Below are 48,487 nucleotides of genomic sequence, written 5' to 3' on the forward strand. Positions count from 1 at the left end.
ATCATCACCAGCGATTCAGGCTCACTACCGAATACAAAGCGTCTCACCACCTCTACGAGCACGCCCACAGCCAAGATCAGTTGCAGTACACCAGCAAGATGCGCGGCACGTACCTGCATTTTCACGCTATGTCCAACCGCATAAAGGGCAAGCCCGTACACCGCCGCATCGGCAAAATTGTCCAGGGATTCTCCAATCAGGCCGGTGGACCGGGCGATCAGACCGGCAGTCATTTCCACCACGAACAGAAGTGCATTGATGCCGAGCAACCAGCGCAGGGTCCCGGATTCTTGCTTAGCAGAAGCTGCCGAAAACTCGGCGGCCTTGATGGTCTCCGGATTTGCAGCGACGGTTTCCTGAAGCGAGGCGCCTAGCCCCAAGGTCTTCAGTTTCGAGGTGACGGGCTCGACCTCGCCGTCATGCACGACCTTCAGCCGGCGGTTCGACAAGTCGAAGGACAGCGCCCGAATCTCCTCAAAGCCGTTCAGGGCTAGGCGAATCATTCGTTCTTCTGATGGACAGTCCATCTTCGGCACGGCATAAACACTGACCCATCTCCCTGGCGCCTCGGAGGAGGCCTGTATATCGGTATCCGCTGCGGACGTTGCATCACCGCCACAGGCGCCACCACAGGATTTGCTCATGATACGACTCCACTTGAACAATGTTGTGGTACCATTTTAAACTATAAAGCTACTATAAGGTCAATAGAGTAAAGAATCCGTTGGGGAGGAGGCTGATGCGCATTGGTCAGTTGGCGCAGTTGGTAGGGGTCGAAACACAGACGATCCGCTTCTATGAACAGCAGGGCTTGTTGCCGCCGCCTGATCGGCAGGACAACGGTTACCGTGTCTATACCGAGAAGCATGGTGAGGGGCTGGCCTTCATCCGTCGCTGCAGAATCCTGGGCCTGTCACTGGCTGAGATTCACGAACTACAGAGCTATCAGGACGACCCTCATCAGCCTTGTACCGCCGTCAACACCTTGCTCGATGATCACATCTCTCATGTGCGGTCGCAGATAACCGCTCTGCAAGCGCTTGAGAAACAACTCGTTTCACTGAGAGCGAGTTGCAACGATGACCGGGAAGTTGAGGCGTGTGGGGTTCTTGCTGGAATTAGCGAAGGAAACATGCACCAGCAGTAGGTGAAGCATCAACCAGATAATCCGATGAGATGCCGGTCTGTCTCACTCTCATGCAAAGGTAAGATCAACCATTTAATCCGCTTACCCCTTTTCTGTAGGAGAGGCATATTAATAATTATATTTTTTGGCTACGGTTACTGGTGAGGGAAGAGCTCTCTCGCTCAAAGCTGGTTGAATTTATGGACTATTTTTGATTTCTCTTCAGATTCAAGAATGTTTTGTTGGTAGGGATTACATTGTGCGGAGCAATATTTCAGGTTGGATGCTTGAGGAATACCTTAAGTTGAACTAGGTTTTATTGTGTAAGTGCTCAAAAAATTATAAGACAGCAATCCATCTTCACTCACTTAATGGATTAAATCGGTGGCGAAAAAGAATGTACCTAATATAGCTTATGAGCTTGAAAAGTTAACAGACAGTATTGAACAAGAAGACTTAACGTCTAAAGTTTGGAGCTTACCTAGCGTCTTTTATCTGATCTCCTTCCAGCTTTCGGCCCTTGCGGCTATTCTCTCTGTAGTTGTTTTATATGGATATTGGATGGATGTTGAGTTTTTATATCGACCTATAATGCAGGAGCCCGCTACGCACCCCGTCACCGCGTTATTATCTTTATCTCTTGGTATCTCCATTTTCTTGCCGAATCATCGACCCATTATTAATTCCACTAAAAAAGTAGTTGTAATAGTCTGTGGAATTATCGTCCTTATGGTCATTATTGACTATGCCTTTAATACAGACCTTATGCCGCCTAATATTATTTTTAAGCAAGAGGTGTTTGATTCTAATGGCTCTGTTTTTGTTAATTACTTAAGCGTTAATACTGCAATTATGCTCTTGATGATCAGCAGCGCGGTGCTGGCTGATATATATGGGAGACAGAATGTTCAGCAGCTAATAGCTTACTTGGCAATCTCTATCCCATGTATTTCCTTTATTGGATATGCTTATGGGCTGGAAACATTCTATAGCCATATGTCTTTATATACGGCGATAATTGGCTTTCTATTGGGGTGGGCTGTGTTAGCGAGAACCTCAAACTATGGCGGTTTAAAAGCGATTTTAAGTCCTTATTTAGGTGGGAGTATCGCTCGCTATCAATCAATCAGTGGGATGTTACTACCGTTCTCTGTTGGTTTGTTTTTTGTCTCATTATCTAATGAGCTGAATTCTTCTTATATAGCGATGTTTGTTATATTTGTGACATGGTTTCTTGTGTTAATGATTGGCATCTCAGCTTATGTTCAAGAAAAAATTGACGCCGCTCGACGGGAAGTGACTGAAAAGTTAATTTTAGCCGCTATTACAGATCCTTTGACCGGTTTGTATAATCGCCGTCAGTTTTTTTATTTGGGCATGAAGGAGTTGAGAAGAGCGCATCGTTCGGGTAGTGCTGTAGCTGTATTGATGATTGATATAGATGATTTCAAAATCATTAATGATACTGCTGGCCATGATGTAGGGGATCAAGTACTGATTGCTGTTTCAAATACCCTGTCTGCCGTTTTACGAGAATTCGATTTAGTTTGTCGGTTTGGTGGGGAGGAGTTTTGTGTTCTCATTACCGATACTTCGAAACAAGGGGTTGAAGAGGTTTGTAATAAAATCAACTCAACAATTCGCGGTTTAGATATTAATTCTTGGACTGATTTACATGGTCCGGTAACTGTGTCTATAGGTGCTTGTTTAATTGAGAAAAAGATAGATTTAGAATCTGCCTTGAAGGTTGCTGATGCGGCTATGTATCAGGCTAAGAGCTTGGGTAAAAACCAAACCTATTATTCTCTAACGTTTTTGAGTGTCGATAATGGGTTGCAATAAGAGTATTTATGGATAATTTTTACCACGAGCTAGAAGGTTTTTCTAATACGGTTCAGATTGTTGACAATCGTCACTATCAATCTATACCTGATGATTGGTTTATCTCTGTTATTGATGTGCGAGCTTCGACTGAAGCTATTAAGGCAGGGCGCTATAGGGATGTTAATTTTGTTGGCGCGGCGGCTATTACCTCCCATTTGAACCTTATTAGCCGTGATCTGCCATTTATGTTTGGTGGTGACGGGGCAACGATTTTAATTAAAAAAAGTATGTATGGAGTTGCGCAGGAAGTACTTCAATCTTTGAGCTTTTACGCTAAAGAGAGTTTTGACTTTGACCTGCATGCAGGGCTTGTGCCTGTTAGTGCTGTTCGTGCAATGGGTCGAGATGTAAAGGTTGCTAAATATTTATCAGGTGAGAGTCCTCCGCAAGCTATGTTTAAGGGCGGCGGGGTTAGTTTAGCTGAGTCTTTAGTGAAGTCCTCCTCTGAGTATCGAGTGGCTCCAAAATGCTGTTTTTCTAAAGAAAAAATATTTGCTGGCTTGTCTTGTCGCTGGAAGCCAATCCCATCGTCGACAGGGGTGACTTTGTCGATTTTAGTTCAGCCTATGCAGCTCGATGATGAACAAGCCGTTAAAAGGGCAATTGCAAAGTTTGAGAGCCTGCTAGGGGCCTCTTTATCCTGCCTGAATCCAATCAATATGCAGCAGGCGAGTTATGAGTCGTTTTTTAAGAACTTTAAACGCCAACTAAGTATTTCCGAGATCAAACCGAGCAAAGCCTTTTTCGCAGCAATGGGTGAAGTGTTTATTTCGATCCCGTTATTCCGTTTGGGGCTGTATAAATATTTTCCTCAACTAAAAAACTATATGGAAAAGATCTCTACTCATTGCGATTTTCATAAATACGATGACACCTTAAGAATGGTGATTAATTGCTCGGAACGGGAGCATAGAGCGCTGGTTGCTTATTTGGAATCAGAATATGAGCAGCAGCAGATCTTTTTTGGGGTCAGTGCATCTGATGCCGCTCAAATGACTTGTCATGTTGAGAGTATTGCCGACGGCGAGCATTTGCACTTTATTGATGGTTCGGATGGAGGTTATGCGATGGCCGCGGTTGGCCTGAAAAATCAACGTTTGGCGGCTCAGCAGTGATCAAAGTTGCTTTTTAACGGCATCAAGCTTCTCTTTGAGGATTTCAATTTTTCCGACTGTATTTGCTTTTTTCGGGCGGCTTTCATCTACGGTATTTATGCTTTTTAATAAGGTGGAAAGTTCCCTAGAGCGCAGTTTGAGCTCTTTTTTAACCTGTTTATCAATATAACCTAGCTCCTTTAGTGCTTGTGTCGCTTCATGCATTAGCTCAGGCAAAATATCGATAATATTTTTTTCATTAGGCATCTCTTCTAAATGCTCTTGAAGAGTGTCTCTCGCAGTAAGCCAGGCTTCGAGCTCATTAATCTCATATGTGGATAAGAGCGCTGCTACATGAGGGGCTACTTGGTTTACATTAATATCAAAATCGACGATCAGCTTCTCTTGCCCTGCTATTTCGCGAATACATTTTACTTTGCTGTCGGTGGTAATAAACTTCATACAGCTCCCCTCTATTCAATAAGTGGTTTGTGCGCATCTAGCTCCATTACCAGTTGCATAATTTCTGGGTTCTTTTCGAAACGCTCTTCTTCTTTTGCTTGGCGGAGATACTCTTCTGATACGTCAATTGCCCGAAGTAAATATTCATACGCTATATGATCTGCTTGTAGATCAGAAAATGCGCAAGCTAATTGGAAGAAAGCGTGGCCATTATCGGCCTCTAGCTCCAATGCTTTGTTACATAGAGCGATCGCCCACTGTGGATTGTCTAGTTCAAGTGCTGCGTCAGCTTTGTACGTTAGTGCTTCTGCGCTGTCGGGTCTTAATTCAAGAATTTGGTCATAGAGCTTTATTTTCTGCTCCCAGGATGCTTCTTGTCCTGCTTTTAACCAGTAGGCTTGCACTTCGTTGGTTGTTTCAATTTCTTGCTGATTTTCCTTGATGACGGCGGATTTAGAGATCAAGCCTCTTTCAAGTTCATCTAGCCGAGATTCATAGTCGATAATGAGCTGGCTAATTTTGGTTTCAGCATGGCCTTGAATGTTGTTGCGTATATCACGCAAAGAGTTCCAGCCGACGAGTAGCAAAGCAGAGCTTGTCGCAGCAATAAGATAGAAGAAGTAAGTGACAGTATCTGTGGCATAAGTGGCTGCAATTTCCGCTACATGAAGCTGCCTGTCTGTGATCTCTTTGGTGTATTCAACCCTAAGATTTTGCTGTTCAATCCTAAGCTGTTTGAGCTCATCAATAATGTAGCGCTCTATAAATGGGTTATATAAAGGTTGTTCTAGTGTATTGATTTTGTCTTCAGATACAGTGTTTTTAACTGTCTCAGTAGATGAAGTTTCTGCCCAGACGGCATTAAGGCTTAAAATAATGAATGAGATGAGTAGGATAGATATTCTTCTGAACACAGTGTTTAAGCCTTGAGTTGGTTTTTAGTCATATGCCGATGTTCCACCCTATATGCAGAAAAGGTGATGCTTTTGCATTGGTAGTTAGGCTGGGGTACCTGTTCGAGCGTCGCTCTTAGCCACACTGACATAGAGATACCCCAGCGTCTACGCTGCTGATCACTTTACGGCTCTTTTTAGCGGTTAAACAGCTATTTTGCGGATAACATCGCCGTGGTTTTCCTCTTCAATTAGCGCGACATGAAGTGCTTTTATCCCCTTCTCATAGTCGCTTTGTTCCACTATACACTGCATCTCTACTTGCCTAACGGATTGATGGAGGGCGAGAATGTTGATATCAGCGTTTGATAACGCCGAGATAGTTTTTGCCAGAATACCTTTTACTTTTATATCTGAGCCAACTGCAGAGATTATAGCGATCTTATGCATGCTTACTTCTGCAGAGGGATACTGCTGTTCAATTAATCTCATGACACGGTTAATTTTTTTCCGTGTACTAACCGCATAAAACGTAATGCTGTTGGCATCGGCATCTTTATTGACGATGGATATTTTTAACTCTTTCATCAGTTTTGAGATATAAATATCGTAGTCTGGGCTGCCCAGCATCTCTTGGTCAAAAATTTCGATGCCGACTGCGTCGTTACGTCCTGTAATAATCTCTACGCAAGGCCGAGGGTTACAGTAATTGTTATCAATAACAGTACCTAAGTGTTCAGGCTCGAAAGTATTTTTAATACGAATGGGAATGCCCGACTTACGAATCTCTCGTGCGGCTCTAGGGTGGATTGCTTCCATACCTAAATTGGAGAGTTGATCAGCAACGTCAAAATTAGTCATACCTATAGTGACGACATTCTCTTCGCCTACTAATTTAGGGTCTGCGCTGCTTAAGTGAAACTCTTTATGAATAACCGCTTCGCGGGCATTTGTTAAAGCCGCAATTTTTGCGAAGGTCATCTCACTATAACCGCGATCAAAGGTTCGCATCAGCTGTTCTTCGCAATGAGTATAGCCGGTTACAATTAATAGCTCTTTACTTGGGTCTAATGGCAGCAGGTGATGTTTTATCATTTCATCGACAGGTAGGGACTGCTCTTGCTTCCAGCCAGTTAGATCGACAAACCGCGCAGGGAGCTCATTCTGTTGGAGTAGTTTGACTGTATTGTAAGCACTGTGCGCTTCGCCAATAGAGGCAAGCATCTCACGTATCGTGGATAAGTGTTCTTCCAGTTGAAAATGACCATAGGAACACAAGTTATGTAGATTTTTCATACAGCGTTCAGTATCGGCTATGCGCGCAGAAATAAAGGTGTTAGCAGCGCTGAGATCATCTCCGGTAAACATAAGCTCATTGATTTCTAACAGCTTTGTTTTTACTTTAGCAAGCTGATCGATCCATGCATCTTCTTCTTCGGCTTCAGCAAAGCAGCTATATACCCCGGCATCACCTGTCTTTTTATGTTCGAGTAACAGGTCTGTAACGCCGCTATAAGCGGAGACAACAAATATGCGGTTAAATAGGCTGCCATTTTTTTTGCGTAACAAAATATTATTTAATACTTCTGTAAAACGGCTCATTGAGGTGCCGCCAATCTTTTCTACTGTATGTGTCATTGTGTTTCCCTAAGGTGTTGATCCTTCTTTCTTTTGTTAGATGATCTGTTTAGGAAAACCTTCGCCTATGGTTTTTCACTGAAAATCGGATCTAACATCGTGCGGTTAATAGTTGCGATTTACCCGTTTACTGAATCTTTGGGGGTGGCGGTCGCCTGTGTTTTTTAGACAGAAAAGAACAGTAAATACTTTCTTTAGCAAAGACTGCCTCTATTCAAGAGGGTTTGAAAACCACCTAATGAAGAGCCCTATCAGGTATGTTACTTATCTAAATGAATTACAAATTTACAATGTAATTCATTTAGATGAGTCATGTCATGCTTAGTTGTGGGCGTGGTGATTCTATTTTACTCTGCTTAAGATTAGCTTTCGTCTATTGGATAAACGCCATTCTCATCATGAACTTCCAGCCCTGTTAAAGGCGGGTTAAATACGCAAGCGAGTTTCAATTCTGTATGTGCCCGCAGCATGTGTTCATCATTTTTGTCTAGAATATAAATAGTGCCAGGTTTAATAGAATGAATCGCTGCGTCTTCTAGCGTCTCTACTTCACCTTCTCCACTAATACAGTAAACAGATTCCAAATGGTTTTGATACCAAATATGGGTCTCTGTACCCGCGTAGATAGTGGTGATATGGAAGGAAAAACCCATATTATCTTCTTTAAGCAGTAGTCGAGTGCTTTCCCAATGTTTGTCTGGGGATACTACGCGTCGTGCGCTCTGTTCAGCTTCTTTCAGTGTTCTAACAATCATTCTTGGTATCCTTAATTAGCCGATTTCGTGATAAACGTCGTCAAAGTAACAATTATCTTCTGGCATTTTTGATTCAATGGCACAAACTGCTTTAACTGCATTCTCAACGATATCTATGCCTCGTTTGAGATTTTCGTCACTGATAGTTAATGGGCAAAGAAACTTAATGACCTGGTCATCGGCACCGCTGGTTTCAATCATTACACCCTGCTGGAATGCGATACGTGTAATTTTACTAGCCAGTTCACCATTTACGCAGTTGATTCCTTGGAACATACCGCGACCACGGGTACTGAAGTTCCCTTCACCATATTCTGCAACAATGCTGTTTAGACGTTGTGAAATATAGTTGCCTTTACGTTTAACGCTGTCAGCGAATGTGTTGTCCGACCAATAATGATCGATGGCCGCTTTAGCAGTGACGAAGGCAAAGTTATTACCACGGAATGTACCGTTATGTTCACCGGGTTTCCATTGATCGAGCTCTGGGCTAATCAGTACCACAGCAAAGGGTAAACCGTATCCACCAAGTGATTTTGATAGCGTGATGATATCAGGTTTTATACCAGCTTCTTCAAAGCTGAAGTAGCTGCCTGTTCGTCCACAGCCTGCTTGGATGTCATCTACGATCAGAAGGATTTTGTGCTTTTTACATACGGCTTCTAAATTACGTAGCCATTCGAAGCTTGCGGCATTAATGCCACCTTCACCTTGAACTGTTTCTACGATGACAGCGGCGGGCGTATCAATACCACTACTTGAGTCCATGAGTAGTTTTTCTAGATAAGCTGTTGTGTCAATGTTTTCACCAAGGTAGCCGTCATAAGGAACACGGCTAACGCCATTTAAACTTACGCCTGCAGCACCACGGTGGTGGGAGTTACCTGTTGCAGCCAGTGCGCCTAAGCTTACACCGTGAAATCCATTAGTGAAGGCAATAATGTTTTCTCTACCAGTAATGTTGCGTGCTAATTTTAATGCAGCTTCAACCGCATTGGTGCCTGTTGGCCCAGTAAACTGAACAACATAGTCGAGATCCCTAGGTTTAAGGATTTTTTCGTTGAATGCCTCTAGGAATTGTCCTTTGGCTGTAGTATGTAGATCCAAGCCATGCGTAATGCCATCGCTTTGAATGTATTCGAGGAGTTTTTCTTTAAATAGGTCGTTGTTGTGCCCATAATTTAACGTACCTGCACCTGCTAAGAAGTCGAGATACTCTGTGCCGTCTTCTGAATAAAGGTACTCGCCTTTAGCGCGGTTAAAAACACGCGGAAATGAACGGGCATAGGACTGAACTTCTGATTCGATCTCATCGAAAATTTTCATTATGTAAATCTCTTAATTAACTTTTTGTAACACTCTTTAACGCTATTTTCTAAGCGGTAAGAGGATCAAATGATTTAGCGGGGCCTGCTAGATAAAGTACTTCATCTTCATGATCTTTATCTAAGTGCACACCGCTTTTGAATAAGGTCTTACTGTCAACGTCCATTAGATGGTCGTTAAAGAAGCGTTCAAATAGCTGTTTAGAAGCAGAGTTACTTGGTGAGATTGTGGTCTCAAGGTAACGAATGCCAGGATTGCGACTAAATAATTGGGCGAGCATTTTTTGTGCAATGCCTTTGCCTCTGAACTCTTTATCTAATGCGACCTGCCAGATGAATAAGGTTTCTGGGCGATTTTGGGGAATGTATCCAGAAATAAATCCGACAATCTTATTGCTAGATGTTTCAGCAATAATAGAAGTATTTGAAAAGTCCCTGCACTGGATCAAATTACAATAAAGGGAATTTTGATCTAGAGGAGGGCAGCGCTTTATAAGTTGATGTACATCCTGTCCATCAGCTATTTGGGGTTTTCTGTATGTGATTTTATCCATAGTATTCATATCGATTAGCCTTGCTAATGTTTAGTAATACTAAACATTTTAAAGCGTTTTTTCAAGAATTATTCACTAATATCCCAGAATATTACTGATTTTATGTGTTTTTTGGCGAGTTTCTATGATTTATATATTTAGTTTTACGAAGTAAATTGTCTCGTATATACTTTTGACTGTACTATTTTTGCAAAATTTGATGAGTGCTTTTGATAGATGGAAAAGAGTCAAGAGGCGTTAGTTTTGTTGCGCCAAATTATTAGAGTAACCGATATGCAGGAAAAAGAGATTAGCCGTAGTACGGGGTTGACTCTTCCGCAATTGATGGTAATGCAAACCCTGCGTCAGATGTCGCCTATCACTACAGGTGAATTAGCCAAGGAGATCTCCCTTACCCAAGCAACGGTTACAAGTATCTTGGATCGTTTAGAGAAAAGGTGCCTTGTCTCCCGTGAGAGGGGGGTGGAGGATAAACGCAAAGTTTGGATTAATCTAACCGAGCAAGGGTTGGATTTAATGAAGGGTGCGCCAACCACTCAACAAGATATTTTTTCCCGCCGTTTTGATGATATGCAACAGTGGGAACAATCAATGGTTGTGGCTGCTTTAGAGCGAGTTGCTTTTATGCTTGATGCGCAACATCTTGATGCTGCACCTGTGCTTGGTATAGGTCAGCTTGATAGAGGAATGAACTAACTAAGTCTGCACTCTGTTACTTAGGGTTGAGTCTATTAGACTCAATCCATCTTGCTTTACAATCTTTTTTACTTCTTCTGCGATCCCGATTCCTGTCGCTTTTTTTAGCACCGCTTTGTTCTTTAGCTATAGCTTTTATACTGCTAAAACAGATCGTTTGTGCGACGCAAAAAAATAAGCCCCGAAGATTAGGTTGTGACCTTCGGGGCTAACTTATCAGGTAGCTAAACTGTTGTTAGGCGGCTGAAGTTGGAGTGTGCTCTTCTGTCGGGGCTGTTTTCTTCGTTGTCAGGTACAACCAAATAAACCCCGTTACACCCGCAGAAAGAGAGGCGAATAAAATGCCTGTTTTGGCCATTAATAAATCTTCCGGGTAGTCGGCAAAACCTAATTCTGCAATAAATATCGACATTGTGAAGCCGATCCCCCCCATAAATGCGACACCAATAATGTGATGCATATTGAGGCCTTTAGGAAGGTTGCAGACGCCGAGCTTGACTGCAACCCATGTGAAACCGGCTATACCGATTAATTTACCTGCAACTAAGCCAGCACCAATACCCATTGCAACGGGATGGACAATGATTCCGCCAATATTTGACCAATCAATCGGAACTCCAGCATTAGCTAACGCGAAGATAGGGATCACTATATAAGCGGTTAATAGGTGCAGTTTGTTTTCTAGAATTTGAGCAGGTGCTTGCACTAAGTTGACACCATCTCCTAACGCGCGAACTCTTGAGCGAAGCGCATCGTTGACAATGATGTTCTCATCTTGCTTGTAAGCATCTTTAATTTTTTGCACGCCACCATTTATAAGCGATAAAAAGCGCTTGGGGTCGTATTTGGGTTTCATTGGGATGATAAACGCGAGAATAACACCGGCAAGTGTTGCATGAATTCCGCTCTTTAGCATGGCAATCCAAAGGAGTACACCTATCAATAGGTAGGGCGATAGCCTGCGTACTCCCGCTAAGTTTAAAGCGATAAGTGTGAATATAAAGAATCCTACGAGTGCTAGCGCCATCATATTCAAGGTGTCGGTATAGAAAAGAGCGATGACGATAACGGCACCTAAGTCATCTACGATTGCCAAGGCAACCAAGAACATAAGTAGACTTTGGGGAACGCGGTTTCCAAGTAAGGCTAATGCTCCTAATGCGAAAGCAATATCAGTTGCCATTGGAATGCCCCAACCATCACTAACGTGCCCTGTTGGATTAATAATAACGTAGATTAATGCAGGTACTAACATGCCTCCTACTGCCGCAATAATAGGGAGTAGAGCCTGTTTTACATTGGCTAATTCGCCAACCAGTAGTTCCCGTTTTAATTCTAAGCCTACAATAAGAAAAAAGATGGCCATCAAGCCATCATTAATCCAATGATGCAATGACTTAGAAAGTTGGAAATTTTCTAGGCCAATGATTAAATGGGTTGTGAATAAATGGTGGTACATATCTCCAAACTGGCTATTGGCAATAATCAAAGCAATTACCGCACAGAGCATCAATAAGACACCACTGGTTGTTTGTCGATGGATGAACTCTTCTAATGGGGATAAAACCTTATCAAAAGCACGTTCCCAAGGTGCAATATATTCCTTTCCCAAAAGTCGACGTTTCTGCTTCATCTTACTCTCCCGCTTAATAACCATTTTGATATTAAGCCCTTCAACGTTATTGTTCGTTGATAGGGTTAATATTCAAGTCGTATAACACTCATAATACTGTAATTTCTATTTATAACTACAGATCTACATAGCGAACTCTTGTTTAAGATACTGTGTTCTTGGATAAATAAATACAAATGAAAAAGCTAAACTAAGCTGTACAGATTAAAGTCTGAAGTGCTTAATAAATTATGCAGATCAGTTTAGACTACTTTTGATAATTCTTCTTCAAAAATAGAGAGTTACTTATTGCTCTCTTAAGGGTAAATCTATACTCCACAGCTTGTGATGAAAATACTTGATGGCAAATATTTTTTATCTGCATTTGTCATTAATTTCGATTTGTTTTTTGCATATTACCAATCGGATTGCTTTTTTATACGGCGGTGGCCGATTTAAAGGTGAAAAGATAGTTTAACCAAAGGTAAATCAGAGGTTAGGTAACTGTTTGGGGAATTGGATTTTAAAATAACTATGTGTATTTAAAGTTTTTTGTGGTGTGAGCAGGTTGAAAGGCGCTTGCGGACAAACCCCTTTCTATGTCTTTTAGGTTGGAGTTTTATGCATCGTAATTTTGTGGATAAAGTGCTTTCCGTGCTTTCCGTGCTTTCCGTGCTTTCCGTGCTTCATCATCTAATACTGATTTAAACTCTGAATTCGTGTGGATTTCTCTTGCCTGTGTCACGGAGGGTCGACTATTAATGGCATAAAACCAGCGATTAAGGTTGGGGTATTGCTTTAAGGCATCGTCACCGAGTATAGGGATAAATTTATCGATCCAGCCCCGCGCAGCCATATCAACAATGGTGTAGCTATTGTCCACGATAAACTCAGCATTTTTTAGTTGCTTATCAAGCACCTGTAGTGGCGTTAATTTCGCTGCATTTTTTTGAGCGGTTGTTTTTTTGGTAGCCTAACCTCTTTTAAATGGTTGTTCAAAATCAATTTAATTTAAGATCAAGTAATACAGCCCATATAGAGAAATATGTTGTGCGTGAAGTGATCTTCTGTATTGGCGAATAGACTACATACTCGATTTATGCATAAGATTTAAAACGTATTTATAGGTGCTTTAGTAGGATCTAGTCATATTTGGTAGTTAAAGAAGGGTATGTATTAAGTGAGCTGGATAGCACGTTTTTTAGAGATGCAGATTTTTTAGAGATGCAGAAAAGGTGAGTGAGCTAGAAATGAGTTGTAAGGGAATTTAAGAAGTGGTGCCCAGAGACGGAATCGAACCGCCGACACGAGGATTTTCAATCCTCTGCTCTACCGACTGAGCTATCTGGGCTACTCAAGTGGCGCGTATTAAACCGTCTTCACGTAAAACTGTCAACCACTTGTTAGAAAAAAACTATTTCGAAGGAGGCACATAGCCTTCGGCCTTCTCGTAGTCACCGCCCGTCATGAATTTTTCCATCTCGGATTGTAGATATTCACGGGTTGACGGGTCCATTAAGCTCAAATGTTTTTCGTTAATAATCATGGTTTGGTGGTCGGTCCACTCTTTCCATGCTTTTTTGGATACGTTGTCATAAATATCTTGGCCTTTCGAACCAGGATAAGGAGGACGGTCTAGCCCCTCAAGTTCCTCTTTGTATTTTCGACATAAAACAGTACGGCTCATTTGTGACTCCGAAAGCGTTCAATTCTGGGTGAGTTGGCGAGTGATTCCAGTAGTTTTTTAACTGGTGCAGCTAAGCCAACATTGTCTGGTTGCTGTATGTTATACCAGAGCATAGGTTTTCCTTCCATGACACAGTCTGTAGGGGTATTTATTTGTGCTTGTACCGGTGTGATATCTAAATGGAAGTGACTAAAAGTATGGCGGATTGGAGCTAAGGTTTGAATCGACGCCTGGTCTAGCTCTAAGCCTGTTTCATTGAAAGTATCTCTAAGATCAGCCACTTGTGGAAAACTCCATAAGCCGCCCCATAAACCACTAGGTGGGCGCTGATAAAGTAGTACTTCATCTTCTTTATGTTGTTGCAGGATCAACATATAAGTTTGTTTAATTGGCAGGGTCTTTTTCGGCTTAGGTGTAGGCAATTGATCGGTTTTACCTAGCTCCCATGCTTTGCACCCTTGTTGTAGTGGGCAGAGTAAGCAGCTAGGTTTGCTTCGAGTACAAAGGGTGGCACCTAAGTCCATCATCGCTTGGGTGTAGTCTGCTACTCGTTCTTGAGGCGTATTTTGTTCTGCATATTGCCACAAGGTTTTCTGGTTTGCGGTTGTACCTGGCCAGCCTTCTATTGCATAGAAACGCGCGAGTACTCTTTTAACATTGCCATCAAGAATGGGGGCCCACTTGCCCGTACTGATCGATAATATAGCACCAGCAGTAGAGCGGCCTATTCCAGGTAGTGCTTCTAGTTCAAGAACGGTTTCGGGGAACTGTCCGTTGAGTTCATTGGCGACTATTTGGGCCGTTTTATGAAGATTGCGGGCACGGGCGTAATAGCCTAAGCCTGTCCATAAGTGGAGTACTTCATCTTGCTCAGCTTTAGCTAAAGAGCCTACAGTAGGAAAGCGTTTAATAAAGCGCTGGTAGTATGGAATAACTGTAGTGACTTGGGTCTGTTGAAGCATTATCTCCGAGATCCAAGTGTGGTAAGCGTCTTTGTTTTGCTGCCATGGAAGGTCATGGCGGCCGTGCTGGTCAAACCAGTCCAGCACGGCGCTTGAGAAGTTCTCAGAGAGCATTATATTTAGAAGAGCCCTTTAAGTTTGCTATCAAGCTTATCTTTAAGTTTCTCTTTGGCTTCTTCCTTTTTGGCATCAACTTTTTCTTTCACTTCTGCTTTTTGAGCCTCAACTTTTTCCTTTACCTGATTTTTTAGCGCATCGCTAATAAAGCTGAAATCAGGTTTACACAGTTTTATCGGATCGCTATCAAAGCTACCTTTACAATCGACTGGAATCTCTACGCCTTCAAGTTTGTCAGGGAAGGAGCAGGTTTCCTTAAATAGATTCTTTTCGACCATAAAGCCTAAACGGTAATCAAGAAGCTGTTTAGGTAGGTTTACTGTGCCTTTGCCGCTTAAGCTCATCGCATCCAGAGCGGCTTTTAAGTCTTGGTTATTAATGACACCATTTTTAATATTGGCGGATGCACCCATATTGGCAAACGGAGTGGATTTATCCACTTCCTGAGTGTTTACGCCGAGAGAGCTTATATTGTTAAGGCCCTGACAAACCGTTTGGGCCATATCGATACCGTGCAGTTCGCCATCTTTCATGTTGACGTCTGCTGTACCTGTAACGCTGTTAACAAAATCAAATACAGAGTTACCGCGTAAGGTTAAATTGGATTTAGAATTTAATGAACCGGTAAGCTGATCTACATCCGCTAGTGCTTTGAGCATCTCACCGATCTGGATACCTGAGATAGATTTCTGTGAAGTAATGACCGGAGTGTTGTTGCGCACATCAAGAGTCACATTATTTCTAACGCTACCTTTGTACAGATCCGCATCAATTTTGCTCGCTTTTATTAACCCATTATGAGCACTTACTTTTACTAAAATATTACTTACATCGAGGTTTGCGACATGCAATGATTTTAAGCCAACGCTAAGGTCGAGAGCTAATGAGCGGAGAGTATCGATGGGTAATATTTCATCTTTTGAATAGCCGGTATTAGCCGTTGTTGAAGCACTTTTTTCCGCTGTAGAGGCGTCTGATGCTTTTTTATCTGTTGCTGGTGGCATGTAGCGATCAGCATCTAGTTTGTCTCCTTGAATATTCAGGCTGATGTTGCTGTTCGCTAAGTTAAAAGCTGCTGAACCACTGAACTTAGTGTCATCCAAGGTCAGGTTCAATGTTTTAGCTGTTACAGTGTTGGCGGGACCTGCCAGCTCTGTATTGAAGCTAATTGCTGAGAGAGCATCAGAATCTGTAGTTTCAATCTCGGCTTGTCCTATAGCGGTCAATAATTTATTGAGATCAAAGGATGCTACAGATAGTTTACCTGTGATAATCGGTGCCGCGAAGCTACTTACCGCTAAATTACCTGTAGCCTTTAGATTTGCTAAGGAAAGGGTTAGGTCAGCTAGGGTTAGCTGTTGTGTTGCTAAATTAGCTTCTATGTTTGCTGTGCTTGTGATCTCTAAGCTTTTGCCCGCTAAAGGTTTGCCCGATAAAGTAAACTTACTATCTAGGCCTTTAATTTTGTAAAGCTGGTTATCAAGATCTAAGAAAAACTCAGCAGATAGATTAGCCGCAGCTTTTACCTGTTCTTCACCTTTGACTAGTTGCGTTGCATTGAAACGTAACTCTGCAGGGAAAAAGGCATTAGTAACGACTTGGCCAGAACTCATATTAAAATCACTTAGCAGTGCTTGAGTCTCTGTGCTTTTATCTAAATAGTTAATATTACCGTTGCTTATTTGGATACTCTCTATATTAAGAGCAATCGCTGGAGATGATGACTTTTCCGTGCTGGCTTCAGTTTTTGTACTTGTCTCATCTTCACTAGAGACTGTACTGCTAACCTCTGCGAGCCAGTTTGTTGAACCATCTTTCTCTTTAACAAGGTTTAGCTGAAGTCCATCGACAACGATGCTCTTCATCTCAACCTTACCTGAGATCAGTGCGGGAATACGAACCGCTAACTGTGCCTTGTTTAAGCTAGCCAGATCGTTTTTACCTGGAAACTTAACATCAATTTTATTAACTTCTAGCCCAAGCCAAGGAAAAACTGACCAGCCTATATCGCCATTGATCTTAAGCTCAATGCCGCCTTCTTTTAACGCTGCTTTTTCAATTTCAGGCTTATATTCATTTGGGTCGAAAAACGCGCCGAGAATAGCACCACCGGCGACAATCAATACAACCACCAGTACGCCTAATCCGGCAACAAGTTTCAGCAAACCTTTCATTATTCTCTCCTTGGCTAGGGGTTTGATCTGTGAGGATAAACAGTATTAGTGAAGTTTCAATCTTTTACGCTTAAGAGGGGATGAATAAATTTTAATAGCAGACTTGGTTTTTGCCATTTTCCTTAGCTTTATAGAGAGCTTTGTCGGCTTGTTTTAGCATTAGCTCTTGATCTGGGAAGTTTAAATCCAACTCGCCGATACCCATACTTGCTGTAATGGTTAAGCTATCACTGCTGGTGATTTGGACGTTTAATTGTTCAAGTAGCAATCTATAGCGCTCGGCGATATTAATAGCTCCAGCTGTTGTAGTTTCTGGAAGTATGATTAAAAACTCTTCACCGCCATAACGGCAGATGATATCGCTGGTTCGTGAATTGTGTTCAAGCGTTTGAGCAGCCATTTTTAAAACCACATCACCTGAACCGTGACCATAAGTGTCATTAATACTCTTGAAGTTGTCTAGGTCTAATATGATAAGGGATAGTGGTCGCTTTTTTCGTATCGCATCTGTGCAAAGGTTTATTAACTGTTTGGTCCCTTCTCTGCGATTATAGATACCGGTTAGATCGTCATAGGAAGCTAAGCGTTGGAACTTGTTTTCTAGGTTCTTCTGTTCAGTAATATCAATAATTGCACCAATTAAGCCGGCAACAGCTCCCGTCTCATCACAAAAGGTTGCCTTGTGCAGTTTGACATAGCTGCTATCTTTATCGGAACGATGAATAGGTGTTTCATTAATCTGAACACCCGGTTCATTGATCAACTGTTTATCTAAGATGGTAAAAACATCTGCAACCTCTGGGGCAAACAGTTGATAAGCGGTTTTGCCAATAATAACTTCCCTTTCGACCCCAGCATATTCGGTATAGGCTTTATTGCAACCAAGGTATCTGCCATGAATATCTTTGTAATAGATAGGAAAAGGTAAAGCGTCTATCACTAAGAGTAGCGCTTTATTATTGTCCCGCAAAAGTTGATGTAGCTTTGTATCATCCATCTGAATTATGTGCCTAGCTTATTTGCTCTCCTTTCAAGATAGTTCATCTATGCAACTTTTGCTTGAAACGAATGCTGATGTAACGGTGCATGGTGATGACTATGGTTGTATAATTGCTGCTCTGATAATACTAGCGGGAGATAACCATGGCGGAACGCACAGCCAAGGTAAGCCGAAACACTTTAGAGACGCAGATCACTGTGTCCGTAAATATTGATGGTACTGGCCAATTTAAGGCAGACACCGGTGTGCCTTTTTTAGAGCATATGATGGAGCAGATCTCCCGTCATGGCCTCATTGATCTGGACATCCAGGCAAAAGGTGATAACCACATTGATGATCACCACACAGTAGAAGATATAGGGATTACTTTAGGTCAAGCGTTTAAAGAAGCGGTAGGTGATCGTAAAGGCATTATGCGTTATGGCCATGCTTATTGCCCGCTGGATGAGGCCTTGTCGCGTGTCGTTATCGACTTTTCCGGCCGTCCAGGTTTAGAGATGAAGGTTGATTTTACCCGTGGAAATATAGGGCGTTTTGATACTCAGCTGTTCTGGGAGTTCTTCCAAGGCTTTGTAAATCATGCGGGTGTTACGCTGCATGTGGATAACTTGAAAGGTTTTAATGCTCATCATCAAGCAGAAACGATTTTCAAAGCTTTCGGTCGTGCGCTACGTTATGCATTAGAGATAGATGCGCGTGCGGCTAATGTCATGCCTTCTACAAAAGGGTGCTTATAAACTATGTCGAGCGTAGCTGTAATCGACTATGGAATGGGCAACTTACACTCAGTTGCCAAAGCGTTGGAGTCTGTTGAGCCGGGTGTTGAGGTTCGAGTAACGGCGGATCCAGCGCTGGTGGCTAGTGCTGATCGAGTTATTTTACCCGGTGTGGGTGCTATTCGTGATTGCGTTGCTGAGATGTTGCGTCTTGGGGTTGATAAAGAAGTCACAGAGGCTATTGAATCGGGTAAACCGTTTTTAGGTATTTGTGTCGGTATGCAGGCGCTGATGAAGCATTCTGAAGAGAATGGTGGTGTTGAATGCTTGTCGCAGTTCGACGGAAATGTGAAATACTTTGGTGATAACTTAGAAGAAAATGGCCAGCGCCTAAAAGTACCACATATGGGCTGGAATGAGGTTTCTCAGTTAGGTGACCATCCGTTGTGGGCTGATATAGCTGATGGCAGCCGCTTCTATTTTGTCCACAGCTATTATGTGGAAGCAAAGCGCCGCGATCTTGTGGCGGGTGTTTGTCATTATGGTAAGCAGTTTGATGTGGCGTTGGCGAGGGGTAATGCTTTTGCCGTGCAGTTCCACCCAGAAAAAAGCTCAAAAGCGGGGCTGCAATTGTTGAAGAACTTCCTTAACTGGGACGGTAAAATCTAATGGCATTAGCAAAACGCATTATTCCCTGCTTAGACGTAGAAAACGGTCGCGTCGTTAAGGGTGTTCAGTTTGTCGATATTCGTGATGCAGGGGATCCTGTGGAAGTAGCTAAACGCTATGATGAACAGGGGGCTGATGAGATCACTTTTCTTGATATCACTGCAACTCACGAAGGTCGTGACACTATGGTTCATACGGTGGAACGTATGGCTTCTCAAGTGTTTATCCCGCTGACTGTTGGCGGCGGTATTCGTACCTGCGATGATATACGCACTATGCTTAATGCGGGTGCAGATAAAGTCTCGATTAACTCTGCTGCAGTATTTAATCCTGAATTTGTAAAAGAAGCCGCCGACCGCTTTGGTTCTCAGTGTATTGTGGTCGCAATTGATGCCAAGAAAGTTTCTAACGAGGGTGAAGAGAACCGTTGGGAGATTTTTACCCATGGTGGGCGAAAACCTACAGGCATTGATGCGGTCGAATGGGCGCAAAAAATGGTTGATTTAGGTGCTGGCGAGATATTGCTAACCTCTATGGATCAGGATGGGGTGAAAAATGGCTATGATCTTGAGGTCACGCGTGCAATCAGTGAAGCGGTAAATGTGCCGATTATTGCTTCTGGTGGTGTTGGTAATTTAGATCATCTTGTTGAAGGCTGTATTGAAGGAAAAGCGGATGCCGTTTTAGCGGCTTCAATTTTTCATTTTAATGAGTACTCTATTCCTCAAGCAAAAGAGCATATGCGTAAAAATGGTATAGAGGTTCGCCTTTAAGAATGTTTTCCTAGGCTACTTGATAAGTAAAGCTCCGAAAGGGGCTTTTTTATTGTCTGCGGTAAGGGTGATTGGCCATTTCCTGATTCAGCTTTACTCAGGATCTGGGGCTTATTCGTTATGATTTATGTAACTGTTGAACTAAATCAATTCTTATTATTAATAATATACGATTGTTTTATTGATGATACTTGTTGATAGAGGCTAAAGTACTATGACATGTTATTTTCATAGAGGTCCGGCATGAACACTAAAAACAATAAACGTCTTTATAGTCGCGCTAAGGCTCAGCTTTGTTTAGCGATCGCTATTGGTCTTACCTCCTTTTCAGCTTCTGCTGCTTTACTTCAGATGCATGAAGGCGAACTGTTAAATTCTTGTCATCTGTTACATAAAAATTCAGCTTCAGCAGAAGCGCTTGCTTGTGCGACCTATATCAGCGGGTTTTTAGATGGTGCGTTAATTACAGATAAGAACAACGCTGACGAACTAAAACAGGCGGAAAAAAGTGGCTTTATGGAGCGGGCATTACGTACGCGATTGGGTGATCGAGGTTCGGATGATAGCTACCTTCATTTTTGTGTGCCGAGTTCAAAAGCTAGGGCGGATGTGATTGAGCAATTAGCACCTTATCTTTCTGATAGAGATGATGATGCGATAGCACTTAAAAATTCTATTTTTACCGGCCTTAAATCAGAATTTCCCTGCCAAAAAACACCTAAATAATAGCGTTCTTTCCCTTCCCGAGACAGAGGGAAGGGTTTTTATGTCCTTACGTCGTTAGGCAAGTAGAAGAACTTTCTTCACCAGCTTTTCGATACCTGTCGCTGCTTCTGTAATTGAGCCTGCAAGCATATAAGCGGGGGTTGTTACGACGTTTAGGGCTTCATCGACCACAATATCGTCAACTGCGCAGTTGATATGAGTGCCTCCCATCGTTTCTGCAGCATTAATTGTGTCTATATCATTCCCTAGGGTGAATTTAACGGTATTTCCGAATAGCAGTGGGCTAATCGCTGGCGTTATACAGATTAAACCTACCGGCTTGCCTGCTTTATGCATTGCCTGAGTGAATGCGGCAACGTCGCTATTCACTTGGCAATTAGAACCGTTGATGGCGAAATCTGATAAGTTTTTAGCTGCACCAAATCCACCTGGGATGATTAAAGCATCATAATCTGCAGCTTTGGCCATCGCTAAGTCGATAATGTCTCCGCGAGCTAAACGCGCGGCCTCTATTAAAACGTTGCGCGTGTCACCTTCGGTCACTTCACCTGTCATGTGGTTGATAGTATGTAACTGATCAATATTAGGAGCCATACATTGATATTCAGCCCCATTTTTTGCAACTTCTAATAGAGTGAGTACTGATTCATAAATTTCAGAACCATCGTAAACACCACAGCCTGATAAAATCACAGCGATTTTTTTCATAACTTTAAGTCCTTTAACTTTGCATCATATGAGTTCGGTCATACCCTTTTGGGTAGAGATTAAGATAAGATCTATTTTATTACTATTATGATAAAGAATGACCGAAAAATAGGTTTAAACTCAGTTTTAAGTCCTGATGTCATATGCTTGTCATCTTTTTTATGTCCAATTCACCTATACATATTAGAAGGGAGTTGTCGTGTCCTTTAATAACAGCCAACGTTTTTTTCCAGAAACCCGTATGCGTCGTATGCGTGCGAGTAATTTTTCGCGTCGCCTTATGCGTGAAAATGTTTTGACTCCAGATGACCTTATCTATCCCGTTTTTGTGATTGAGGGGGAGAACGAAACAGAGCAAGTGGCTTCAATGCCGGGCGTGGAACGCATGAGTATTGATTTGTTGGTAAAAGAAGCTAAAGCGCTTGAGTCGCTCGGTGTGCCTGCGATGGCGTTATTTCCGGTAACGCCTTTAGATGTAAAAACTGAGTTCGCCGAAGAAGCTTACAATCCCGATGGGCTTGCGCAGCGAGCGGTTAAAGCGATTAAGGATGCTTGCCCTGAAATGGGCATTATGACGGATGTGGCATTAGATCCATTTACCACCCATGGACAGGACGGCATTATCGATGAAACCGGTTATGTTTTAAATGACCGTACCGTTGATACACTCATTAAACAAGCAGCTTCCCATGCAGAAGCGGGGGCTGATGTTATTGCTCCTAGCGATATGATGGATGGTCGTATAGGTGCGATTCGTGATGAGCTAGAAAGTGAGGGTTTTGTTAATACCCTTATTATGGCCTATTCTGCTAAGTATGCGAGTACTTACTATGGCCCTTTCCGCGATGCAGTTGGTTCTGCTGGAAATATTGGTAAAGGTAATAAGTTTAGTTATCAAATGGACCCCGCGAACAGTGACGAAGCTTTGCATGAAGTTGCATTGGATTTAGCTGAAGGCGCAGATATGGTCATGGTTAAACCAGGGATGCCATATTTAGATATTGTCCGTCGCGTAAAAGATGAATTAAAAGCCCCTACCTATGCTTATCAGGTCAGTGGTGAATACGCTATGCATATGGCGGCCTTTCAAAATGGTTGGTTGGATGAGCGTAGTGTGATGTTGGAGTCGCTGGTCGCATTTAAGCGGGCTGGGGCTGATGGTGTGTTGACATATTTTGCTAAGCGTGTCGCGCAGTTATTAAATGAATAGTTGTCCCAATATATCTTGGGGCGCACTGATCTAGGAAATAGGCTGAGTTTGTATGGTTGATACAGTTGGACAAAAAAAAGCAGAAGCTGCGCTAACACAAAGTGAGGTTGCTGCTGCGTTTGAGCACAGTGAAGCTGCGGCCGCACTGCTTGAAAGCCGTGAAAATGTAGCGATTACAGAGCAAGAGGTTGAGGAAACACCGGTAGACCTAAAAGCGCCAGAACTATATATCAACCGCGAACTTAGCCATCTTCAATTTAATATTCGAGTGCTCGAACAGGCGCTGGATGAACAGCACCCTCTGCTTGAACGTTTGATGTTTCTGTTAATCTTCTCTAGCAACCTTGATGAATTTTTTGAGATTCGTGTTGCTGAGCAGATGAAACAGCTGAAATATGGCCGAGAAGCAGTAGGGCCTGATGCGATGCACCCTAATACAGTGTTAGATCGTATTAGTGATATCTGTCATTTGGTTGTTGATCGTCAATATCGAATTTTAAACGATATGCTCTTTTTGGAGATGGAAAAGGAGAATATCCATTTTATCCGTCGTCACTTATGGACAAAAGAGCAACGGGCTTGGGTTGAAGCTTATTTCCAAGAGAAAGTGGTACCGGTGATTAGTCCCGTAGGACTTGATCCATCACACCCATTTCCTCGTCTTGTTAATAAAAGCCTAAACTTTATCGTTGAGCTTGATGGAAAAGATGCCTTTGGTCGTGAAACGGGCATGGCTATTATTCCTGCGCCTCGTTCCCTGCCGCGCTTAATTCGCCTGCCTGATGAGTTGTGTGATGGTGGGGATAACCTGATCTTCCTGTCTTCTATTATCCATGAATTCGCAGATGAGCTGTTTCCTGGTATGAAAGTCGAAGGCTGTTTTCAGTTCCGTATCACCCGAAATGCTGATATGTCATTTGATATAGAAGAGGTGGAAGATCTAGCAAACACCTTACGTGGTGAACTTCATTCGCGTAAATATGGTGATGCTGTACGACTAGAGGTTGATCAGCGTACACCAGAAAAATTAATTGAGTTTCTGCAAAAAGAATACAAGCTTGATGAGTCTCAGACCTACCGTGTTAATGGCCCGGTGAACCTGACGCGTCTAATGGCTGTTCGAGATTTAGTTGAGCGTAATGACCTTCGTTGGAAGCCATTCTCACCGGGTGTGCCTGGTAAACTTAAAGGTGATAATGTTTTTGATGCATTGAAATCTGGCGACCAACTGTTAATGCACCCATTCCAATCGTTTACGCCAGTGGTCGATTTACTACGTCAAGCGGCTAAAGATTCAGATGTTGTTGCTATCAAACAAACGCTTTACCGTACGGGTGTTAAATCCGATATTGTTAATGCTCTAGTTGAAGCTGCTCGGTCAGGTAAAGAGGTGACAGTTGTAATCGAGTTGAGAGCTCGCTTTGATGAGGAGAGTAATCTGCATTTAGCGGCACGCCTGCAAGAAGCCGGCTGTCTCGTTGTGTACGGTGTAGTGGGTTACAAGTGCCATGCGAAAGCGGTGCTTATTATCCGTGAAGAGGGACAAAAGCTAGTACGTTACTCCCATTTAGGTACAGGTAATTATCACTCGGGAACAGCTCGCCTTTATACCGATTATAGTTATTTAACTGCCGATCAAGAGGTGGGTGAAGACGTACATAAAGTCTTTCAGCAGCTAACGGGTATGGGTAAGATACAGAAGCTTAAAAAACTGTATAACGCACCCTTTACATTGCATGCAAAAATGATCGAGCTGATTCGTAATGAAGCCCGTTTAGCTAAATCAGGAAAGCCAGGTCATATTATGGTTAAAGTTAACGGCTTAACTGAGCCTAAAATGATTCGAGCGCTTTATGAAGCCTCGGCTGCGGGTGTTAAAGTTGATCTAATTATTCGTGGTATGTGTCGCTTACGTCCGGGCATCGAAGGCTTATCCGATAATATTCATGTACGTTCCATTATTGGACGATTCCTTGAACATACTCGGGTCTATTATTTTGGTAATAACGGTAAACCAGAAGTATTCTGTGCAAGTGCCGATTGGATGGAGCGTAACATGCTTAATCGTGTGGAAACCGGCTTCCAAGTATTTGGCAAGCATGCAGAACGCTTAAAACGCGAACTTGATTACTATATGAAAGATAACTGTCAAAGCTGGGAATTGCAGGCAGATGGTAGTTATCTGCAAAATCAGCCAGGTGAGAATGAAGAGGTTTTCTCTGCACAGCAGACATTATTGGAAGAGTTTGCTCGATAAAGAGAGCTGTAGTTTTAGAGTAATAACAAGCCCAACCTAAGTGTTGGGCTTTTTTATTCTTACCAGATTTAAGTGATCTTAATTATCCCTATTTTAATAAAGCGGTGTAACCTTCTTTATAGTTGGGGTATTTAAAGATGTAGCCACTCTCTTTTAAACGTCGGTTGCTGCAACGTTTACTACCGGCTCGTCGGGTTGCAGACTCAGAGGTTATCTTGGTATTGAGTCGCTGAGCCATCCAATGGGTTACATCATACATTGTGGCCGGAGTGTCATCGGTGGCGAGATAAATAGTCTCCAAGGGTTCGCCAGCTAAGGCTTTTGTGATTAAGTGTGCAAGCACGCCAGCACAGTCATCACGATGAATTCTATTTGTAAATTGTATAGGGGAATTTGGAGCCGCATCGCCTCGTCTTACTCGATTTAATAAGTGATTACGCCCCGGTCCATAAATTCCAGTAAAGCGTACCACCGTCGCTGGGTATTCTGTACTTAACGCTGTTTCTTCCGCTTCTAACATTATCTGCCCACTAAACGTAGAAGGTAAACAAGGACTTTGTTCATCAACCCAGCTGTGATCATTTTGGTGGTAGGCACCTGAGCTAGAGGTAAAAAATAGATGTTTAGGTGGAGCGTCTAGGCTGTTAATAATATTTTTTAGGCCATCCACATAAGTTTGTTGATAATCTTCAGGGGTAAAGCTAGGTGCAGAGGCCGCATAAACGACAATATCGCAATGAATATCTTGTAACTTTGCTTTCAGATCATCAAATTGTGATAGATCTGCGCTTATTCCTTGGATGCCTTGCGGAAGCTGGTTTATATTACGTCTCAGGCCAATGACTTTTTTTCCTTGAGTAGTTAATAACTGACCTAAGGTTGAACCTACATCGCCACAACCTGCGATCAGAATAGTGTGTTGTTGTGTATTCAGTTGCATAAGGCCTCCAATTAACCAAATGGCATCATAGCAAAGGATAACGCTGAATGACTCTAACAGAACTGCGATATATTGTGACGTTGGCCCGAGAACAGCATTTTGGCCACGCTGCAGAAAAATGCTTTGTCAGCCAGCCCACCTTATCTATCGCGGTCAAAAAATTAGAAGAGGAACTCGGTGTCCCTCTATTTGAACGGAGTAAAAACTCAGTCCGTTTGACGCCAGTAGGTGAGAAAGTTGTCCAGCAGGCGCAACGTGTTCTAGAGCAGGCTGATACAATCAAAGACTTGGCGCTGGAAGGAAAAGATCAATTAAAAAGCCCGTTAAGGGTCGGAGCAATTTATACGATTGGACCTTATCTATTTCCACATCTTGTATCAGAAGTGCAGAAGTTAGCACCGAATATGCCGCTGTATATCGAAGAAAACTTCACAGAAAGCCTGCGTTTGAAGATTCGTAATGGTGAGCTAGATGCGATTATTGTTGCTTTGCCTTTTAGTGAGCCGGATATCCTTACACGCCCTTTATATGATGAAGATTTTGAAATGTTGATGCCAAAGACCCACCCTTGGGCTCAATATAAAACGATTAATAGTGAAGAGCTGCCACAAACACCTTTGTTATTGCTGGGTGAAGGACACTGTTTTCGCGATCAAGTATTGGAATCCTGCCCAACGCTTTCGCAAACCATGCATGATCAACATACCATCACCGAGGGAAGTTCACTTGAGACAATACGTATGATGGTGGGGTCAGGGTTGGGGTGTTCAGTATTACCCCAGTCAGCTGTTTATGGCCCCGCTGCTTCTGATCTTGTTGTTACGCGTCCCTTTAAAGATCCCGTGCCGCAGCGAACTGTTGGGGTAGCATGGCGTGCGAGCTACCCTCGGCCACAAGCAATCGATGTATTGATTGAGGCGATTGGTAGTTTTAACCCTGCGAGTAAACGATGACGACATCTCTAGCCGATATACCGGTTAGCGAGCTTAAAGGTGTAGGAGCTGCACTAGAAATTAAGCTCCATAACTTAGGTATTCGTACCTTGCAGGATCTCCTTTTTCACCTGCCTTTACGATACCAAGATCGAACGCATATTGTGCCTATAGGTGCTTTAAGGCCGGGAGATGAATGTGTTATTGAGGGTGAGGTAAAGCTTGCTGATGTGAGCAAAGGGCGCCGCCGTAGTTTGCTTTGTCGGATTCAAGATGGGACAGGTATGCTGACCCTACGCTTTTTTCATTTCTCTGCGGCACAGAAGAATAACCTTAAACCGGGGGTACGGATCCGCTGTTTTGGTGAGGCACGTACTGGTGCGAATGGTTTAGAGATTGTTCACCCTGAATATAAAAAGGTTGATCCTGCTGACCTTGTGCCAGTGGAAGAACACCTTACGCCGGTCTATCCCACGACTGAAGGACTTCATCAAGGACGTTTAAGAGCCTTAACTGAACAGGCGTTAGGCTATCTTGAACAGGGCGCTTTACAAGAACTTGTCCCCGAATCGTTAAGGCAAGGTTGGCAGTTTCCGGGGTTGGATAGCGCCGTTGCCTTTCTACATCGACCTCCGGTTGATGCAGAAAAACAACTTTTATTAGAAGGTATGCATCCAGCGCAGAGACGTTTGGCGTTTGAGGAGCTGCTAGCCCACCACCTATCGCTGTTGAAGCTACGTCAAAAAACTCGTCAAAAAGGCGCACCAGAGTTACCGGGCAGTGGTGAGCTGAAAGATAAGTTTCTACACCAGTTACCTTTTCCGCTGACGGGGGCTCAAGCTCGAGTGAGTGACGAAGTCGCTGCTGACCTCTCTCAAGCCTTCCCTATGCTGCGTTTGGTTCAAGGGGATGTAGGTTCAGGTAAAACGGTTGTGGCGGCTCTCGCGGCTATTCAGTCCGTCGAGAGTGGGCTTCAAGCTGCGGTCATGGCTCCAACTGAGATCCTTGCGGAACAGCATTTTTTGAATTTTAGCCAATGGCTAGAACCTTTAGGGGTTAAGGTCGCTTGGTTAGCGGGAAAGCTCAAAGGTAAAGGGCGGAAAGAACAGCTTGAGTTAATCCGTAGCGGTGAGGCACGGGTGGTTGTAGGTACCCATGCGCTTTTTCAGGAAGAGGTGGTGTTTTCTGACTTAGGATTGATCGTGATTGATGAACAGCATCGTTTTGGCGTGCATCAACGTTTATCTTTGCGGGAGAAGGGGCGCAATGGTGAATTGGCGCCTCATCAGTTAATTATGACGGCGACACCTATTCCGCGAACCTTAACAATGAGCGCTTACGCAGATTTAGATTGCTCAATTATTGATGAATTACCACCCGGTCGAACACCTGTTAATACAGTGGTAATTGCTGATAACCGCCGCGAAGAGGTTATTCAGCGGGTGAGGAATGCCTGCAAAGAAAAGCGTCAGGTTTATTGGGTGTGTACGCTGATCGAAGAATCTGAAGCTTTACAATGTCAAGCAGCAGAGGTCACAGCTGAAACGTTAAAAGAAACTTTATCCGAACTAAGAGTGGGCTTAGTGCATGGTCGTATGAAGCCGGCAGAAAAAGCAGAAATTATGCGTCAGTTTAAAGCGGCTGAGTTAGATTTGCTGGTGGCCACTACGGTGATTGAAGTGGGTGTGGATGTACCTAATGCTAGCGTGATGATTATTGAAAACCCCGAGCGGCTTGGTTTAGCTCAGCTCCATCAGCTACGAGGACGTGTAGGGCGAGGCTCGGTAGAGAGCCATTGTGTGTTGATGTACCATGCGCCACTTTCTAATCAGGGGCGTGAGCGGTTAAGTGTGATGCGGGAAACTACCGACGGTTTTCGTATTGCCGAGAAAGACCTTGAATTGCGTGGCCCCGGTGAAGTTTTAGGAACAAGACAGACAGGCGTAATGCAGTTTAAAATGGCGGATCTACAACGGGATTCTGACCTGTTAGTGCGGGTCAAAGCCTTAGCCTCTCAAATGCAAGATTGGCCTGACAGTTCTGAATCTCTGGTCCAGCGCTGGTTGGGTCGGGGTGAGGATTATGGCAACGTATAATTATCCCAAATATCAATAAGCTTTTGCTGATAGATAGTTGTGATATTCCATTGATAATGAGAAGTGCTTTGATTAAACCGACAGAACAGCAATTAGAACTTATATGCCAGCAACTAGGGCGTACACCACGAGGTTTAGCAGGAATTGCCGTACAGAATGAGCAGGGTGTTCCCCTCGTTTTACAGATGGAGGCTTTAGTTGATGATAAGCCGTTTCCGACTCTATTTTGGTTATCGAGTAAAGATATCTACCAAGCGATAGCGGAGATTGAGACTTCAGGAACTGTAAAGCAGTTGGAGCAGGAGTTGCTGGAAGATGAAGCTCTTCTTTCTGAGCACCTTGCCGATCAGCAACGTTATGTGGATCTGCGCTGGTCCACCGTAACTGATGATCAAAAATCACGAATTGATCATTTAGGTTTTACTCATCTCTATCAACAGTATGGGATCGGCGGTATCTCCCAGTGGGACAAAATCCGCTGCCTGCATATGCAGTATGCCTATCATCTGGCTGAAGGCTCCGTGATTGGACGAATATTAGATCAGCGCTTTGATCTTGCCTCCCTACAAGTAACACGTTAAATGACCAGTAGAAATCTTATCTACGGAAAGTTGCTAACTTCTTGTTTATACTCAAGGGGCCGTTGTCGTTAATTACACAGGAGTTTTAAATGCTTAGCCGGACTATGCGCAGCATGTGTGGGTGTTTTTTAGTACTCTTTGGTTTATCACTGCATCTTAACGCGGCTACGGTTACTTATGATTTTAGTTCTGGTAATCACACCTCTTTACGAGGTAGTAATACAACGCTTACTGCGACTAGTGATCTAAGCAGCTTTACTGACTCCAATATAAATACTCAGAACGGTTCAAGTGCCAGTTATAGCGCCTCTACTCGCCGCCATTATCCGAAAATGTTGTATCGATTTTCGATCAATGAAGATGCAGCCGATATTAATTCCATTGCCGCTACATGGGTCGGGCTGGGTGATCATTCGAGTAATGATCAGCGGGGTGCTCGACTCTATATCCGTAATTTTAATGGTAGTTTCGAGCGGCTTGATAGTAGCAGAAGCTCAAGTCTTGATACGTTGACTGGATCGGTCTCTTCTAATATCTCTAATTACATCGATAATGGAGAAATTGAAATATTATCGGTTAACCGTGGGCGGAAACAGAATAATAATCAAAGCGCTACACACTATACCGGTTATGTGAAAATTGAGTTAGAAACCACGTCAATAGCTCTGCCTAGCCCGCGTTTAGAGTATCAGTTTGATGACTGTTCACTGGCAACGGGTGTAACCGATAGCGCTGGGTTTTATGATGGAACGGCTAATAATACAGACAGCCTGAGCAGCGAAAAAGTTATCAACAGAGGCTTGGATCTTAGTGAAACCGGCACGCTTGATTGGATTACTGTGCCGCAAAGCGCAGTAAACGGGTTAAATGACTTTAGTTTCTCTATTTGGATTAAAACCGCCGTTTCTAAATCTCAGCAAGAGATTTTTCATGCCTTAGGAAGTTCTACCAGTGATGATGAGATTGAGATCTATCTCGTTAATAGTACTCAAGTGAGGCTGAACGTAGGAGATAGCGGTACGACAATCAACGCTGGCACTACACTGACCGATGACAGTTGGCATCATTTACTCGTAACCCGTAGCGGCAATGGAATGTGCCTCTATGTCGATGGCGGGCTCGCGGGTTGCCACACCTCAGGTAGTGCAGGACAGATTTCGATCAATAATGCTTCGGCGGTTGTGATAGGACAAGAGCAAGACGCCTTTGGCGGGAGTTTCAGTAGCAGCCAAGCTTTTGATGGTTATATGGATGAATTTAAAATTTATGCTGCTGAGTTAGATGCCTCTCATGCTAGCCAAATCTATATGAACGAAGGTAATGGTTTAAATGCCGACGGCAGTGCCCGCGAACCAGTAACCTGCATTAGTGTATTACCGACGCCATTAGCAGAATATCGTTTAGATGAAGGGAGTTGGAGCGGTGCCAGTGGTGAAATATTAGATAATGTGGGCAGTAATAACGGCTCTATTGTTGATACTGGTAGCGGAAATGTCAGCAGTATTTTTGACGGTAAGATCTGCCGAGCAGGGACTATCGGCCAAAATACATCAACCGCTGAACAGTATGCGATTGATACCACAATCGACATTGATGACCAGGTAGGTAATACAGGGACGATCAGCTTTTGGTACCGGTCTTCTACCACATGGGGTTCAGATGGTCGTAAAGTATTACTTAGTGCTGCAACAGCGAATCCAAACAATAAGTATTTTTTCTTAACAGAAGAGACAAATAGCCGTTTAAGGTTTGGTTTGGAAAATGCCTCGGACGCTGATTATCGCTTCTTCTCCTCAAATACATTTAGCTATGGTTCATCTGATTGGGTGCACCTTGTTGTAACATGGGATATGAACAACCAGCAAATGCAGCTATTTGTAAATGGGGTACAGGAGATAAACAGCAGTATTCCATCAAATCAGGATATTGGTGAACTGCTATCGCTTTATGTAGGTGATAATCGTGGTAGTTATATTGCGGGTGCAGGTGCCAATTCTGCACATGGTGATGTGGATGAAATACTTATCTTTGATTCTGTATTAAGCAACGCAGATATATCTACTATCTACACTAATCAAAATGCAGGCAAAAACTATGATGGTTCTTTGCGGTCCGGTTGTGTTGCGTTAGCCGATTGGCATTTTGATGAAAGTGGTTGGAATGGAACCGCTGACGAAGTTGAAGATAGTAGTAGTAATGATAACCACGGAGTGGCTCAAAATGCTGATACAATTTCCTCTGGAGCTATTTGTCGGGCGGGTGATTTCGATGGTATTGCGGATTATTTATCGGCTACTGATCTGTCGCAGTTACAGACGACTGCGAGTTTGAGCTTTTGGATTAAAACCACTCAAGTTGGAAATAATGTAGCTTGGCGAGCACCGGGAGTGGCAGGTATAGAGGAAAACGGTGGTGCTGATGATATCTTTTGGGGGTGGATCGATGCATCAGGGCATATAGGGTTGACCGTGGGAGATGATTACGGGACGACCAAGTCTAATGCAGTGATCAATGATGATGATTGGCACCATGTGGTTTTAACACGAGAGGCAGTGTCGGGTGAATATAAAATTTACATCGACGGAGCGTTGGATAAAAGCGGAACAAGCTCTACGGGTGATATTGGTAATGGCTTTTCATCCATCGGACGTATGGAGAATACCCAAGGGACGCCCGTTTACTTCGAAGGTCAGTTGGATGAAGTTATTATTTTTGAAGATGTATTAGCCGATAGTGATGTCAGCGATATCTATGCCAATCAAGTTGCGGGTAAAAACTGGAATGGTACTCTTCGAGAAGAGTGCGCTTCGGCAGTCTCCTACTACGAGATCAGCCATAGCTCACCTGCTCTTACCTGTGAAGCGGCGACTGTAACCATTACAGCTAAAGATGAAACAGGACAAAGTATTGCGCCTGAAAGTGGCACCACGATTAGCTTATCGAGTGAATTAGTTTCTGGTGCTAATGTAGCCAATACCTTTAGCCCAGCAACCTACACCTTTGATGGCACATCCATGGCGACTACGGTTCAGTTGATACGTACCTCCGTTGGAGTGCTTGATATCGATGTGGATGATGGCTCGGCAACGGATCGTGACGGAGATATTACTGATCCCGATATTGAGTATGCTGACGCCGCATTTAAGTTTTATGCCGATGGAGTGTTGGATGGGATCGATATTCAGATTGCCGGTAAGCTGAATAATATCGCGCCGAACGCCCAAGTTGTAACAATTAAAGCGATTCAGACTGACCCTGACACGGGTAGATGCACGGCATTGAAGCCCGGATCGGGCATTAATGTTGGATTTGGTTACCAATGCATATCGCCCAATACGTGCGCTGCTGATGATGCCTTGTTTGTGAACGGTAATGGGACTCCTGCGCCTGGTGTTGATCTAGCAGGAACTCCAACTTATGTTACTTCTGCTGTTGATTTCAATGCTGCCGGTGAGGGTGAAATCGTTTTTGATTATAGAGATGCTGGGCAAATTCAGCTGTTTGCGCAAGCCGAGGTAGAGGTGACCGGAGGGAGCGGTACAGCGACAATTGCGGGCAGTAGTAACTCGTTTATCGTTAGACCTTTTGCCTTTGGGTTTTCTTCTATTCAGGCCGGTTCAGTAGATAATCCACAAGGTGATGAGACTTCAGGTTCTGGCTTTACCTCTGCTGGAAGCGATTTCGATGTCACTGTTAATGCCTATCTTTACCAAACGGCTTACGACACAGATCAAAATGGTGTGCCTGATGCAGGTGTGGATGTCACTGTAGGTAATGACGTGACGCCTAATTTCGCTGGCGATGTTGAGTTAAGTGTTGATTCTTTTACACCGGCGAGTGGTATAGAAGGTAATTTAACAGGTGAGACTCCTCTAACGTTTGAGTCATATTTAACCCGAGGTGGCACGGCAGTCACCGGAACTCTTCAATATGATGAAGTGGGTAGTATCAATATAAAAGCATCCCTTGCTAATTATCTGGGTAGTATCGCCGGGGATGTTACCAGTGTGCCAGTCAAGATTGGGCGTTTCTACCCCGACCACTTTGCGATTGTTAGTGATAGTATTGTGGCAAGTTGCTCATCTTCATTTACTTATATGCAGCAACCTTTTGCTGAGTTTAAGTACACTATAGAGGCTCGGCCAGCAGGGGTAACTGATAGTACGGCGAGTGATGAGCGTCGGATTACTCAAAATTATGATTATAACGAATACAGCGGGACTGCAACTATTCAAGCAGAAGCTGAAAATGATAATTTAGGTATAGATTTAGGCGGGAGGCTGGGAGGTTATTCTAATAGTGATAATTGGCAATTGGGTGAATATACCTTTGATAGCACAAGCACCTTCTTTAGCCGAAATCCAGATGCGGCGGGGCTAGAAGATGGCCCGTTTAATAAACTTCAGCTAGGCCTAAGTATTTCAAGTGAGCGAGATACTAGAGGGTTCTCTACGAGCGAACTTACAATGAATGCTGCAGATAATAACGATTGCGTTGTCGATGGTAACTGTTCAGCGGCCGCTATAGGTGGAGAGCAAATTCTGCGTTATGGCCGCCTGCAAATTCAATCAGTTCATGGGCCTGAGAGTGAAGATCTTGAGGTACCTTTCTCTGTGCAATATTGGGATGGTAGCGCTTTTGTAACTAGCCTTGACGACAGTTGTACGGTAATACCTTTAAGCTCAATTGCTTTCGATAGTACTCTAAGTGGAGTGACTGATGCCGAGCGAACAGTGTCTGTTGGCGATGGTAGTACGATAGGCTCGTTAAATATTACAGGTGTTAATGCTGCGGCAACCGCGGGTGAATTTAATTTAGGCTTTAGTGCGCCGGGCGTTGGAACTGGAGGCGATGATAATACAGGATCTTTCCCTGTCGCAGTGGTCAATCTTGATGCTTGGTTACGCTATGATTGGAATCAAGATGGTAGTGGCGATGATGCTAACCTTCCGGATGCAATAGTGACGTTTGGACGTGCACGCGGCAGTGATCGTATGATCTTCTGGCAGGAGCGTTACCAGTAAGCTTGGGTGGTCTTTAGACAATAAAAAAGCAGGCTAGGCCTGCTTTTTTATTGTACCAAGGGAAATACAATTAGCCGGTAAGCTTAGTGTACTTTTCCATTAGCTGTGCTTCAGTTTCAACATGATCCGGATCTTTAGGGATACAGTCAACTGGGCAAACTTCAACACACTGTGGTGTGTCGTAATGACCTACACACTCAGTACATTTTGAAGGCTCAATCTCATAAATTTCATCACCTGGAGAGATTGCCTCGTTAGGGCATTCCGGCTCACATACATCACAGTTGATGCATTCGTCAGTAATGATCAATGCCATGGTGGCTACCTCACTATCACTCTATAAATTAATGGTCCAGGTGCTCACTCAGGACCTTTGCCACCGAAGGGTGTACAAACTTACTTACATCTCCACCCAAGCTTGAGATCTCACGGATCAGCGTGGAGGAAACAAAAGATAAGTGTTCCGCCGGTGTTAAAAAAATACTTTCTACATTGGGTGTCAAATGTCGGTTCATCGCAGCAAGTTGAAACTCGTACTCAAAATCCGATACTGCACGTAACCCACGCAAAATAATATTAGCGTTCTGTTGCTCAAGTAGTTCTGCTAATAGACAATCAAAACCTACAATGACGATGTTATCAAGGTGTTCAGTCACTTCACGAACCAATGCTACACGTGTTTCTAAGGATAGCATGGGTTGTTTTTTGGGGCTTTCAGCAACTGAGACAACGACTTTATCGAAAAGTTTGGCTGCACGTTGAATAATATCAGCATGGCCATTCGTTATTGGGTCAAAAGTTCCTGGATAAACAGCAATATTCATATATGGTTCACAGGAGTTATTGTCTACTTAAAACTCGCTAATCAAGTTCTAGTGACATAGCAAGTTTGCGATTGCGGCATATTATCCGAATTGTTCGGGCTGTACAAATACTATAATGGAATGTGTTGATCTCTATCGGTTATAAAAAAACAATTTATTATTACAAATAACTATAAGTATTTTAGGGGTATTAGTGTGATTCGGTCATGGAGAATAGGTTTTGTTGCTCTGATATTGGTCGCTTTATCAGGGTGCCAAGCTTTGCAAAAAGTTGATCAGGGTTTATATCAAGTGGCGGAGTCTGTTAGTGAGCGTGATCGCATTACTGGGCGGCGTAGTTTGAGTATGGCTAATCGTAGTGCGCAGATCGAGCAGGGAAATGCCTATGTTGAAAAGATCATCGCACAAGAGCAAAAAAATAAACGTCCGATCAATGCAGCAATTAGCCGGACGCAATATCAGCGCCTTGTTCGTGTCTTTGACCGTATTCACCAAGTCTCTCATCTGAAGCAAGAGCGTTGGCAGCCGCTGCTAATTAAGCGTAATTCATTTAACGCATTTACTACAGGTGGCACTTATATTGTTGTTCACTCGCAGTTGATGACGGATTTGAAAGATGATGCCGAGCTTGCCGCTGTACTGGGGCATGAGATAGCACATACTGTGGCTAATCATGTTTATGAGCGTCAAACACATGCACAGGTTAGTGCCTTGGTTGGTTCTAATTCTGCGGGCCGTAGTGGATATCAAGCTGCATTTACCCATGAAAGTGAGCGAGAAGCGGACCGTATTGGTATTTTGTATACAGCGCTGGCGGGTTATGACCCTCTCGCTGCAAGCCGTATTTGGCAGCGTAAATATACGCAGGAGGGGAATGCTCGTGCGCTGTTTCACCATGATCACCCTGTGAATGCCGAACGTTATCAAGAAGCAAAAGCTGTAGGTACAAAGGTACTGCCCTATTACAAAAAGAATCAAATTAATCCACGCGCTGCTGCCCTGCTAGATAATAATGTGCTGTGGCAAAAAAATAATAATGAAGTTGCTGCAGGTGAAGGGGGTGGGGTTACAGCATTGTTATCGACTGCTCTAGGCGCATATGTTCAGCATCAGCAAGCTAAAGGTGAAGAGTTACGTCAGCTTCAGCAAGCGAATTTTGTTAAGTCGGTGGAGTCTGTTCTCAAGGTTGAGTCAACGCGTAAGGCGGGGTCTCATCTTTTAGATACCCGTTGGCGCTATGCTGCTAATGGACCTACTTTAACTAATGTTGTGATGGGGTTGTATCTAAAACGTAATGGAAAAATAGAGCGTTATGTTTCCCATGTGAACGGGTATATAAAACCAGGACAAGTTTTTACAGCGAAGTTTTCACTGCCAAACTCGCTTAATGTTGATGACCTTAAAAAATACAGCGCCAAGTTATATTTAGACGATGTGCAAGCTGCACGTTAATTTTACTTTATATAAGTGTTTTTATAAGAGACTTAATCTTTCTGTAACTTATTGAGTGTAGTGACTACTATATAATGCGTATCTGATTTAGTGGACGGTAGTTAAAGGTATATGTCACGAAGGACCAAAGAAGAAGCAGAACAAACACGCCAGTTGCTTTTGGATACAGCATTAACTTTATTTGCTGAGAGAGGTATCTCTAATACTAGCTTGAAGGATGTTGCGTCAGCGGCGGGGCTGACTCACGGTGCGCTTTATTGGCATTTTAAAAACCGTACCAACCTTGTTGAGGCGCTGTATGATGAATGTCGTTTTCCTATAGACGATATATTTATCGATCAGCTGCAATCGGCACGACAAGATGCGTTAGAGTCATTGGGTGAATTTATCACGCAGTGGAGCGCGCTCATATTAGCCGAAGGGCGCCCTGCACGTATCTGGCAGGTTTTCCATCAAGGTGTTGCTCACACAGTTGAGCTACAAGCAATCTCGGATAAGATTCGGGATGAACACCGAGAGTGGTTACATCTATTAGCAAAAATTGTTAAAAAAGCACGTAAGCAGAAGCGGATTGCTCAGAAGCCTTCACGGGGAGGCGATCCTATACCGGCCGCAGCTTTAGGTTTGATTATGGGTATTACAACAAGTATTCGTAATACGGGATCTGGATTGGTCGATAGTAAGCAGCAAATTAAATATCTTACTCAGCACTTTTTATATGGTTTGGAGATATAAGCAGAATAATAAATGCTTATATCTCAGATTCTGAGATTCGTTGATATAGGCGGTAAGTAACCTGCCCCGCCGTTTTTTTACGATGCTCATGCCAATGGGCTGGAACGTTGGGGTCTATAAGTTCTGCTTCGGTTTCAATGTAGATATAAGCGTTGTCGCGGAGCAAATTTCTCTTTTCCAGTAGTTCACAGCAGGGAGCTATTAGGTTTTTCCTAAAGGGTGGGTCCATAAAGATTAGGTCATACTGACTTTCCTGATCTTGTAGTCGAGACTCCAGCCATTCTAGTACATCAGCTTGAATAACCTCTCCATTTTGAGCTTTTAAACGCTGTAGATTGTTATTTAATTGACGAGCGGCTGCCGTATCTTTCTCTATAAAGGTGGTACGTTCCGCTCCTCGAGAGAGAGCCTCCAAGCCCAGAGCACCACTACCGCTAAACAGATCTAAAGATTGAGCGCCGGGTACAATCGTTTGTATCCAATTAAATAGTGTTTCTCTGACACGATCAGGTGTAGGGCGTAAGCCTTCTATGGCTAAAAACTCAAGTTTACGTCCTCTCCATTCACCACCAATAATACGTAGCTGAGAGCTTGGTGCAGATGGTTTGCCTTGTTTGCGACGAGGTGGGTTTTTATGGCTCATTTATGGTCCTTAAAGCACTGGTGATTGGAAAAGGCTAATAGGTTGCGATCTATCCAGTGCTTGCTGTGTCTGCTTAATAATATCATCCGCGTCTTGATCTAGAATCTGATCAATATAGATTTCCATTGTATCAGTTGGCAGCTGATAAAAAGCGATTAAGCTCAAAGCGGTGACTTGGTTCATATTGTCACGCATACGTTCTTGCCAGTTTGCTGCGAGTCGGTTTTTACTCTGCTCAACTAAATCCTCATTAATCTGTTGCTGTAGTTGAGGCAGAATAGGCTCGGGGTTCTGATCGCCTTCAAAAATAAGCGCCTGAAAACCTATATCCTTGAGGGAAGCCCAGAGAATGCGGAAGTTTAGTTTGTGTTGTTCTTTGTATTCGGTCAGTAGATCTTGCACGACTTGAGCGGTAATGCGGTGCGTAACAAAGTCCTGTGATGCTCGCGGAGGAAGAGATTGCCCAAGCAGTAAACGGAATCTATCGCCTAGGCTTTGTTCGCGAACCAGCGCGGCGCTATTAATTTGAGCTTTTTGGGTTTGGTGTGATTGTAGCGAGTGTGGCAGTTGCTCCTCAATAACCTCAACATAATCCTCCGCATCCTCTCCACTGATAGCAAATATAGGTGCGTCAAATAACCCAAGATAGGCGTCGTTAAGCAGACTGAGTACGGCAGTATTATTACTGGGTTGGAGTTGTTGATAGAAATAGTTAATCAATTTTTGTTCTTCTGATTGATCAGCCAAATAGTAACGTGCCTGAATTTTTGTAAACGGCTCCTTCCAGCGAACACTATCAACCGGCTTATTTAGGGTTTGCCATATAGTGTTGAGCTCTGGTAATGGTTGGCCGCTAGCCCAAGATAAAGTAACTTCGATACGGTCTTGCTTAGGATTGACGTTATAACTATAGGTGGGGCTGGCTAAAGACCGTAAACGTTGCTGTAAAATTAAGCTTTTTAATTGCTGAAGTTGTTGTTGAGTATTATTGAGCGCTGGCTGAGTAGCTAAAAGAAAAACCAGCTGCATCGGTTGGTCGTCCAGTTCCATCCAATAGATGGTTTTACTGTCGTTGTTTTCGATGCTGTGATACTTAACCGCACCGGGTCCCATCGATGAAAGAATAAGAATGGCAATGAGGCTGAACCATACTAAGCCTACAAGATATTTGCGATTGAAAATGGGGCGGTACTCGTTTGTCATCTTGAAGATTCTCAGGCACTAAATGTTCATATAACGGCGCTTTGGCTTAAACCAATTTGGCCTAAGCATAAAGATAGAACCGCTTGGGTCTCTGATCTGGGTTATGCTGCCGATTTACTGTGATAAGATACCAGACTTTGTCGATGAACTGCTGATTTTTCAGTTGTTATAAGGTAATTGAGAGTGGATAGCGGATGTTAAGTTTACAAGAGATGTTTGTTGATAAAGGTTGGGATACCAGTTACATCGCTTATGCCGGTGCCTTTATTACAGTTGTCGTGTTGGCGGGTATCTATCGTTATCTTCGTGATGACAATTCATCCGATTGATTTGCTATTGGCAATAATCGAATTTTTTAAGCTGAGGTTGGGGTTGTCTAACGCCTTAGCATGAGGACGTTAAATGTTTAAAAAACTGAAATCCATGTTCGGAGGCTCTTCAGCTGAAGAAACCGTTGAACATAGTGAAGTAGAAAATAACTCAGTTGAGAAAGTTGAAGAGAGCCAGCAGCCGATCGCTGAGCTAAAAGAGAATCAAGCAGAGCAGCCAGCGGTTGCAAAAGCTATAGATGAGCAAGATTCTGTTGCTACGGAAAAGGTTGAACCAGAAATAGAAACCGTTGAGCCGGAAACCGTTCCTGAAACTATTGCCGCTGAAGTTTTTAAAGAGACGCCTACGCTCTCTGAGGAGCCGGCTGAAAGAGAAGAGATAGTTGATGCGATCATAGATGAAATACCTGAACCTAAAGAAGCAGAGGTCGACCTGAAAAGCGAAGATCAGGTGGAGGAGAAAAAAGGCTTCTTTGCGCGAATCAAAAAGGGTTTAAGTAAAACTAAAGCAAGCTTAACTGAGCAGCTAGGTAACATCTTTTTAGGCGCTAAGGAGATCGATGATGATCTACTTGAAGAGATTGAAACCCTACTGTTAATGGCCGATGTTGGGGTTGAAGCAACCTCCGATATTATTGGTCGTTTGACAGAAAAGGTTGCCCGTAAGCAGTTGGGCGATCCACAAGCATTGCAGGCGGCCTTAAAAGAGGAGTTATCAACTCTTTTACATCAATCAGAACAACCATTGCAGATTGATTGCAGTCAAAAGCCTTATGTTATTTTGATGGTAGGTGTTAACGGTGTCGGTAAAACGACGACCATCGGTAAGTTGGCTAAGAAGTTCCAGAGTGAAGGTAAGTCGGTCATGTTGGCTGCGGGTGATACTTTCCGTGCTGCTGCGGTAGAACAGCTACAGGTGTGGGGCGAACGTAATGAGGTTCCCGTCGTAGCTCAACATACAGGAGCTGATTCTGCCTCGGTTATCTATGACGCAGTACAATCGGCACAAGCGAAGAATATCGATATTTTGATCGCTGATACGGCAGGTCGTCTACAGAACAAAGATAACCTGATGCAAGAGCTTGAGAAGGTTGTGCGAGTAACGCAAAAGCTATCGCCGGAAGCGCCCCATGAAGTTATGTTAGTACTTGATGCCGGTACAGGCCAAAACGCACTGAGCCAAGCTAAGATTTTTAAAGAGAGCGTCGGCGTCACAGGTATCTCACTGACCAAGCTAGATGGTACAGCTAAAGGTGGGGTAATCTTTGCTATAGCTAAGCAGATGGATCTGCCGATTCGCTTTATCGGTGTTGGTGAGCAGATTGATGATTTGCGTCCCTTCAACTCCCAAGAGTTTGTTGACGCTTTGTTTGATTAACCCTGTTTAGCTAACTTTTATACACGTGATTGGGCATAACCGTAAGCGATGATTAAGTTTGATAAGGTCTGCAAACGCTACCCTGAAGGGCATGATGCCCTTCGTGATGTTAGCTTTAGTCTCAATCGAGGGGAGATGGCTTTTCTGACCGGACATTCGGGTGCAGGGAAAAGTACGTTACTGAAGTTAATTATGCTGATGGAGCGGGCTAGTCGAGGGCATGTTTCTGTCGCCGGCCAAGATCTGGCTCAATTTAGCCATGACGATATTCCCTATCATCGACGTCGTATAGGTGTTGTTTTTCAAAATCATCAACTTCTTTTTGATCGGAGCGTATTTGAAAATATCGCTTTGCCGCTACATATTTCTGGGTATGAAGATGCTGATATTGGAAAGCGTGTAAGGGCTGCACTAGATAAAGTGGGCTTATTGCATAAAGAAAAGCTCAACCCTATTACTTTATCCACAGGTGAGCAGCAGCGTATAGGTATTGCCCGTGCGATTGTGCATAAACCTCAAGTTCTATTAGCGGATGAGCCGACAGGTAACTTAGACCCTGCGTTGTCTGAAGAGATTATGCGTCTGTTTATGGAATTTAATCTCCACGGTACTACGGTTTTAATCGCAACCCATGATTTGGCTCTAGTATCACGTATGGCCTATCGGACGCTGACCCTTGATCAAGGGAGATTGATTAATGTCTAACCGTGAGCCGATTAAACGAGGGGCGGAACGTCAGAGGCCACCAGAAAAACCCGCAGTTGACGGAACTGTTGCTCCTACACATAAAGGGGCAGCAAAGCACAAGGTTGATTTTGTCGCAGAGTTTAAAAGCTGGGTTCGTCATAACAAAAGTACGGCAAAGCAATCATTGCAGCGCTTGTGGTTAACTCCTCTGCCTAGTTTTATGACATTGGCGGTGCTTGCTATCGCTTTGGCGCTTCCTGGTTTAATGTTTGTTGGCCTAAAAAATATAAATCAGCTAAGTGGTGAATGGAAAGGCGATCCGCGCATATCTCTCTATTTACAAAAGACTCTGCCTGCAGAAGAAGCGGAACGCTTTAGTCAGAAAATGTTACTACGAACGGATTTAGCGGCGGTTGAGTTAGTCACTAAAGAACAAGGTCTGCATGAATTTCAGCGCATATCAGGCTTTTCGGATGTGCTGGAGTTCCTCGATAAAAATCCGTTGCCAGCGGTTGTTGTTGTACAGCCATTGGATAACAAAAAGTCTGTCCTAGCCGCGCTTCAGCAAGAACTTATCGCACTTCCAGAGGTGGAGGACGCAGTACTTGATATGGTGTGGGTTGAACGTTTAGCTTCCTTTGTTCGTTTGGCAAATCGTTTAGTATTGGTCTTAGGCGCCTTATTAGCACTTTCCGTTTTGCTGGTGGTGGGTAATACAATTCGGTTGTCTATAGAAAGTCGTAAAGATGAAATTCAAGTGGCTAAATTAGTAGGCGCTACAGATGCTTGGGTTAAGCGGCCATTTATCTATACAGGCTTTTGGTTTGGGCTGATCGGCTCATTTATCGCTTGGATATTTGTGGAGATTAGCTTTCTTTTGATTAGTGCCCCAGTAGGGCAACTTATTGAGCTATATCAAACAGACTTTGAATTACAACGCTTAGGCTTTATGGATAGTCTATCCTTGATTGGTGTTGGAGTTCTGCTTGGTTTGTTTGGGGCGCGATTAGCGGTTGGCCGTCATTTGAGAGAGATAGAACCCCAGTAAATCGATTTCATCGAGCGGTAACATTTGCGTTTTATCCTTTTCCTCGCTATATTTTCCGGTCCGTTATACTTAGTAACGGAAATTAGATTGAACTTTTGTACTATAAATTGAGTCATATTTGCGAACTTTAGAAGATGCAAAAATGATGCGAGGTCATTAATGAGCACTAGCTTACAAGTTATTGATACACTTTCTCCGGGACGTAATCTGGATGCATATATGCAGTCTGTGACTGCTATACCAGTATTAAGCGCCGAAGAGGAGCGTTCTTTGGGTGAGCGTTTGCATTTTGATGGTGACGTAGAAGCGGCCCGCCGTTTAGTTATGTCTCACCTACGCTTTGTTGTTCACGTTGCTAAAACCTATTCTGGTTATGGTTTACCTTTAGGGGATCTAATTCAGGAAGGTAATGTCGGATTGATGAAAGCCGTTAAGCGCTTTGATCCTACCATGGGCGTGCGTTTGGTCTCTTTTGCTGTGCATTGGGTTAAAGCCGAAATGCATGAGTTTATCCTGCGTAACTGGCGCATTGTTAAAGTAGCGACCACTAAAGCTCAGCGTAAGTTATTCTTTAACCTTCGTTCAAAGAAAAAAGGCTTAGGCTGGATGACTACGGATGAAGTTAATTCTATCGCAGAAGATTTAGGTGTAGATGCTAAGGTTGTACGTCAAATGGAAGGTCGCATGGCATCCGTTGATACGGCATTTGATGCGCCTGAAGGCGCTGATGATGAACAGGCTGCTTGGGCGCCTGCGCACTTCCTTGAAGATAAAAGTGCAGATCCATCGCAGCAAGTAGAAGATAGCAACTGGGAGCAGGACTCTCAGCGACGTTTGATGAGCGCCATGTCTGATTTGGATGAGCGCAGTAAAGATATTCTAGCGCGTCGTTGGTTGTCTGATGATAAGGCGACTTTGCATGAGTTAGCTGCGGAATATGAGGTTTCAGCCGAACGTATCCGCCAGTTAGAAAAGAATGCGATGAAGAAGATCCGCATCTCTATGGAAGCGTAGCCAGGACTATTTTAGAAAAAGCCGCGCAAAGCGGCTTTTTTGTGCCTGCAATCTAAGTGTTTGGTGCAGATCTCCTAGCTACATGGATGAACTATTTCGGTATAATCTTTAATATATCTGGGTTCCTAATGTCAAAAAAACTTATATTAATGATCTCGGCAATGAGCGGTTTCTTTGCCGTTGCCTGCGGAGCGTTCGGTGCGCATGGCTTAAAAGATCTGCTTGAGCCAAGCTTATATGCAGTCTATCAAACCGGTGTGGAATATCAGTTTTATCACACTTTTGCACTGCTATTTATTGCGTCAGCTCCGGCGAACTTATCCAGTAAGTATTTAGGATGGGCGGGTATCGCATTTACATTAGGGATCCTACTTTTTTCCGGCAGTCTTTATCTGTTAGCGTTGACGGGCATTAAGGTGCTTGGGGCGATAACCCCATTAGGTGGCGTGGCTTTCTTATGTGGGTGGGCGCTCGTCGGCTATACAGCAATTATTTCGAACAGGAGATAAATCAATGCAGATTCAGGTAAATGGTGAGATGCTGCAAGTGCAGGATGAGATCACCCTTACTGGCCTGATTTCACAGCTTGAGCTTGGTGATAAACGCATTGCTATTGAGCTTAATTTAGAAATCATTCCCCGTAGTGAACATGCAGAAACAGTATTGAAAGAAGCGGATCGCGTTGAAATTGTCCATGCGATTGGTGGAGGTTGAGGTCGATCGTTTTAAGCCTAAAATCGACTCATAATTACTACAACTTTTTTGGATATAGATCATGTCTCATCAGAATGACCCATTGATTATCGCAGGGCAGAGTTACAACTCACGTTTGTTAATTGGTACTGGTAAATACAAAGATTTAGAAGAAACCCGTGTCGCTATTGAGGCCAGTGGTGCCGAGATTGTGACTGTAGCTGTTAGACGTACAAATATCGGACAAAATCCAGATGAGCCAAATCTACTGGATATTATCACGCCGGATAAATACACAATTTTGCCTAACACCGCGGGCTGCTTTAACGCCGAAGACGCAGTGCGTACCTGTAAATTAGCGCGTGAGTTAATGAATGGCCACGATCTAGTAAAACTTGAAGTTTTAGGTGACCAGAAAACGCTTTACCCAAATGTGGTTGATACCATTAAGGCAGCAGATAAGCTGGTCCAAGATGGTTTTAAAGTGATGGTTTATACCAGCGATGATCCCATCGTAGCACAAGAACTTGAGAGCCTTGGCTGTGTAGCTATCATGCCATTGGGTTCTATGATTGGTTCGGGCTTAGGAATTTTGAATCCGCATAACATCAACGTCATTATGGAAGACGCGAAAGTGCCTGTATTAGTGGATGCTGGTGTAGGTACAGCTTCTGAAGCGGCTGTGGCAATGGAGATGGGTTGTGATGCGGTGTTGATGAACTCGGCTATTGCCGGTGCCCGTAATCCTGTTTTAATGGCGTCAGCTATGCGTAAAGCCATTGAAGCGGGCCGTGAAGCATTTCTTGCGGGTCGTATGCCACGTAAACGCTATGCCAGTGCATCTTCACCAATGGATGGCACTATTATTGGCTAGGCTGCTGTCATTACCGCAGTGACTACAGCAGTTACGCTCAATTACGGAATATTTTTTAGCCTGATCGAAAGATCAGGCTTTGCTTTTTAGGTCAGGTTGATGTCAGAAGAGAATAAGGTCGAACAACAGCAGGATGGAAATCCCGCTGAAGAAAAGCATATGCGTACGGTTAAAAGCTTTGTACTACGCGCGGGTCGGATGACCGAAGGGCAGCAGAAGGCGATGGATGATGTCTGGCCAATCATGGGGCTAGAGCTGAAAAATGGCCTACTGGACTTTAACCAAGTGTTTGGTCGCGAAGCGCCTGTAGTTCTTGAGATCGGTTTTGGTATGGGCGACTCATTGGTTGAAATGGCCAAAGATCAGCCTGAAAAAAATTACATAGGTGTTGAAGTTCACCGCCCAGGTGTTGGCCGTTTACTCAGTAATGCGGAAAAGGAAGGCCTAACCAATATCCGTGTCTTCTGTGAGGATGCCATTGAAGTCCTAGCCCAATGTATCCCAGATAATAGCCTAGACTGCATACAACTGTTCTTTGCTGACCCCTGGCATAAAAAGCGTCATCATAAGCGCCGTATCGTACAACCTGAATTTGCACAAACCCTACGCCAGAAGCTAAAAGTAGGCGGAGTCTTCCATATGGCGACCGATTGGGAAAATTATGCGGAGCATATGATGGAGGTGATGAGCGCCGCTGACGGCTATGCTAATGCCGCTGGCGAGGGCCAGTACTCGCCTCAACCAGAGTGGCGTCCGGTGACCAAATTCCAGAAGCGCGGAGAGCGTTTAGGCCATGGAGTTTGGGACCTAATGTTTGAGAAAACCAGCTAAGTTATTCTTGCTTTATGACAGACCAAAATAAAAAGGCTGATGCAGTGCATCAGCCTTTTTTTATTGCCGAATAGGTCTGGATTGTCTCTTAGCGTTATCTTTAAAGCCATAGGCTATGTACTTGTTTTGCGATCCAGACTGCGTTACAAAGATAAGCAGATCAGACAGGTGGATGTCTGGCATAGGGAAATATACAGAGCCTTTATTATTGAGGTGTATATCAACTTCTAATACCTATGCTTATTTTGTCACGGAAGATAGGGATTCAACTCTTAGTTTTTCCTTCCTTTTTTAATCGCCACCCGTTTTTGCTTACACTGGGGAGATACGGTCCTCTTATGTGCAAATGTTAAAGCGCAACCTGCTCGACCCCTGGTTGTTTTGAGTGTAAAATTCACCCTAAGGGTGAATGCCATTGGGAGGGTTGCCCAAAAGGTATCCTATTTTGGAAATAGATTTTAGAACAAATAAACTTGAAAAATGCTTCAGAAATAGTGGCCAAGCGAATAAAGAGTTCGGTGTCCAGGTTGGCCGTAAGTACATTCAACGTATTAACTTGATTAAAGCGGCTAAAGACCTAAATGCAGTGATGAAACTGCCTGGTTTGCGTTGTCATCCTTTAAAAGGTGACCGGAAAGGTCAATACGCAGTAAACCTTACAGGTTTTTATCGGCTAATATTTACGGTAGAAGGCGATAAGCTAAATATCGCAATGATTGAAGATGTGAGTAAACATTATGATGACTGATCAAAGTTATATGTCTGATTTAGCCATTCCTCCAGGTGAATACTTGGAGGAGGTACTTGATGATCTAGAGCTTAGTCAGGCTGAGCTAGCTCGTAGAATGGGAAGACCTCCACAGGCTATTAATGAGATTATTAAGGGTGAAAAAGCAATTACGCCTGAGACAGCTATTCAACTAGAGCAAGTTGTAGATGTGCCTGCTGAATTTTGGAATAATTTAGAATCTGGATATCGTTTAGTTCTCGCAAAAGAACAAGAAATGCTTAAAGCTCAACAAGAAATCGAGGTTGTTTCTAAATTCCCATATCTTGAAATGAGCAAGCTTGGCTTGGTAAAGAAAACTCGTAATGCTATTGAAAAGGTAAAAGAACTCCAAAAATTTTTTGGGGTATCTTCTTTATTTAATATTGAAAATGTCAAAGAGTATTCTCCCGCCTTTAGGTTATGGGAGAACGAAACAATTAGTAGAGAGGCAATTGCGGCTTGGTTGAGAACAGGGCACTTATTGGCGTCTTGGCAAGATGTTGCTGATTTTGATAGGAACACTCTCAAAAATAACATAGCAAATATAAGAGCTTTAAGTTTAGAGTCAGACCCTAAGAAAATGCTGAGTTCTTTGAAATCTCTATTGGCTGTTTGTGGTGTCGCATTGGTTGTTATTCCGCATTATCCCCGAACTTACGTTACTGGTGCTACGTTTTGGTATGGAAAGAATAAGCCGGTGGTAATGATGTCTATGCGGGGAAGTTGGAGTGATATATTTTGGTTTAGTTTAATGCACGAGCTGGGTCATATATTACTTCATAATAAGAGAATTACTTTTATTGAAGGGGGTAATAATAGCAGTCAAGATTACAAGGTTCAGGAAGAGGATGCTGACTATTTCGCTCAAGAAATATTAATTCCGAAACTTTCTTATGATGAATTTGTATCTAAGTTTGATTTTGGTCCGGCTTCCATAGCTATATTTGCTGAGTCTATAGGTATACATCCGGGTATAGTCACAGGCAGGCTTCAGCACGATAAATACCTAAGCCATTTACAACATCATCATAGAACTAGGTATAAGTGGAAATAACACTTTAACATGGTATTGAAGAGAGGCTTGTAACGTTGGGAGTTTTTTAGGGGTGTTTTTGGCGATTAGAACACAACAGGGGCAGGTCTCGCTTTTTCCACCTCTTTAAGAAAATATCACGCCGATCAATCGTTTGCTAGGTACAGAGCTATGTCGAAAAAAGTTGTTACTTTTGAGTACGAGAAAGAAACTAAGAATAGTGTGCGTTATAAGGAAGTACCTGACGAAGGGACAGCCCCGATTGTTGGTTCTCTTTATGTTCAGATGTAGTAGCTCAGACTTGATCTGACAGTTACCCGTTTTTTATCTGGTGTCTGTCAGTTTAGATCTGGGCTAAATTCT

The 48,487-nt window shown here is 43.4% G+C and carries 45 protein-coding genes, 1 tRNA gene and 1 pseudogene; 27 read left to right on the plus strand and 20 right to left on the minus strand.

The window, feature by feature from the left end:
* The coding region (locus tag A3774_RS13825) for a cation diffusion facilitator family transporter (protein ID WP_067868750.1) at positions 1-644 on the minus strand (644 nt) is incomplete at its 3' end.
* A gap of 95 nt (positions 645-739) precedes the next feature.
* On the opposite strand from A3774_RS13825, the gene cadR reads away from it, so the two are divergent.
* The 3 genes from cadR (at position 740) to A3774_RS13840 (ending at position 4,125) form a co-directional block, all read left to right on the plus strand.
* A complete protein-coding gene (cadR, locus tag A3774_RS13830; RefSeq protein ID WP_007148576.1) occupies positions 740-1,147 on the plus strand; it encodes a Cd(II)/Pb(II)-responsive transcriptional regulator in 408 nt (135 codons plus the stop codon).
* 363 nt (positions 1,148-1,510) lie between these two features.
* Positions 1,511-2,968, plus strand: coding sequence for a GGDEF domain-containing protein (locus tag A3774_RS13835; RefSeq protein ID WP_067868751.1), 1,458 nt, complete (start codon positions 1,511-1,513; stop codon positions 2,966-2,968).
* An 8-nt stretch (positions 2,969-2,976) separates the two neighbouring features.
* Positions 2,977-4,125 (plus strand): DUF3095 family protein, encoded by a 1,149-nt coding sequence (locus A3774_RS13840; protein ID WP_067868752.1) that lies wholly within the window; start codon positions 2,977-2,979, stop codon positions 4,123-4,125.
* Here the strand turns inward: A3774_RS13840 and A3774_RS13845 are convergent, their stop codons facing one another.
* The 6 genes from A3774_RS13845 to ectA form a co-directional block, all read right to left on the minus strand.
* Positions 4,126-4,566, minus strand: coding sequence for a hypothetical protein (locus A3774_RS13845; RefSeq protein ID WP_067868755.1), 441 nt, complete (start codon positions 4,564-4,566; stop codon positions 4,126-4,128). It abuts the gene before it with no gap.
* An 11-nt stretch (positions 4,567-4,577) separates the two neighbouring features.
* Positions 4,578-5,480, minus strand: coding sequence for a hypothetical protein (locus A3774_RS13850; protein ID WP_067868758.1), 903 nt, complete (start codon positions 5,478-5,480; stop codon positions 4,578-4,580).
* Positions 5,481-5,663: 183 nt separating this feature from the next.
* Positions 5,664-7,097: an aspartate kinase gene (locus tag A3774_RS13855; protein WP_067868760.1), complete on the minus strand. Its 1,434-nt coding sequence runs from the start codon at positions 7,095-7,097 to the stop codon at positions 5,664-5,666.
* A gap of 362 nt (positions 7,098-7,459) precedes the next feature.
* Positions 7,460-7,852 (minus strand): ectoine synthase, encoded by a 393-nt coding sequence (locus A3774_RS13860; RefSeq protein WP_067868762.1) that lies wholly within the window; start codon positions 7,850-7,852, stop codon positions 7,460-7,462.
* A 15-nt stretch (positions 7,853-7,867) separates the two neighbouring features.
* The gene (gene ectB, locus A3774_RS13865; protein WP_067868765.1) at positions 7,868-9,178 is read right to left on the minus strand and encodes a diaminobutyrate--2-oxoglutarate transaminase; all 1,311 of its coding nucleotides are present in this window, start codon (positions 9,176-9,178) and stop codon (positions 7,868-7,870) included.
* Between the two features lie 49 nt (positions 9,179-9,227).
* A complete protein-coding gene (ectA, locus tag A3774_RS13870) occupies positions 9,228-9,740 on the minus strand; it encodes a diaminobutyrate acetyltransferase (RefSeq protein WP_231867993.1) in 513 nt (170 codons plus the stop codon).
* 207 nt (positions 9,741-9,947) lie between these two features.
* Here ectA and A3774_RS13875 point away from each other — a divergent pair, with 207 nt between their 5' ends.
* Complete coding sequence (locus A3774_RS13875) at positions 9,948-10,427, plus strand: MarR family winged helix-turn-helix transcriptional regulator (RefSeq protein WP_067868767.1); 480 nt, start codon at positions 9,948-9,950, stop codon at positions 10,425-10,427.
* A 235-nt stretch (positions 10,428-10,662) separates the two neighbouring features.
* On the opposite strand, the gene nhaA is transcribed toward A3774_RS13875, so the two are convergent.
* The 7 genes and pseudogenes from nhaA to A3774_RS13910 form a co-directional block, all read right to left on the minus strand.
* Complete coding sequence (gene nhaA, locus A3774_RS13880; RefSeq protein WP_067868864.1) at positions 10,663-12,060, minus strand: Na+/H+ antiporter NhaA; 1,398 nt, start codon at positions 12,058-12,060, stop codon at positions 10,663-10,665.
* Between the two features lie 598 nt (positions 12,061-12,658).
* Positions 12,659-12,994, minus strand: a pseudogene (locus A3774_RS13885) (glutathione binding-like protein); the annotation flags it as partial.
* Positions 12,995-13,314: 320 nt separating this feature from the next.
* Positions 13,315-13,390 (minus strand) — tRNA-Phe (locus A3774_RS13890).
* A 63-nt stretch (positions 13,391-13,453) separates the two neighbouring features.
* Positions 13,454-13,726 (minus strand): oxidative damage protection protein, encoded by a 273-nt coding sequence (locus A3774_RS13895; protein WP_067868771.1) that lies wholly within the window; start codon positions 13,724-13,726, stop codon positions 13,454-13,456.
* Positions 13,723-14,802, minus strand: a complete 1,080-nt coding sequence (gene mutY, locus A3774_RS13900; RefSeq protein WP_067868774.1) for an A/G-specific adenine glycosylase — start codon at positions 14,800-14,802, stop codon at positions 13,723-13,725. The genes A3774_RS13895 and mutY overlap by 4 nt, the downstream gene beginning before the upstream one ends.
* A gap of 5 nt (positions 14,803-14,807) precedes the next feature.
* Complete coding sequence (locus tag A3774_RS13905; RefSeq protein ID WP_067868777.1) at positions 14,808-16,979, minus strand: AsmA family protein; 2,172 nt, start codon at positions 16,977-16,979, stop codon at positions 14,808-14,810.
* Between the two features lie 91 nt (positions 16,980-17,070).
* Entirely contained in the window at positions 17,071-17,976 is a 906-nt protein-coding gene (locus A3774_RS13910; protein ID WP_067868780.1) for a GGDEF domain-containing protein, read from the minus strand.
* Positions 17,977-18,122: 146 nt separating this feature from the next.
* Between A3774_RS13910 and hisB the strand changes: the two genes are divergently transcribed.
* The 4 genes from hisB to A3774_RS13930 all read left to right on the plus strand — a co-directional run bounded on the left by hisB (position 18,123) and on the right by A3774_RS13930 (position 20,863).
* On the plus strand, positions 18,123-18,716 hold the full coding sequence (hisB, locus tag A3774_RS13915; RefSeq protein WP_067868783.1) for an imidazoleglycerol-phosphate dehydratase HisB: 594 nt from the start codon (positions 18,123-18,125) through the stop codon (positions 18,714-18,716).
* Between the two features lie 3 nt (positions 18,717-18,719).
* On the plus strand, positions 18,720-19,364 hold the full coding sequence (gene hisH, locus A3774_RS13920; protein ID WP_067868785.1) for an imidazole glycerol phosphate synthase subunit HisH: 645 nt from the start codon (positions 18,720-18,722) through the stop codon (positions 19,362-19,364).
* Positions 19,364-20,137, plus strand: coding sequence for an imidazole glycerol phosphate synthase subunit HisF (gene hisF / locus A3774_RS13925; RefSeq protein ID WP_067868787.1), 774 nt, complete (start codon positions 19,364-19,366; stop codon positions 20,135-20,137). Before hisH ends, hisF begins: the two co-directional genes overlap by 1 nt.
* A gap of 243 nt (positions 20,138-20,380) precedes the next feature.
* The gene (locus A3774_RS13930) at positions 20,381-20,863 is read left to right on the plus strand and encodes a hypothetical protein (protein WP_067868789.1); all 483 of its coding nucleotides are present in this window, start codon (positions 20,381-20,383) and stop codon (positions 20,861-20,863) included.
* 54 nt (positions 20,864-20,917) lie between these two features.
* Here A3774_RS13930 and elbB read toward each other — a convergent pair whose 3' ends face one another.
* On the minus strand, positions 20,918-21,571 hold the full coding sequence (elbB, locus tag A3774_RS13935) for an isoprenoid biosynthesis glyoxalase ElbB (protein WP_067868799.1): 654 nt from the start codon (positions 21,569-21,571) through the stop codon (positions 20,918-20,920).
* 199 nt (positions 21,572-21,770) lie between these two features.
* Between elbB and hemB the strand changes: the two genes are divergently transcribed.
* Both hemB and ppk1 read left to right on the plus strand, forming a co-directional pair.
* On the plus strand, positions 21,771-22,781 hold the full coding sequence (gene hemB, locus A3774_RS13940) for a porphobilinogen synthase (protein WP_067868802.1): 1,011 nt from the start codon (positions 21,771-21,773) through the stop codon (positions 22,779-22,781).
* A 52-nt stretch (positions 22,782-22,833) separates the two neighbouring features.
* The gene (gene ppk1, locus A3774_RS13945) at positions 22,834-25,038 is read left to right on the plus strand and encodes a polyphosphate kinase 1 (protein WP_231867994.1); all 2,205 of its coding nucleotides are present in this window, start codon (positions 22,834-22,836) and stop codon (positions 25,036-25,038) included.
* An 88-nt stretch (positions 25,039-25,126) separates the two neighbouring features.
* Here ppk1 and A3774_RS13950 read toward each other — a convergent pair whose 3' ends face one another.
* On the minus strand, positions 25,127-25,978 hold the full coding sequence (locus A3774_RS13950; RefSeq protein WP_067868805.1) for an SDR family oxidoreductase: 852 nt from the start codon (positions 25,976-25,978) through the stop codon (positions 25,127-25,129).
* 47 nt (positions 25,979-26,025) lie between these two features.
* On the opposite strand from A3774_RS13950, the gene A3774_RS13955 reads away from it, so the two are divergent.
* From A3774_RS13955 to A3774_RS13970, 4 genes are all read left to right on the plus strand, one after another.
* On the plus strand, positions 26,026-26,931 hold the full coding sequence (locus A3774_RS13955; protein WP_067868807.1) for a hydrogen peroxide-inducible genes activator: 906 nt from the start codon (positions 26,026-26,028) through the stop codon (positions 26,929-26,931).
* Positions 26,928-29,006 carry an ATP-dependent DNA helicase RecG gene (gene recG, locus A3774_RS13960; protein WP_067868809.1) on the plus strand — a complete coding sequence of 693 codons (2,079 nt, stop codon included), beginning with the start codon at positions 26,928-26,930 and terminating at the stop codon, positions 29,004-29,006. The genes A3774_RS13955 and recG overlap by 4 nt, the downstream gene beginning before the upstream one ends.
* Positions 29,007-29,074: 68 nt before the next feature.
* A complete protein-coding gene (locus A3774_RS13965; protein ID WP_082792450.1) occupies positions 29,075-29,587 on the plus strand; it encodes a DUF501 domain-containing protein in 513 nt (170 codons plus the stop codon).
* 89 nt (positions 29,588-29,676) lie between these two features.
* Positions 29,677-34,611, plus strand: coding sequence for a LamG domain-containing protein (locus tag A3774_RS13970; protein WP_067868822.1), 4,935 nt, complete (start codon positions 29,677-29,679; stop codon positions 34,609-34,611).
* 70 nt (positions 34,612-34,681) lie between these two features.
* Here A3774_RS13970 and A3774_RS13975 read toward each other — a convergent pair whose 3' ends face one another.
* Together A3774_RS13975 and coaD are read right to left on the minus strand one after the other, a co-directional pair.
* Positions 34,682-34,927, minus strand: coding sequence for a YfhL family 4Fe-4S dicluster ferredoxin (locus A3774_RS13975; protein WP_067868824.1), 246 nt, complete (start codon positions 34,925-34,927; stop codon positions 34,682-34,684).
* A gap of 28 nt (positions 34,928-34,955) precedes the next feature.
* The gene (gene coaD, locus A3774_RS13980) at positions 34,956-35,435 is read right to left on the minus strand and encodes a pantetheine-phosphate adenylyltransferase (RefSeq protein ID WP_067868826.1); all 480 of its coding nucleotides are present in this window, start codon (positions 35,433-35,435) and stop codon (positions 34,956-34,958) included.
* Positions 35,436-35,630: 195 nt separating this feature from the next.
* On the opposite strand from coaD, the gene A3774_RS13985 reads away from it, so the two are divergent.
* Both A3774_RS13985 and A3774_RS13990 read left to right on the plus strand, forming a co-directional pair.
* Positions 35,631-36,887 (plus strand): M48 family metallopeptidase, encoded by a 1,257-nt coding sequence (locus A3774_RS13985; protein ID WP_231867995.1) that lies wholly within the window; start codon positions 35,631-35,633, stop codon positions 36,885-36,887.
* 111 nt (positions 36,888-36,998) lie between these two features.
* The gene (locus A3774_RS13990) at positions 36,999-37,622 is read left to right on the plus strand and encodes a TetR family transcriptional regulator (protein ID WP_067868828.1); all 624 of its coding nucleotides are present in this window, start codon (positions 36,999-37,001) and stop codon (positions 37,620-37,622) included.
* 16 nt (positions 37,623-37,638) lie between these two features.
* On the opposite strand, the gene rsmD is transcribed toward A3774_RS13990, so the two are convergent.
* Both rsmD and A3774_RS14000 read right to left on the minus strand, forming a co-directional pair.
* Positions 37,639-38,265 (minus strand): 16S rRNA (guanine(966)-N(2))-methyltransferase RsmD, encoded by a 627-nt coding sequence (gene rsmD / locus A3774_RS13995; protein WP_067868830.1) that lies wholly within the window; start codon positions 38,263-38,265, stop codon positions 37,639-37,641.
* Positions 38,266-38,274: 9 nt separating this feature from the next.
* Complete coding sequence (locus A3774_RS14000; protein ID WP_067868832.1) at positions 38,275-39,468, minus strand: peptidase M16 family protein; 1,194 nt, start codon at positions 39,466-39,468, stop codon at positions 38,275-38,277.
* A 194-nt stretch (positions 39,469-39,662) separates the two neighbouring features.
* Here A3774_RS14000 and A3774_RS17210 point away from each other — a divergent pair, with 194 nt between their 5' ends.
* The 11 genes from A3774_RS17210 (at position 39,663) to A3774_RS14050 (ending at position 48,145) form a co-directional block, all read left to right on the plus strand.
* The gene (locus A3774_RS17210; RefSeq protein WP_269454622.1) at positions 39,663-39,797 is read left to right on the plus strand and encodes a hypothetical protein; all 135 of its coding nucleotides are present in this window, start codon (positions 39,663-39,665) and stop codon (positions 39,795-39,797) included.
* 73 nt (positions 39,798-39,870) lie between these two features.
* Positions 39,871-41,175, plus strand: a complete 1,305-nt coding sequence (gene ftsY, locus A3774_RS14005) for a signal recognition particle-docking protein FtsY (protein ID WP_067868835.1) — start codon at positions 39,871-39,873, stop codon at positions 41,173-41,175.
* 48 nt (positions 41,176-41,223) lie between these two features.
* Positions 41,224-41,880, plus strand: coding sequence for a cell division ATP-binding protein FtsE (gene ftsE / locus A3774_RS14010; protein ID WP_067868838.1), 657 nt, complete (start codon positions 41,224-41,226; stop codon positions 41,878-41,880).
* Positions 41,873-42,910, plus strand: a complete 1,038-nt coding sequence (gene ftsX / locus A3774_RS14015) for a permease-like cell division protein FtsX (protein WP_067868841.1) — start codon at positions 41,873-41,875, stop codon at positions 42,908-42,910. The genes ftsE and ftsX overlap by 8 nt, the downstream gene beginning before the upstream one ends.
* A 159-nt stretch (positions 42,911-43,069) precedes the next feature.
* Positions 43,070-43,924 carry an RNA polymerase sigma factor RpoH gene (rpoH, locus tag A3774_RS14020; protein ID WP_067868843.1) on the plus strand — a complete coding sequence of 285 codons (855 nt, stop codon included), beginning with the start codon at positions 43,070-43,072 and terminating at the stop codon, positions 43,922-43,924.
* A 128-nt stretch (positions 43,925-44,052) separates the two neighbouring features.
* Entirely contained in the window at positions 44,053-44,433 is a 381-nt protein-coding gene (locus A3774_RS14025; protein ID WP_067868845.1) for a DUF423 domain-containing protein, read from the plus strand.
* Between the two features lie 4 nt (positions 44,434-44,437).
* A complete protein-coding gene (gene thiS / locus A3774_RS14030) occupies positions 44,438-44,638 on the plus strand; it encodes a sulfur carrier protein ThiS (protein WP_067868849.1) in 201 nt (66 codons plus the stop codon).
* A gap of 61 nt (positions 44,639-44,699) precedes the next feature.
* Entirely contained in the window at positions 44,700-45,491 is a 792-nt protein-coding gene (locus A3774_RS14035) for a thiazole synthase (protein WP_067868852.1), read from the plus strand.
* Between the two features lie 99 nt (positions 45,492-45,590).
* A complete protein-coding gene (gene trmB / locus A3774_RS14040; protein ID WP_067868855.1) occupies positions 45,591-46,322 on the plus strand; it encodes a tRNA (guanosine(46)-N7)-methyltransferase TrmB in 732 nt (243 codons plus the stop codon).
* Positions 46,323-46,767: 445 nt separating this feature from the next.
* The gene (locus A3774_RS14045; RefSeq protein ID WP_067868879.1) at positions 46,768-47,070 is read left to right on the plus strand and encodes a type II toxin-antitoxin system RelE/ParE family toxin; all 303 of its coding nucleotides are present in this window, start codon (positions 46,768-46,770) and stop codon (positions 47,068-47,070) included.
* Positions 47,060-48,145 (plus strand): HigA family addiction module antitoxin, encoded by a 1,086-nt coding sequence (locus A3774_RS14050; RefSeq protein ID WP_067868858.1) that lies wholly within the window; start codon positions 47,060-47,062, stop codon positions 48,143-48,145. Before A3774_RS14045 ends, A3774_RS14050 begins: the two co-directional genes overlap by 11 nt.
* Positions 48,146-48,487: the final 342 nt, after the last annotated feature.

This window comes from Neptuniibacter marinus, from assembly GCF_001597725.1.
Taxonomy (GTDB): Bacteria; Pseudomonadota; Gammaproteobacteria; order Pseudomonadales; family Balneatricaceae; genus Neptuniibacter; species Neptuniibacter marinus.

Bases quoted from the DNA above. Each gene is read 5' to 3' on its own strand.
- rpoH (WP_067868843.1), top strand. From the start codon at position 43,070: ATGAGCACTAGCTTACAAGTTATTGATACACTTTCTCCGGGACGTAAT.
- A3774_RS13975 (WP_067868824.1), bottom strand. From the start codon at position 34,927: ATGGCATTGATCATTACTGACGAATGCATCAACTGTGATGTATGTGAG.
- A3774_RS13855 (WP_067868760.1), bottom strand. From the start codon at position 7,097: ATGACACATACAGTAGAAAAGATTGGCGGCACCTCAATGAGCCGTTTT.
- ppk1 (WP_231867994.1), top strand. From the start codon at position 22,834: ATGGTTGATACAGTTGGACAAAAAAAAGCAGAAGCTGCGCTAACACAA.
- recG (WP_067868809.1), top strand. From the start codon at position 26,928: ATGACGACATCTCTAGCCGATATACCGGTTAGCGAGCTTAAAGGTGTA.
- ftsE (WP_067868838.1), top strand. From the start codon at position 41,224: ATGATTAAGTTTGATAAGGTCTGCAAACGCTACCCTGAAGGGCATGAT.
- A3774_RS13845 (WP_067868755.1), bottom strand. From the start codon at position 4,566: ATGAAGTTTATTACCACCGACAGCAAAGTAAAATGTATTCGCGAAATA.
- A3774_RS13970 (WP_067868822.1), top strand. From the start codon at position 29,677: ATGCTTAGCCGGACTATGCGCAGCATGTGTGGGTGTTTTTTAGTACTC.
- coaD (WP_067868826.1), bottom strand. From the start codon at position 35,435: ATGAATATTGCTGTTTATCCAGGAACTTTTGACCCAATAACGAATGGC.
- ectA (WP_231867993.1), bottom strand. From the start codon at position 9,740: ATGAATACTATGGATAAAATCACATACAGAAAACCCCAAATAGCTGAT.
- ectB (WP_067868765.1), bottom strand. From the start codon at position 9,178: ATGAAAATTTTCGATGAGATCGAATCAGAAGTTCAGTCCTATGCCCGT.
- A3774_RS13950 (WP_067868805.1), bottom strand. From the start codon at position 25,978: ATGCAACTGAATACACAACAACACACTATTCTGATCGCAGGTTGTGGC.
- A3774_RS14035 (WP_067868852.1), top strand. From the start codon at position 44,700: ATGTCTCATCAGAATGACCCATTGATTATCGCAGGGCAGAGTTACAAC.
- elbB (WP_067868799.1), bottom strand. From the start codon at position 21,571: ATGAAAAAAATCGCTGTGATTTTATCAGGCTGTGGTGTTTACGATGGT.
- hisF (WP_067868787.1), top strand. From the start codon at position 19,364: ATGGCATTAGCAAAACGCATTATTCCCTGCTTAGACGTAGAAAACGGT.
- hisH (WP_067868785.1), top strand. From the start codon at position 18,720: ATGTCGAGCGTAGCTGTAATCGACTATGGAATGGGCAACTTACACTCA.
- A3774_RS13860 (WP_067868762.1), bottom strand. From the start codon at position 7,852: ATGATTGTTAGAACACTGAAAGAAGCTGAACAGAGCGCACGACGCGTA.
- A3774_RS14000 (WP_067868832.1), bottom strand. From the start codon at position 39,468: ATGACAAACGAGTACCGCCCCATTTTCAATCGCAAATATCTTGTAGGC.
- A3774_RS13895 (WP_067868771.1), bottom strand. From the start codon at position 13,726: ATGAGCCGTACTGTTTTATGTCGAAAATACAAAGAGGAACTTGAGGGG.
- mutY (WP_067868774.1), bottom strand. From the start codon at position 14,802: ATGCTCTCTGAGAACTTCTCAAGCGCCGTGCTGGACTGGTTTGACCAG.
- A3774_RS13990 (WP_067868828.1), top strand. From the start codon at position 36,999: ATGTCACGAAGGACCAAAGAAGAAGCAGAACAAACACGCCAGTTGCTT.
- rsmD (WP_067868830.1), bottom strand. From the start codon at position 38,265: ATGAGCCATAAAAACCCACCTCGTCGCAAACAAGGCAAACCATCTGCA.
- hisB (WP_067868783.1), top strand. From the start codon at position 18,123: ATGGCGGAACGCACAGCCAAGGTAAGCCGAAACACTTTAGAGACGCAG.
- A3774_RS13930 (WP_067868789.1), top strand. From the start codon at position 20,381: ATGAACACTAAAAACAATAAACGTCTTTATAGTCGCGCTAAGGCTCAG.
- A3774_RS13910 (WP_067868780.1), bottom strand. From the start codon at position 17,976: ATGGATGATACAAAGCTACATCAACTTTTGCGGGACAATAATAAAGCG.
- trmB (WP_067868855.1), top strand. From the start codon at position 45,591: ATGTCAGAAGAGAATAAGGTCGAACAACAGCAGGATGGAAATCCCGCT.
- cadR (WP_007148576.1), top strand. From the start codon at position 740: ATGCGCATTGGTCAGTTGGCGCAGTTGGTAGGGGTCGAAACACAGACG.
- ftsX (WP_067868841.1), top strand. From the start codon at position 41,873: ATGTCTAACCGTGAGCCGATTAAACGAGGGGCGGAACGTCAGAGGCCA.
- A3774_RS14025 (WP_067868845.1), top strand. From the start codon at position 44,053: ATGTCAAAAAAACTTATATTAATGATCTCGGCAATGAGCGGTTTCTTT.
- A3774_RS13875 (WP_067868767.1), top strand. From the start codon at position 9,948: ATGGAAAAGAGTCAAGAGGCGTTAGTTTTGTTGCGCCAAATTATTAGA.
- nhaA (WP_067868864.1), bottom strand. From the start codon at position 12,060: ATGAAGCAGAAACGTCGACTTTTGGGAAAGGAATATATTGCACCTTGG.
- A3774_RS14050 (WP_067868858.1), top strand. From the start codon at position 47,060: ATGATGACTGATCAAAGTTATATGTCTGATTTAGCCATTCCTCCAGGT.
- A3774_RS17210 (WP_269454622.1), top strand. From the start codon at position 39,663: ATGTTAAGTTTACAAGAGATGTTTGTTGATAAAGGTTGGGATACCAGT.
- thiS (WP_067868849.1), top strand. From the start codon at position 44,438: ATGCAGATTCAGGTAAATGGTGAGATGCTGCAAGTGCAGGATGAGATC.
- A3774_RS13955 (WP_067868807.1), top strand. From the start codon at position 26,026: ATGACTCTAACAGAACTGCGATATATTGTGACGTTGGCCCGAGAACAG.
- A3774_RS13840 (WP_067868752.1), top strand. From the start codon at position 2,977: ATGGATAATTTTTACCACGAGCTAGAAGGTTTTTCTAATACGGTTCAG.
- ftsY (WP_067868835.1), top strand. From the start codon at position 39,871: ATGTTTAAAAAACTGAAATCCATGTTCGGAGGCTCTTCAGCTGAAGAA.
- A3774_RS13905 (WP_067868777.1), bottom strand. From the start codon at position 16,979: ATGAAAGGTTTGCTGAAACTTGTTGCCGGATTAGGCGTACTGGTGGTT.